Source organism: Klebsiella sp. RCJ4, from assembly GCF_009025755.1.
Lineage (GTDB): Bacteria > Pseudomonadota > Gammaproteobacteria > Enterobacterales > Enterobacteriaceae > Klebsiella > Klebsiella michiganensis.
Map to the genome: position 1 here is coordinate 1 of NZ_WCIN01000047.1, position 50,473 is coordinate 50,473.

Sequence of the window (50,473 nt, forward strand, 5' to 3'; positions counted from 1 at the left end):
CCACCTTCTGAGAAGGTGGCTTTTGAGAATGCCCCCTGTAAGGGGGGCTATTGTCACCTTCCGCTGATTACTCTAGCAATTCCATCTGCTGTTCATACGTTTGTTCCGTTTTCTCCTGATGCCTCACATATCGTCTGATAATTTCTTCATTCACTCCCACCGTATCGACAAAGTAGCCTCGCGACCAAAAATGATTCCCCCATAGCTTCTTCCTGATATGTGGAAAACGGTTATAAAGCCTGATGGCACTGCGTCCTTTTAGATGGCCCATCAGAGTTGATATCGAGATCTTTGGTGGAATGATGACGACCAGATGTACATGATCGGGCTGAACATTTAGCTCCAGAACCTCACAATCCTTTATTCCACAGAGGATATAGATCGTCCTGTACAGCTCCTTACCCAGCTTATCTTTCAGGATCCTGAATCGGTACTTGGGTGTCCAGACTATGTGGTATTTGCAACGCCAATATACATGTGATGAACTCCTGTAAAGTCCCATGTCGGTTTGTCTCCTTTTACTTGTGGTGAGTAAGCAGAGATATTCCGACATGGGCATTCTTCAGGCTAAAGCCTTACAGGAGCAATCACCACCTCCCTAGGAGGTGGTTTAGGGATGACAACAAAAGGCCGCATGTGCGGCCTTTTTTATATGCTGGTTTAGGTCACCAGACCGGCATTTCATCCTGCAGGAATGGGTTGTGCAGACGCTCATAGCCAAGGGTCGACATCGGTCCATGACCCGGAATAAACGACACGTCATCGCCCAGCGGCAACAGCTTGCGCTTAATCGCATCGATCAGTTGGCTATGGTCGCCGCGAGGGAAGTCGCTACGCCCTACTCCGCCTTTAAAAATCACATCGCCAGAAATCAACAGTCGGGAAGCAGGATCGAAGAAGACCACGTGCCCCGGCGTATGGCCTGGGCAGTGCAGCACCTGCAGGGAAATATTCCCCACGCTGACCGTATCGCCTTCGTTCAGCCAGCGATCTGGCTGCAGCGGCTGGCAATCTTCCAGACCGAACATCCGGCTCTGCGCCGGTAATCCTTCCAGCCAGAACTCATCTTCTTTTTCCGGCCCAATAATCGGCACGCCATAATGTTGTGCCAGCTCCGCCGCCGCACCAACGTGATCGAGATGACCGTGCGTGAGCAGAATCTGCATCAGGCTAACGCCTGCCGCCGCGACTTCCTGTTTGATTCGCTCAGCATCACCGCCGGGATCGACCAGCGCCGCCAGTTTGGTTTGTTCACACCAGATTAAAGAACAGTTCTGCGCGAACGCGGTAACCGGAATAATACGATAGTTCATGAGGCTCCTTTCGTTACCAGTGCCGTACTGGCCCGGTATCAATATGCACAAAGTTGCTACGTGGGTAGTATCCTACACCACCTGTGCGCATAGATAACGCGGCTTTGCGAACATTGCTTAACGAAATGCCTTCAATATGAAAATCCATGGCCTGGCCTTTAGTGTGGTAGCTGTGTTTTGCCACACCCCGGCTACGCGCGCGAAGCTCATTATTGGTATCAACAGAACGATAACCGGAAATAAGCTGGACAGGCTTGTTGGTACCAAGTAATCCCTGCAAACGATAGAGTTGATCGAACAAACCGGGATCGATGGACTTAATCTTATTCGCGCGATAATCACGGAAAAAATGATTAAGTCTTGCTAATTCATCCTGAATATAGCCTCTGCCATCGAAAAACTCCGCCTTGAGTGATTCACCGGTATGCAGGTTGTTCAGCGTCAAAATACGCGGTCGGGGGGTCGAGAGGGTGGCAAATGCCGGCGCAGGCAGAATGGCAGCAGCACCGAGCGCCGCTCCACCTAACGCCAGCAGTTTGCGGCGATTAGCGTCAAATTTGTCCATGATAATCAGGTCTACAGGTAAATGAATCGTAATATACTTTTCCCGCAACGCGCCCGTTAGCCGCCAGCACGCGCTCGCTCCCCTACGGCTAATAAATATCAGCTATGGAGAACGGGCTGCTTACTGCCACAGCGCCTTTGCAGGATTATATGTATATGCACTTCTGGCGCACGAAAGGCACCTTACCGGGCATTATTGCCAACGTCAAGGTAGCCTAACCCCAGTAAACTCGGGCCTTGCAGCGTGCAAGGCCCGTTTTCACACAGAGGTAGGACAACCAAATCCGTTGAACTACTTCATTTATCTGATTAATTGTTCAGCTTTAGGTAGAATTTGTGCGCTGGATCGCGCGGTGAGATCGTAATTGTAAATATCTGTTCGATATTGTGTACGTCCATCAGCGCCGACGAACGCGGTCAAATAATAGAGATTAACCGGGATATTCTGGCGAATATTAACGTAGCGGGTATTCCCCTGTTTAAGCGCATCTGAAATACGCGCATCATTCCAGCCAGCATCCTGAAGCAGCATATTGGCCAGTTCTGAGGCTTTATTCACGCGCACGCACCCGGAACTCAGCGCGCGTCCATCACGCTGGAACAGATTGTGATTGGGCGTATCGTGCAAATATATCGCATCTGAACTTGGCATATTGAATTTATAGCGCCCCAGCGAATTGCGCGCGCCGGGAGCCTGCTGGAAGCGGAACGGCAGATTCGATGCGGTTATCGTTTCCCAGTCCACCTGATACGGGTCAATAGTCTCTTTGCTATTCCAGCCGCGCATCATCGTATAGCCGTGCTGCTCAAGATAGCCTGGGTTATTGCGCACCTTCGGCAGAATATCGTTGCGCGCCAGCGTCGGCGGAACGTTCCACGGCGGGTTGACCACAACGTTGTTCAGCGCACTGCTCATCATAGGGGTTTTGCGGTCCGGACGGCCAACGATAACCCGCGATGCCAGCACCTGGCTACCGTCCTGGTAATAGACCAGCGAAAAGGCGGGAATATTCACCATAATTCCGGTCGCCAGATTACCCGGCAGCAGGCGCAAACGCTGGATATTCAATGCCAGCACGCCGGCGCGCTGCGCAGGAGAAACGTTGAGCCAGTCGCGGGTCGCCTGACCAATCACGCCGTCTGCGCCCAGTCCCTGCCACGCCTGGAAGCGCTTAACGCCCTCCACTAACTGGCGATCGTAAACGCCACGGCCGCTGCTTTTGGTCTTTTTCCCGGCGGACGGACTCACCACCTCATCGCCGGGCAACGAAATTTTTGCCGCGTCATCCAGCATACCGGTGCGCTGTAAAATTTCGCGCAGCGCGCCGGCATCGTTGCTCCATTCCCCCGGGCGCAGCGACGTCTTACCGGTGAGCTGCGGCCAGGGACGGGAATCGGCAACCTGAGCTAATAGCGCCTGATGCATTGCGGCATACTGCGGATGCTGCGGAGCCAGACCCGCAATAAACTGCGGCAGCGAACCGTTATCCAGCGCCACCTGCCACTGGTTAATCACCGACAGAGGCGGCGTCGACATGGCATACGGTTTCGTGCCATACAGCCAGCGGTTGCCCTGAGTCGGAATACCGCTAATAAAATGCAGATAGCCCATCATGGCGTCAGACAGAACGACATCCCGCGCCAGACCGTTCACTGCCGGGTCGGTCAACAGCTCAACCCAGGTGGTGAACTGCGGCTGAAAACCGGCGATAGCAACCTCAGCCAGCTGCTGTTGAAACGCCTGCACCGCCTCGCGGTTATCCCACATCGGTTTCATATCCCTGGCCGCATACAGCGATACCAGCGGATTCATAAATACGGGTTGATAACCGGACGGCAGTACCGCCTGAATCCCGGCGCGGCTCTTCGCTGCCGCATCGGCAGAAAGCGCCTGCTCGCCGGCCATTTGGGCGACCGCCGCGGATTGGTTTGCGCTTTGGCTTAGCGCGGAAGAGAGCTCGCTGATGGTGGCAGAGCTATCCGATGGTACCACTTCAGGCTCTTCAGCCTGGACATTGAACAGTGGAGCAAATGCAAACGCCAGGCTCAGGCTGAGCGCAGACAATTGACGACCATACCGTTTCTTTAGCAACATCCCTTGCCCCCTGTTAACACATTGCTGCCCGCTAAAATGGGGCTTACTTTCAGTATATGAAGACGAAAACGCTTTTGCCTTCCCAAATGTAAAGAAGTTAAAAGATTATACAATCCTAAAGTACAGGAACGGATAACAAAAAGGGCGACATCGCGTCGCCCTTTGGCTGGTTATTGTACCATCCTATGAAGCATTTGCCGTTCCCGGCAGCGTTTCGGGCAGCTGCGGTGCGAAGCCACGCAGCCCGACGACGTGCACGTGCTCGTGATTATTCACGACCTTACGCACCAGCTTATAGGTGGTACCTTTTTCCGGGCTGATATTTTCCGGCGCCGCGATAATCAGCTGCATCTCCAGACGATCGCAGAGCTCGAACAGCGTCGCGATAGAGCGAGCATCCAGACGCGCCGCTTCATCAAGGAACAGCAGACGACACGGCGAAATGTCCTTACCGCGCAGGCGCATGGATTCATCTTCCCAGCTCTGTACCACCATCACCAGAATCGACATCCCGGTACCGATAGCCTCACCGGTCGATAGCGCACCGGATTCCGCGCGCAGCCAGCCGTCGGAACCACGGTTAACTTCCACTTCCATCTCCAGATAGTTGCGGTAGTCCAGCAGCTCTTCACCGATGGTCTGCGGCGTACGCTGCCCCATATCAATCTGCGGATTGAGGCGCTGATACAGCTTCGCCAGCGCTTCCGAGAAGGTCAGACGATTGCTGTTAAACAGGTCCTGATGCTGTTCATGCTGTTCTGACAGCACGTCCAGCAGCATCGAGTGGGTTTCCCGCACGTTGACGTTCAGACGCACGCTGTTGACCTGGCCGAAGGAGACGCTCTGCAGCCCCTGGTTGAGCATACGAATACGGTTTTGCTCGCGCTGGATAGTCTTGCGGATAATATTGGCCACGCTGCGGGAGCTGATGGCCAGCTTCTGCTCGCGGTTGGTCAGCTCTTCCGTCAGACGGCTGAGTTCGATCTCCATCTGCTCAATCGCTTCCACCGGATCGTCGGTGCGGATGATATCCTGGCGAATACGCTCGCGCAGATGCTGATAAACGGCGACAAAGAACTGGATTTTACGCTCCGGGCGTTTCGGATCTTCAGAAATACGCAGTACATCGCGCAGGTGTTCGTTATCCGAGACCGCCAGACGCAGCGCGCCGAGCGCCTTATCCGACATCGAGCGCAGTTCATCTGCCGAAAGGTAGGCCAGCTCGCGACGATGCAGGCGACGCTCCACGCCGTTGTCTTTCACCAGGCGCATGACCGCACACCAGCCGGCTTTAGCGCTGACCACCTGTTCGCGCATTTCGCAGTAATCGCGCTCCAGCTTGCGCAGCCTGCGGGTCAGGTTATCCATTTCCGCTTCGCAGAAGGTCAATGCTTTTTCGAGCTGGTTCCGCCGCGCGCGGTTGTTGCTGAGCTGAGCATGAAGCTCATCGCGGCGCAGACGAGCGCGCTCTTCGGCGCCGGCGTCGGCGCGCACGCCAATGTCCTGAAGCTCTTTATGCAGGTCGTTGAGCAGCTCTTTCTTGGTGTCGTAGGAACTTTTCAGCGATGCCAGCACCTGGTTGTACTGGTTGAGCTGCGCGGCGTGGGTACGCAGCGCTTCACGGGTACGGGCGCGCTCCGCCTCAGCCTGCTCCAGACGCTGGCGCAGCTTCTCGTTCAGATCGCTATTACCGCTCAGCATCTCTGCGGAATCGGAGTAGCTAAAGTGGGCGCGACGCTGCACCACTTCGGTCAGCGCAAATGCCTGCTGACGCGCGTCGCGCTGAGTCTGCTGCGAATATGCGTAATCTTCTTTCAGCTGTTCAAACTGCTCCGGGTCGCTTTGAAGCACGGAAACGATCGGCTCCAGTTTTGCCAGCTGATTCCCATGCTGCTGGACGAAGCGCGCGGCTTCCTGCGCTTCGTCCAGGCGTTCCTGGATCTCATCCACGCGATCGGCCAGCGAGTCATCGGCCAGCAAATTCAGACGCGGCAGCAGGCGGTTGAGTGCGGATACGCCCTCTTTTGCCTGCTCATACTGCACCCGGTTCTGCTGGTTATCGCTCTCATGGGCGGTCAGCGCCCGCTCCAGTTCGCCGCGACGCGTATTCAGTTTACGGATTTCTTCTTCCGGGTCGTCCTCAAAGGCTACCGCAAGATGGTTACCGATAAAGCGGCTGAACGCCTGATGGAGGCGCTGGGTTTTCTGCACATCAAACGACAGGGTCGCAAAGCGCTCGGACAGGCTTTCGCGCTCGGCGTGCAGCGTTTCAACGCGGCTTTCACGCGCGGCGCGGCCAAACAGCGGCAGCGTCGGGAAGCGTGAATAGCGCCACTGACGATCGGCAATCTTAACGACCACCGCCTTTTCCAGCTCATCGACGCTGAATACGCTGTCATCGAACGACTGCGGATCGCCCTCGATCAGGTAGAGATCTTCGGGACAATCTTCGAGACCTTCCAGCTGATCGGCAATCAGCGACAGATCCGGTACCACAATGGCGTGGCGGGAAGGACCGTAGAGCGCGGAGTAATACGGCGCATCATCGAGACTCACGTCATCGTAGATTTCCGACAGCAGTACGCCGCCAAAACGTTCCGCCAGCGCGTTCAGGCGCTGATCTTCCGAACCGCCCGGCTGGCTAAGACGCTCAATTTCATCGTCGATAGCGCGCTTGCGGGCCCCGACTTCATCGCGCTCCACGATAGCTTCGCGTTCACGCTCCAGCAGCTGCTGGAGATATTCGGTGACGTCCTGGCTTGACTCAAACTGCTCGCCGCTCTGCTCGCACAGCTGATTGAGGCTGTTCTGCGCCGCCAGCCAGATGGGCGCGCGGCGCATCAGCGTTTGCGTCCGCGACTGCAGCTGTTCCAGCTCCTGACGCAGGGTCATCCGCCGTTCGCTGGCGGTGGAAACGCTGTCGGCAAGGGATGCGATGCGGGCTTCCAGCTCCTGGTGCAGGGCTTCCAGCTCGTCGATATCGTAGCGTTTGCCCTGGCGCTTACAGAACTCATTGAGCTGGCGTTCGGCATCCTGCTGTTCACGCAGACGCTGTTCAAGCTCCGTCAGACGACTGCGCAGCCCGTGCGCCTGTTCGGCCTGATGACGTTGATTAACGCCTTCGCGCAGCAGCTCGCGCGCCACGTTCCAGGCTTCATTACGTGCCAGCGGGCCGTTGATCTCCGCCACCAGCTGGTAAGCCTGTTCAAACTGGCTGTGCGCGGTTTGCGCCACGCTCATCTTCTGTTCCAGCGACAGCATTTTCTCCGTCGCTTCCTGCTCTTTCGCCTGGAAAGTTTCCAGCCACTCGTCGGCGCTCTCCGGCGTTAAATCCGGCAGATGGCAGAGGGCTTTTGCCCGCTCCAGCGCCTGCAGCGCCTGGGTGTACTGAATCGCGCGAGTCTGCTGCACGTCCAGCGCCTGCTGGTAGTCGGCAAGCTGGTTTTTCAGCTCATCCACTTCCAGCTCGGCGGCTTCGGCGCGGGCTTCGTTCTCTTCCTGCTGGTCAACCGCTTCCGCGACGACTTCATTTTGTTCTTCGAGGCGAATCTGCAGTTCATCAAGATCCGCTTCATAGCGCTCGATTTTTTCCTGCTGGCGCAGAGCGGTCTGCACCAGGTTCAGATGGTCGCTGGCGGCCTGATAATCGGCTTCCAGATCGCCTTCCGCGCCGTTATGTTCCTGCAGCTCGCGGGCCATATCGACGTGCTTATACTGTTCCGCCGCGAGCTGAGCGCGGGAGGTGAACAGATCGCGACGATACTCCAGCGCCTTGTCGAGATGAATGCGTCGCTCGTTAGCGTGACGCATATAGTCGGCGGCAACGTAGTTGGTGGCTTCGCTAATCAGATGCTTGAACAGGTCGCGGTCCGACTGCGTCACGCGGATAGCTTCCAGCGTCATGCGGTTTTCACGCAGCGCCGCTTCCATATCCTGGAACGCCTTACGCACGCCGCCGTTTTCCGGCAACAGGTAGTCGCGCAGCGAGCGGGTAATGGTGCTCGAAATACCGCCGTACAGCGAGGCTTCGATCAGGCGATAGTATTTGCTACGGTCCGAAGCCGAACGCAGGCGGCGAGCCACCACGCCCAGGTCGAACATCAGCGAGTGATACTCGGTAATAGAGTTAAACTGCTTGAACTGCACCCCTTCCATCGCTTCGAGCTTATCTTTCAGCTCGTTGAGCGTCACCACGCGCGCCTGGCGCTCGTTAAGGGTTTCGGTCAGCAGCTGAGTTGGCTGGATGGAGGTTGGCAGGCCCTGGATCGCAAAAGGCTTGATATCGACTTTACGATCGCGACCGGCGACCTGCTGTAGACGAACGCCGACCACCACGCGCTGGTGGCGGGAGTTGATCACGTCCAGCACGGAGTAGCAGACGCCAGCGCGCAGCTTACCGTGCAGGCCTTTATCGCGCGAGCCACTGGTCGCCCCCGCTTCCGTGGTGTTACGAAAGTGCAGCAGCGTCAGGTCCGGGATCAGTGCGGTGACGAAGGCGGCCATGGTCGTGGATTTACCGGCACCGTTACCACCGGAAAGCGTGGTCACTAATTCATCGAGATCAAAAGTACGGGCAAAAAAACCGTTCCAGTTAACCAGCGTCAGCGAGCGAAACTTACCGCGTTCAATCATTACTCTTCCTCCCCGCTATCCGGCTGATTCTCTTCATTCTCATCATTAAGCTGCAGGCGATTTTCCAGCGCCATCGCTTCACCGTCGCGGATCATACGCAGCTGGGCTTCGCGCGGATCGTCACCGGCGCGCACGTCGGCGCCGAAGCGAAACACCGATTCGGTAATGCGGAATTTGCTGCTGTCATGGCCCATAAACCACACCATGCCGAGGCGGCGCAGGCGGTTGAGCGAAGCGCGCATTTTTTCCTGCAGCTTCTGGCGGTCAAGGTCGGACCCGGTAGAACGGTTATTGACCAGCTTGAGCAGCTTGGCTTCGTCTGCGAGGGTCAGCAGCTCGTCGTAAAGCTCCTGCTGAGTGAAGATGCCCTCGTTGGCCAGACGCTCCGGGCTGAGGTAGAGATAGCAGAGAATTTTACCCACCATCATATCCAGCTCGGAGAGCACCGAGCGCGGGATCAGCGTGGTCGACCGCGGGCGCAGATAGAAAAAACCCTCCGGCGCGCGAATCAGCTCGACGTTGTAGCGAGCATAAAACTCTTCCAGGTAATCCTGAAAATCCATTAAAAATGCGTGATTATCCAGCTCGTCAAGGCCGATATGACGGCCCGCGCGCAGGGCGCTATCCAGCGCCGGAAATAACGGATTAGCCAACGCTTGCGCCAGTTTAACCGGCATCACTTGTTCAATATTTGTCGATGACATGCGCCTGTACCTTGGCTCCGTAATCATTAATCGGCTGCCATTTTGCCGGCAGTCCGGTGAAATCTGCTTGCGCTACGCCCAAACGTACCGCCTGGTCGACCACAATACGCGCGACGTCAAAGTGGCGCGCGCGCGGATACTGCGACAGATATTCGCGTACCACCAGGCCAAGATCCAGCGGCAGTCCCTTCTCTTTATAGACCACCAGCTGTCCTTCAATCAGCGCCGCCAGCTGTTCGCGAATTTCGTTAAACTCTTCGTACTCCAGATCCGTTGGAAGTTCCCCGGTAACCTCTTCATCATGCAGCGCCATCTCTTCATCGCGCATATCAAGCAGACGATCGGCATTCGCATGGGTGAGCGCCCAGGGGGCGTCGAAGTAGGTTTGCACCGACTGACGCAAACGCTGTGCGAAGACGCGGTTTTTATCCATATCAATGGCGGTACGGATAAATTTATGCACGTGGCGATCGTAGCCGATCCACAGGTCAATCGCCTGCTGCCCCCAGCTGACGATACGGTCCAGCTTGCTTTGCAGATCGAACACCAGACGATCGATAAAATTCAGATCGTCGCGCGCCATGGTCGAATCCTGGATACGCAGCAGGTTTGCCTGCAGCTTATCGCCCGCCGCGTCCAGGGTATCCTGCAGTTCCCGCAGGGTGCCGGACGTTTCCGACAGCAGCAGCTCGCAGCTGGAGATCGCCGCCCGCCAGTCTTTGTTCAGCAGCTGGGCAATATCATCTTTCACCAGCTGCTGCTGCTCATCCATGATTCGCTGAGTCAGGTCGATGCTGTCAAAGATTTCCGCTACCGAGTACTTCAGCGGAGCGAAAACGTTACGATGCCAGTGGAACTCATCGCCGCCCTCTTCTGCCGAGTCGGCGGCGCGCTTGAGTTCGCCGGCAACGATGGAGAGCTGCATAGACAGTCTCAGGGTGGAGAACTCGCGCTGGCGAATATAGTAGTCGGTGATCCCAATGCCCAGCGGCGTCAGGCGATAAATAGCGTTACCCTCGGTGATTTCGCTGGTAAAGCGGTTCAGCAGACGCTGGCGCACCATATCGTTAATGGCATTATTGGCGCGCTGGCTGATGGTTTCGCTGGTCTGCTCAAACGCATCACTCACGTGGCGGAACGCATCCACCAGTTCTCCCTCGGTCATTTCCCCTTCCATCCGCTCGCCGTTCAGCGTGGCAATCGCCAGCAGAAAAGAGAGTCTGTCGACCGGCAGCGAAATAGAAAAATCATTTTTCCTGGCCCAGGCAACCAGTTCGGGGACTGTCTGGGAAAATTCACTCATAGTTTATCCTTGCATCTGCGGCTTAAGCGCGGTGACGTGAATATAACGGCCTAAGCTAATATACGGCTCCTGGCGACAGTAGCGCGTTTCCAGCTCCAGCAGCGCCGCAAATTTATCGTGCTGTTGGTGTTTTTCACGCAGATAATCATGAAACACCCGCACGCCGGTCTTGCCGGTAATCTGCCAGCCAATCTCTTCCAGCCAGCCGTAAACCTGCTGCGGATCGCGCGGATAGTCCGGCGACAGCGTGCGTTTTTTCTTTTTCGGCATGCCGATTTGCACATAGTCGAGATTTCCGGCGACCATATTGTGCATCAACAGACCGTTAGCATTGTAGAACATCAGCGACAACGCGCCGCCGGGGCGCAGCATCGACCACAGGGTACGCAACATCGCCTGTGGTTCGGCTATCCACTCCAGCACCGCATGAAACAGTATCAGATCGACCGGACTTTCCAAATGCTGCTCAATATCCTGAGCCGCGCATTGTACAAAATGCATGTTGTCGATCACACCTTTATCGGCAGCCGCCTGCCGGGCACGAGCCACCATTTCACCAGAGAGATCGCATAACGTGACGTGATGCCCCATTTCCGCCACTTTGATCGCCGTCTGCCCTTCGCCGCCGCCCGCGTCAAGAACTCGCAATGGCCCAGGCCCCAGCCGGTCCAGCAGCGGTTGCAGATCCTGCCAGAGGATCGCCTGCCGCAGCTGGCCTTTGGTGGTGCCGTATATATTGCGCGAAAACTTTTCAGCAATATCATCGAAATTACGATCCTGCACGGGTGACTCCACACGCCAACACAAAGCCGCTATTTTGTCATACCCGCGCGGAGAATGAAGCGATCTGTTGTAAGATCCGGGCATATCTTTGGTTATATGGTTAAAAAAGGAACCGTACGGCATGCTTTTTACGCTGAAAAAGGTTTTAGGCGGTATGATGCTGCCGCTTCCCCTGCTGCTGCTGCTCATTGCGCTCGGCATAGCCCTGCTGTGGTTTAGCCGTTTCCAGCGCACCGGCAAGCTCTGCGTCAGCCTCGGCTGGCTGCTGTTGCTGCTGTTGAGCCTGCAACCGGTCGCCGATAGCCTGCTCAAGCCAATTGAAGATAAGTACCCGACGTGGCGAGGTGAAAAGCGCGTGCAGTACGTGGTCGTGCTTGGCGGAGGCTACACCTGGAACCCGGACTGGGCGCCCAGTTCCAATCTCATCAATAATAGCCTGCCGCGGCTGACGGAGGGGATCCGCCTGTGGTATGAAAATCCGGGCTCGAAACTCATCTTTACCGGCGCAGCGGCAAAAACAAATCCGGTCAGTACGGCAGAAGCCGGGGCCAGAGTGGCAGAGAGCCTGGGCATACCGCGCAGCGAAATCCTTGTCCTGGATAAACCCAAAGATACCGAAGAGGAAGCCGCTGCGGTGAAGATGGCGATAGGCGATGCGCCCTTCCTGCTGGTCACCTCCGCGTCTCATCTGCCGCGGGCGATGATTTTCTTTCGCCGCGCCGGGCTAACTCCCCTGCCCGCGCCGGCCAACCAGCTGGCGATTGAGTCACCGCTTAACCCGTGGGAGCGAGCTATTCCTTCGCCCGTCTGGCTCATGCATAGCGATCGGGTGGGTTACGAAACGTTAGGCCGCATCTGGCAGTGGCTAAAAGGTTCTTCAGGCGAGCCAGGGCAGGATTGATTTTGCCGCCAGGTCAAACCGGACGCGGTCAAAGCGTCCGGTATTCACCAGATTATCCACTTCGTCCCACAGCAGATACAGCCAGCGCCGCCAGAGAAACGCTTCCGCCACCGGCGCCCGGCGCAGATAGTGCCACAGCAGCTCCTCTTCCTGACCGCTCTCGGCCAGACGGAAAAGCTCGTATTCCCGCGGCGCCCAGAGCATCATGCCCGGCCCCACCATCGCCAGCAGCTGATCGCTGCGCGGATCTTTAAGCATGCTGCGCAGCGTGAAGCTACCGTGTACCAGCACGCAGTTATCATTGAAACCTTTAAACAAATCCATAAGGCATTCGCGCGTGCGGAACAAGATGCGTTTGTCCTGCATCGTCAGGCCGGTATCCTGATAAAGATTCAGCGTACTCCATAGCACCTCCACGCGCTGGCGGTACCAGTATGGCCAGAGGTTTTCCTGAGTGCTATCGACCATCCCTACGCAGCCGCCGCTATCCTGACGATGCCAGGCCAGCAGCGCTTCCACGATCTGCTCCTGCAGCTGCTCCCAGCGCTCCGGCGTGCGGGCGGGGGCTTCAACCGAGACGCCGCGCAGTCGTTCAATCAGCAGTACATCGGGACCCGGATGCTCGTCGTGCGTCATCACGCCGTAGACAACCGGCATACGGACGGTGCCGCTTCGCGCCAGGGTTGATATCTTCCACGCCAGCTGACGCGCCACGCCTGGCGTCGTAAAGCTGCGCGCCAGCAGCGGCATTGGGTTTCCCTGCGCATCATATAGCGACCACAGCGCCGACGACGGTTTCTCGCTGACGCACTCCACGCGGCTTAGTTTTTCACCCAGCAGGTGGCTCAGCTCGGTACGCAACTGTTCCATTTCTGATTACCCCTATGAATACTACCGGTTTCATAATGAGCGCCTGGGCCGGGGTTGTCATCGGGTGAGATCAAAATTGACGTAAAAAAGTATGGAATAACGGCTTGGGGATATCCCCTCCTGGCGGAGGGGATGGGGGGATTAACGCAGCTCCGCGCGAACGCGCTCCAGATCTTCCGGCGTATCGACACCTGTACCGGGAACCACTTCCGCCACCGCGACATGGATTTTCTCGCCATACCACAGCACGCGCAGCTGCTCGAGCATCTCTATTTGCTCCAGCGGGCTCGGCGCCCAGCTCACATAGCGACGAATAAAACCGGCGCGATAGCCATAAATACCGATATGACGCAGCAGCGAATCACCGATAGACCCGCGGGATTTAGCGAAACGATCGCGATCCCACGGAATGGTGGCGCGGGAAAAATAGAGCGCGTAGCCCTCAGCATCCATGACGACCTTCACAGCATTCGGATTAAACGCCTCTTCCGCATCGTGGATTGGCACCGCTAAGGTTGCCATACCACTGGTGCTGGCAGCCAGATTCTCGGCTACCTGGCGCACGATCGCGGGCGGGATCATCGGCTCATCGCCCTGAATATTCACAATGATGGTGTCATCGCTGAAGGCGCATTTTTCAACCACCTCGGCCAGGCGTTCGGTGCCTGACTGATGATCTTCACGGGTCATGCAGACTTCACCGCCGGCGGCTTCCACCGCGCGGGCCACGTCCGGATGGTCGGTAGCAACGATAATCCGCTCGGCCCCGGATTCGCGAGCGCGTTCCAGAACATGGACAATCATCGGCTTGCCGTTGATATCCTGGAGCGGTTTCCCTGGCAGGCGGGTAGAAGCGAAGCGCGCGGGGATAATAACCACGAAACTCATGACTGGCTCTCTTCTACAGGAAGCGGGCGGGCTTCGGTTTCCAGTAGTACGGGAATGCCTTCACGCAGCGGAAAAGCCAGGCGATCAAGTTTGCAGATCAGTTCTTGCTTATCCTGGCTGTAATACAGCTTACCGTTACAAACCGGACAGGCGATAATTTCAAGTAAACGGTGATCCATGATTCCTCCAGATGGACCGAATAGATTCTTCAGCAGCATATCACACGTGGGCTCAGGCAGCGTCAATTTCCCAACCCTGTTGCCGCCCGGCAAAAAGTTCCGCCGGCAGCTTCCCGCAGCTCACCCGCGTGGCGTCCTGCCAGAGGGCAAAATCATCAATGGCGCGTTTTAGCCCGCTCTCCAGACCCGACGTCACCTTGACGCCCTCCTCCAGCCACAGGGCGATAATTTCCAGAACGCCGGTTTTGCGGTGCATTTTGCTATCCATTCTGCCAACCAGTCTCCCCTGGTGCAGCAGCGGTAATACGAAATAGCCATACTGCCGTTTCGGCGCGGGCGTGTAGCACTCCAGGCGATAGGTAAAGTTAAACAGCTGTTCCGCTCGTTTGCGATCCCAGACTACCGGATCGAAAGGCGAAAGCACCGCGCTGCGGCTGGCGGCGAGCCTACCGCCGGGAGAAGATTCCAGCAGCGCCAGAGCATCACGGTGGAGCCACATTTCGCCCAGCGCTTCAACGTTAACCGGCACCACCAGCCCCTCCTCCTGCCAGCTCGCCAGCAGTAGCGGCAGCGGGGGCTGACGCAGACGATAATAATCCGCCAGCCACTGCGCGCGAAAAACCCCCAGGCTGCGAGCACTATTACGTAACATCATGGCTTCAGCCTGCTCCTGAGAGAGCCCGTCGCGCTCATCGTCCCAGTCCGGCATGACCCGCTGCGTCAGATCGTAAACGCGCTGAAAATTACGCCGCTCGATAACCATCACTTCACCGGCGGTGAATAAGCCTTCAAGATGGCGCTTATGCGGTTTCCACTCCCACCATCCGCTGGCGCCTTTGCGCGGATGCTCGAAGTCGGCCGAGCGAACCGGGCCATTTTCGGCTATATGCGCCAACAGCGCCTGAATGCCCTCGGCGTGTTCGGTCATCCACGCTTTGTGATATTTCCAGCCCATTTTATCCGGCGTCAGCATGCGGTGACGCACCAGTGAAAAGTCGCTGCGCGGTAAAAAGCAGGCTTCGTGCGCCCAGTACTCCATCAGCTCGCCGGCGCGGAGCGCCTCGTCCAGCCAGCGCTGCGGATAGTGGCCGAGGCGGCTGAACAGCACCAGATAAGGACTGCGCGCAACAACGTTGATGGTATCGATTTGCAGCAGGGACATCTGCTTAATGGTCTGCAGAATATCCCCGGGCTTTGCGCGGCGACGGGGCTTTTTTAGCAGCCCCTGAGCGGCAAGGTGAAGATGGCGGGCTTCTTTAAGCGAGAGGGACAATACCGGCATGCAGCTTCTCCGTTAAGGGTTCCGGCGCAAGCGGTGATACGACGATTAGCGTTGCGCCAGGGTAACTAAGTCCGTGAGCAACCGCTGCGCGCGTTGGTCAGTCATTATCGCGTCGACCGGAAGATACCACCAGTTTGCCTGAGCAAATTCGCGGCACTTCACCGCATCTTTTTCGGTCATCAGCAGGGTTTGCTGCGGCGTCGCCAGCGCGGCGACTGCGCTCTGCGCCAATGCCTGATGATCGGCTAAGGCGATGGTTTTTATCGGACTGACGCCGCAGCTTTCAAGGGTGGCGAAGAAGCGCGGCGGGTGGCCGATTCCGGCCATCGCCACCACGTTGTCCAACGCCGCCGCATCCCGGCGTTCGCCGGTCAGCAGATTTACCGCCTGCCCGGGGCGAAGCTGCATCGGGATCTCTCCCGGACGGGCGAGACCGCCGTTAACGATAACCGCATCCACGCTGCGTAAACGCGAAGCGCGCTCGCGCATGGGGCCGGCAGGCAGCCACCAGCCGTTGCCAAAACGGCGCACGCCGTCAATCACCACAATTTCTTTGTCGCGCGCCAGCTTATAGTGCTGCAGGCCATCGTCTGTGACGATAAGCTGAAGATCGTGGGCGGCGAGCAGGGCCTGTACCGCATCGCTGCGTACCGGCGAGACGGCAACCGGCGCGCCGGTACGCTGGTAAATCAGCACCGGCTCATCGCCAGCTTCCGCTGTGGGGGTAGCCGTATTCAGCAGCAGCGGATAGCTCACCGCTTTACCGCCGTAGCCGCGTGAAACGACGCCAACGCGAATACCGCGCTGCTGGAGCTGTTCCACCAGCCAGACGACAACCGGCGTTTTACCATTACCGCCCGCGGTCAGATTACCCACCACCACCACCGGCACCGGCGCTCGCCAGGCTTTTTGCCAACCGAGTTTATAGCTCAGCCGTATCAACCCGCTCACCAGGCCATAGAGCCAGGAGAGCGGAAGCAGCAGCCGCCATAAGGGCGACTCACCGGACCAGATGCGTGCAATCATGCGCCGAACTGCATCTTATGCAGCTGGGCGTAAACGCCCTTGTGCTCAAGCAGGTCGGTATGGCTGCCGCGTTCAACGATCTGGCCATCTTCCACCACCACGATCTCGTCGGCCTGCTCAATCGTCGACAGACGGTGGGCAATCACCAGCGAGGTGCGGTTTTTCTGCAGTTCGTCCAGCGCCGCCTGAATAGCGCGTTCCGATTCGGTATCCAGCGCCGACGTGGCTTCGTCGAGGATCAGTATCGGGCTGTTACGCAGCAGGGCGCGAGCGATAGCGATACGCTGGCGCTGACCGCCGGAAAGCATAACGCCGTTTTCCCCGATAATCGTATCCAGGCCATTGTCCATTTTGTTGATAAAGTCCATGGCATAAGCCATACGAGCGGCTTCTTCTATCTGCTCGCGGCTGTACTCTTCAGTACGCGCGTAGGCGATGTTATTCGCTACGGTATCGTTAAAGAGATGAACGTTTTGCGACACCAGCGCAACCTGATCGCGCAGGGAGCTCAGGGTGTATTCACGCAGGTCGTGGCCGTCCAGTAAGATCTGCCCATCATCGACATCGTAGAAACGCGTAATCAGGCTGGCGATGGTCGATTTACCCGAACCCGAGCGCCCTACCAGCGCCACGGTTTTTCCTTCCGGAATATTCAGGTCTATATTGCGCAGCGCGGCGACTTCGCGTCCCGGGTATCTGAAGGTGACGTTTTTAAATTCGAGGTTGCCCTTCGCGCGTTCGATAACCCGCGTGCCTTCATCTTTCTCCTGCTCGGAGTCAAGGATAGCGAAAAGCGTCTGGCAAGCGGCCATCCCGCGCTGGAACTGCGCGTTGACGTTAGTCAGTGATTTCAGCGGACGCATCAGCGCGATCATTGAAGAGAAGACAACGGTGATGGTACCCGCCGTCAGCGTCTCCATTACGCTCGGGAAGCTGGCAGCATATAGCACGAAAGCCAGGGCCAGAGAGGCGATCAGCTGAATAATCGGGTCAGAAATTGACGACGCGGAGACCATTTTCATCCCCTGCAGGCGCATTTTATTGCTGACTTTATCAAAACGTTTGGTTTCGACGGCCTGACCGCCAAACATCAGCACTTCTTTATGCCCTTTCAGCATCTGCTCTGCGCTGGTCGTCACCTGTCCCATGGTGTTCTGCATATTCTTGCTGATATTACGAAAACGCTTCGAGACCACGCGAATCGCAATAGACACGATCGGCGCCAGCACGATCAGAATCAATGACAGCTGCCAGCTGTAATAAAACATCATCGCGAAGAGGCCAATAATCGACGCGCCTTCGCGCACGACGGTAATCAGCGCGCTGGAGGAAGAAGACGCGACCTGCTCGGAATCATAGGTAATACGCGATAGCAGCGTCCCGGTGGACTGTTTGTCAAAGAAGGCAACCGGCATCCCCATCATGTGGCTGAATAAACGACGGCGCATCGTCATCACGACCTTGCCGGAAACCCAGGAGATACAGTAGCTCGAAACGTAGCTGGTAATGCCGCGCAGAACCATCAACCCGATCACCACCAGCGGCATCCATATCAGCACCGAGCGATCCGTTTTACCAAAACCATCATCCAATAACGGTTTAAGAAGCGATAGCATGAAGGTATCACTAGCCGCGTTAAGCACTAACGCTACCGCTGCCACGATTAGCCCGGGTTTAAACGGCGCTATAATCGGCCAGAGTCGGCGGAAGGTCTGCCACGTGGAGAGATCTTTATCGTTCTGCATTCAATAAACCAGCTTGTGTTGAAATAGCCGCATATTCTACCCGTTCTACGCCTTCCCGCCAAACCACTGATGATACCATCGCGGTAAAACTTGATCCCGTAAGCCATGGATTTGCCAGCTATCCGGAGAAAAAACCACCGTAATTTGCCCCTGATGCGGCGTGTCGAACCACTGATAACTCTGTTTTCGGTAGCGCTGAATCACTTTGGTTGATGGCATGCGCCACGCGTTATAGCGCGAAGCGGAAGCCAGCGCAGCTTCTCCGCCAACGCTACGCAGCAGGGCGATTCCCGACGAGGTATTACTGCCGTGGTGGGGGACCTGGATAAGTGTAGACGTAAGATGCTGCCAGTAGCGGCTAATCATCGCCCGTTCCGCAGGCGTTTCGATATCCCCGGTCAGCAGAATACTGTGTTTACCGTCATCAATACGCACCACGCACGAGCGATTATTCCCCTGCGCTGTCGCTCCAGGCAGCGGCCAGAGCGCGCGAAAGGTTAAACCCCGCCACTGCCAGGTTTCTCCGCGCTGGCAGGCTAAATGACCCGCCCAGCCTAAAGGGCTTCGCACCCATATCCGGGGCCACACCTTTAACACCGAATTTAGCCCGCCGCGGTGATCGAGATGCTCGTGGCTGAGAACGACGCCTTCAAGCTGCAAATGATGCCAGCGTAGCCAGGGAATAATGATCTGCTGACCGCTGTCTCCCTCGGGCCAGGCCAGGCCGGTATCATAGAGAAGCGCCGCGCCCTCGCGTTCAATCACCATTGCCAGCCCCTGCCCGACATCCAGCATGGTGACTCGCCATTCGTTAGCAGCCGTGCTCCGCCAGAAGGGCCAGCTCAATAGCCCGAGAAATGCTAAACAAAACGCGGGCAACGTGCGCCACGCATGAAAACGCCAGACGATTAACGCCAGCCACGGCAGCAAGCTTATCCCAAGCCAGCGCGCATCCAGCGCCAGCCAGCCGGGCGGTAGCTGTCGTAAGAACCAGAATAGCGCGGCCAGAACACGGTCCGCCGATTGCCAGACCGCCATCTCAATGATAAACGGCGCGCAGAGGTGTAAAAACATCGCGGTCAGAATTAGCGGGACAACGACAAAGGTCACCAGCGGCACGGCAATCAAGTTGACCAGCACGGACGTCAGGCTGATGCCGTGAAAAAGTGCGATCTGTAGAGGAGCAAGTAAAAACATTAAACCGATCTGCAGATGACATAACGCGAGGCTTTGACGCAGTAGCCCGCTCCTTTTGCCGCCCGGCATCGGCGCCAGCTGATACCAGAAGATAAGCGCCGCAACGGCAAACGCGGAAAGCCAGAGGCTTTCGGACAACACCGCCAGCGGATCGGCAAACAGTATTGCGCCAATGCAGCAGACCCATAGCTGCCATGGCGACCAGCGTTTTCCGGATAGCCGCAGCGTGCAGCCGGCGGCCAGCGCGACGCAGGTGCGCAACGCGGGTGGCTGCATACCGGTCAGCCCGGCGTAAAAAATCGCGCTCGCCAGGCCAACGAGCAGCGGCGCCCGCCAGCCAAGCCAGCGGCACGGGAGAAAAAACTGCACACCTCTGAGCAGCAACCAGCCCAATGAAGCCCCTAGCGCGATATGTAAGCCAGAAATCGCCATCAGGTGCGATGTCCCGGTTTCCTGCATCAGGGTCTTTATCTCGCGCGGTATCGCCAGACGCTCCCCCATGCCTAACCCTAGCATCACCGATTGCCACGGCAACGCGTTCAGCGTTTGATTCAGCGAAGCAAGATAACGCGCTCGCAAACTACAGGTCCGCACCCGAACGTCAGCGGTGATAAAGCGTCCGGTTAACGGACGATGCTGCGACAATGCATGACGCTGGCTATCAAACCCGCCATCGTTGAGCTGTCCGTGTACCGGACGCGCGCGCAGCGTCATTGCCCAAACCTGACCTGCGCAGGGCGTTTCTGGCAGGTAGCTGCCGTAGAGGCTAATCCCTGGCGCAGGAAACAGCCGTCGCCCATCCAGACGGATAATCTTCCCCTGATGCGTTGTCTGCCCGTCCGTTGCGGTTAGCTCAACGTCAACCTGGCGATTCCTGTCCGTTAACCTCTCCGTCGGCCACAGTACCTCGCCTGCGCTGAGGGCTCCCCAGACAAAAAACAGCGTTATCAATGCCGCATATTGCGCAGGTCTGCGTCGACATTGCGCAATGAGTAGCGCCAGGGCCATGAGCCCCCAGATAACCCACCGCCCGGGCAGCACTGGCAGCCAGAGCAGCGGCAGAATACCGATAATCACACAGCCGGCAAGTTGTGGTAAACGCATTAGCACCTCCCTGTCAGAGGGAGTGTTACGCTAAACGGGGAGTGTGTCGCCAGGCAAGGAAAGGAACTGCGCCGCGCCATCCGCAAAATCTACCGCGTTAACGCAACAGAACCCGCGTTTTGTGAGGTCACTTCAAAGAGAGATTTAAAGGCATAAAAAAAGCACCCGAAGGTGCTTTTTTAACGTTTAAGTATGTTGTCACCGATCGGCGAAACTTACTCTTCGTAAATATTGGCGCGGTCGCGTAATTCTTTGCCCGGCTTAAAGTGGGGAACGTATTTACCTTCCAGTTCAACTTTATCGCCAGTCTTTGGGTTACGCCCGGTGCGGGGTGCTCGATAATGCAGAGAGAAGCTGCCGAAACCGCGGATTTCAATGCGCTCGCCTTGAGCAAGCGTTGAGGCCATATGCTCCAGCATTTCTTTAACAGCATCTTCCACTGCTTTCGCAGGAATGTGAGATTGCTGGCTGGCAAGTCTTTCTATCAATTCTGACTTGGTCATTATTCCTCCGGTTTCCTTCAAGGCAAAATTAGCTAACAGCTTAAACAAGGGCGGCCGTAGCCGCCCTTTGTGCTTGATTACAGGACGAATCCTGCAATCTGTCAAGTAAACTCGTCGTAATTCAGGTTGTTGTAACCCGAAAGACTAAGATTACTCGCCTTTAGCTGCTTTGAAAGCTTCAGCCATTGCGTTGTTGGAGAAGTTTGCATCTTCCTGTTTGTTAACAGTTGCGATTGCATCTTTCTCGTCAGCTTCGTCTTTCGCACGAACAGACAGGCTGATTGCGCGGTTTTTACGATCAACGCCGGTGAATTTAGCTTCAACGTCGTCGCCAACGCTCAGAACCAGAGTTGCATCTTCAACGCGGTCACGGGAAGCTTCAGAAGCGCGCAGGTAACCTTCAACGCCGTCAGCCAGCTCTACGGTTGCGCCTTTAGCGTCAACTGCAGTGACTTTACCGTTTACGATTGCGCCTTTCTTGTTCAGTGCAACCCAGTTGTTGAACGGATCTTCTGCGAGCTGTTTAACGCCCAGAGAGATACGCTCGCGCTCTGCGTCAACCTGCAGAACAACTGCTGCGATTTCGTCGCCTTTTTTGTATTCACGAACTGCTTCTTCGCCTGCAACGTTCCAGGAGATGTCAGACAGGTGAACCAGGCCATCGATGCCGCCGTCCAGGCCGATGAAGATACCGAAGTCAGTGATAGACTTGATTTTACCTTCAACACGGTCGCCCTTGTTGTGGGTTTCCGCGAACTGCTGCCATGGGTTGTTTTTGCACTGCTTCAGGCCCAGGGAGATACGGCGACGTTCTTCGTCGATATCCAGAACCATAACTTCCACTACATCGCCAACGTTAACAACTTTGGACGGGTGGATGTTTTTGTTGGTCCAGTCCATTTCGGAAACGTGAACCAGGCCTTCAACGCCTTCTTCGATTTCAACGAAGCAGCCGTAGTCGGTCAGGTTGGTCACGCGACCGGTCAGTTTGGTACCTTCCGGATAACGCTTAGCGATAGCTACCCACGGATCTTCGCCCAGCTGTTTCAGGCCAAGAGATACACGAGTACGTTCGCGGTCAAACTTCAGCACTTTAACAGTGATTTCGTCGCCAACGTTTACGATTTCGCTCGGATGCTTAACGCGTTTCCATGCCATATCGGTAATGTGCAGCAGGCCGTCAACGCCGCCCAGATCAACGAATGCACCGTAGTCAGTGAGGTTCTTAACGATACCTTTAACTTCCATGCCTTCCTGCAGGTTTTCCAGCAGCTGATCGCGCTCTGCGCTGTTTTCGGATTCGATAACGGCACGACGAGAAACAACAACGTTGTTACGTTTCTGGTCCAGCTTGATGACTTTGAATTCAAGCTCTTTGCCTTCCAGGTGCAGCGTATCGCGCACCGGACGAACGTCTACCAGGGAGCCCGGCAGGAACGCACGAATACCATTCAGCTCAACAGTGAAGCCACCTTTAACTTTGCCGTTGATAATACCGACTACAGTTTCAGCGTCTTCGTAAGCTTTTTCCAGCGTGATCCAAGCTTCGTGACGTTTAGCTTTCTCACGGGACAGCAGGGTTTCACCGAAGCCGTCTTCTACTGCATCCAGAGCAACGTCAACTTCGTCACCAACCTGGATTTCCAGCTCGCCCTGGGCATTTTTGAACTGCTCTGCCGGAATGGCAGACTCAGATTTCAGACCGGCGTCAACCAGTACTACGTCTTTGTCGATAGCAACAACAACACCACGAACGATGGAACCCGGACGGGTTTCGATTGTTTTTAAGGATTCTTCAAATAGTTGAGCAAAAGATTCAGTCATGTTTAATCTTCAGGTTTCATATTTAACGTCCACCTGGCTCCATGCCGGATGGGGTTGTTTAACATACCCGCTAACACTCCATTGCTGCGGGGGTACTGCTATAATTCGGAGGCTGTTGTGCTTTATCGATAAGACGATTAAGCGGAAGCCAGTTTTTCGCGCGCATAGTGTAGCGCTTTTTCAATCACTTGCTCAATGTTTAGTTCTGTTGAATCAAGAACTAAAGCATCGGCAGCCGGGATCAGCGGCGCGACTGTACGATTGCGATCGCGATCGTCGCGCTCTTTTATCTCGGATAAAAGGCGATCAAAGTTAACACTAAAGCCCTTCTCCTGCAACTGAAGCATGCGGCGATGAGCACGTTCCTCCGCGGAGGCGTCAAGGAAAATTTTCACCTGCGCATCAGGGAATACGACGGTGCCCATATCGCGTCCGTCGGCGATCAGGCCTGGCAATTCGCGAAAGGCCCGCTGGCGGCGCAGCAACGCTTCACGCACGCGGGGAAAAGCCGCCACTTTAGAGGCCGTGTTGGCAACATCCTGAGTGCGAATCTCAGCGCTAACGTCCTCCCCCTCCAGCACCACTTCCAGGCTACCGTTAGTGGAGACAAAACGAACATCCAGGTGCGCAGCCAGCGGCACCAGCGCCTCTTCGGATTCAACATCCACATGATGATGTAGCGCAGCAAGAGCAAGCACGCGATAAATCGCCCCAGAGTCGAGCAGATGCCAGCCCAGCGTTTCTGCCATTGCCTTGCATAAGGTGCCTTTGCCCGCACCGCCAGGCCCATCAATGGTGATTACCGGAACTGTTGCCGTCATCTTTTTCTCCTTCAGCAAGGCGCATCAATATATAAACGCCGCGCATTATACGCATCTCTTCAACGGAAAGTGAGCATTGCTTGTAAATTACGGATAACAGGAAATCTCCTGCGGAAGAATTGTGCAATTATAGCGGGCTGACAGAGCAACAGCCCGGAAGATGATGCCGTTTTACCGTTAATCTGCGGCGATGCCAGCGCGAATGTACTGCGCCAGGGCTTGCCGATTTAACTCGCGGGCATAAAAAAACGCCGACACGATGGCCGGCGTTTTTACCTTAAACGCGCGTTATTCAGGCCAGCGTACTGATTCGCGCCAGCTGCTCAAAGTAGTCCGGGAACGTTTTCGCCGTACACTTCGGGTCAAGGATGGCGACCGGCGTATCGGAAAGCGCCACCAGCGAGAAGCACATTGCCATACGGTGGTCATTATAGGTGCCGATCTCAGCAAACTGGAGCTTCGCGGGCGGAGTAATGCGGATGTAATCCTCCCCCTCTTCCACCTCTGCCCCCACTTTACGCAGCTCCGTGGCCATCGCAAACAGACGATCGGTCTCTTTGACACGCCAGTTATAGATGTTGCGCAGCGTCGTGGTGCCCTTCGCGAACAGGGCCGCCGTGGCGATGGTCATCGCCGCATCCGGAATATGATTCATATCCATATCGATGGCGTTCAGTTCACCATGGGTGCAGGCAATGAAGTCATCGCCCCAGGTGATGGTTGCGCCCATTTTTTCCAGCACATCGGCAAAACGGATATCGCCCTGGACGCTGTTGCGGCCGATACCGGTGACTTTCACCGTTCCGCCCTTAATCGCGCCGGCGGCGAGGAAGTAGGATGCCGAGGAGGCATCGCCTTCAACCAGGTAGTCGCCCGGCGAGCGGTAGTGTTGATTGCCGCGTACGATAAAACGCTGGTAAGACTGATTTTCAACCTCAACGCCAAAGGTTTTCATCAGGTGTAGCGTAATATCAATATAAGGTTTGGAAACCAGATCGCCTTTAATCGCGATGACGGTATCCTGAGGCGCCAGCGGGGCGGTCATCAGGAGCGCGGTCAGAAACTGGCTGGAAACGCTGCCGTCCACTTCAACCTGGCCGCCGCTGAAACCGCCGCGCAGGCGCAGCGGCGGGTAGTTTTCCTGCTCCAGGTAATCAATCTGCGCCCCGCCCTGACGCAGCGCGTCAACCAGGTGGCCAATCGGCCGCTCTTTCATTCGCGGCTCGCCGGTCAGCACAATATCGTTACGGCCTAAACATAACGCCGCCGCCAGCGGACGCATCGCCGTTCCGGCATTACCGAGGAACAGTTCTAATGCTTCAGCCGCCTCCAGAGGGCCGCCGTTGCCGGTGACTTCACAGCGGGTACGATCGGAAGACAGGGTGTAATGAACTCCCAGCGCGCTCAGGGCATTCAGCATGTGGCGTACATCGTCGCTATCCAGCAGGTTGGTCAGCACCGTCGTGCCGCGGGCCAAAGCCGCCAGCAGCAAGGCACGGTTAGAGACACTCTTGGACCCGGGCAGGTTAATAGTGCCATCTACGCGTGCGATGGGTTGTAACGTCAGGGATTCCATTAAACTCAACTCTCAAACAAACAGAATAAAAACCCCGCAGACCGGCTGCGGGGATGAAAAAACGCGGCGCGATTAACCGTGACGGCGTTCGAAGTCCTGCATAAAGTCGGTCAGCGCCTTCACGCCCGCCAGCGGCATGGCGTTATAAATGGAAGCACGCATGCCGCCCACGACGCGGTGGCCCTTCAGCGCATGCAAACCTGCGGCAAAGGACTCTTCGAGGAACAGTTTATCAAGCGCGCTGTCCGCCAGCTGGAACGGCACGTTCATGCGCGAGCGGTTCGCCGCAGCGACATCGTTGCGATAGAAACCGCTGTTATCGATGGTGCTATAAAGCAGGTCGGCTTTCTGCTGGTTGATTTTATCCATAGCGGCAACGCCGCCCTGCTCTTTCAGCCATTTAAACACCAGACCTGACAGGTACCAGGCAAACGTCGGCGGCGTGTTAAACATGGAGTCATTGGCGGACAGGATGGAGTAATCAAGAATCGACGGGCAGGCTACGCTGGCTTTACCCAGCAGATCTTCGCGCACAATAATCAGCGTCAGACCTGCGGGACCGATGTTTTTCTGCGCGCCCGCGTAGATCACGCCATAGCGGCTGACGTCAATTTCACGGGATAAAATCGTCGATGACAAATCCGCCGTGACGACCACATCGTCGCCAAAGTTTGGCGCTTCTTCAATGGCAATACCGTCAATGGTTTCGTTCGGGCAGTAGTGCAGGTAGGCCGCGCCAGGGGTCAGCTGCCATTCGCTCATCGGCTTAACCGCACGCAGGCCGTCAACGGTGATTTTGGCGTCGATCACGTTCGGCGTGCAGTATTTATGCGCTTCTTTTACCGCGCTGGCCGCCCAGTAGCCGGCATCGACGTAGTCGGCAACGGTTTTATCGCCAAGCAGGTTCAGCGGGATACCGGCAAACTGTCCGCGACCGCCGCCGTGGCAGAATAAAACTTTATAGTTGGAAGGAATATTGAGCAGGGAGCGAAAATCCTGTTCCGCTTCTTCAGCCACCTTAATGAACTCTTTACCACGGTGGCTGATTTCCATCACCGACGTCCCCAAACCGTTCCAGTCGCACAGTTCCTTTTGTGCCAGTTTGAGTACTTCCGCCGGCAGCATTGCCGGGCCTGAACTGAAGTTATAGACCTGAGCCATTTCCCCTCACCACTTGCTATGTTAATTACCCGCGAACCGTCGCGGGCATAAGTTATTCCTGTGGCTATCGGTTTTATCATTCAGTGACACGCACCGCAATGGCTAAAACTGAGCGTCGGGGAAATGCGGCCTCGCTCACACAAAAGAATCTGCCAGCTTGACGTCATAAAACCGACATAATTGCTGTCAGGTGACTCTTTTTGCCCGGCTGACCTTCGACCATTCTGCATTTGCGCAGCGAGGGCATAATTGTTTATCCCCGGCTCGTAGCGTAAGGATTGCGCTACAGCGAACGCAGGCATACTCGTCGTCCCGGGGTATCGTGGTAAAACGATCGGTAAAGCGGGAAGGAAGAATGGAGAGTCCGGCTTTAACATCGTCATCCTCATAGAAATAGAGGCTGATCTGCCCGTTGGTTTCCAGAATAGCCAGCCGCACCTGCCCCAGTTGCTCAACCCCGCTGATTCGCAGCTCCATAAAAAACTCAAATTCGGTCATGTTTTCCGCCTGCAGTTTCTCCCAGGCCAGCTCGCCGTTTTCCACAACAATAATCGGCTTACCCTCCAGCAGATCCTCCAGTTTTTCGCTATGCCCCATCAGCCACATAATCAATCGGTACAGCAGGGCCAGAGTGATAAAAACCGCCAGTACCGGCAGCATCGGAACGTCATCATAGAATGCGACGTCGCCCGCGGCCGAACCGAGGGTCAAAATGATGAGCACTTCGAACAGTGACATCTGACGAACGCCCCGCCGCCCGGTTATCTTGAGAAAAATAAATACCAGTACGAAGGTGTAGAGGCTCCGTAATGCCACCTCGGCCAGAAATTCCACGGGCACTTTATCCAGTGCCATACGATGCCAGTCAAATGTCTTCATGATTAACGCCTGAACAGTTATTGAGTGACATAAGCATAGCCAGACGATGGAGATAGCACCCGTCATCTAAAACCCGTATCATTGCGCGCTTTACGTACGATAAAAGTGACTGCCATGACTCAAACATTTATTCCCGGCAAAGATGCCGCCCTGGAAGATTCCATCGCTCGCTTCCAGCAGAAGTTGCACGACCTCGGATTCGATATTGAAGAGGCCTCATGGCTCAACCCGGTTCCGCACGTCTGGTCAGTGCATATCCGCGATAAAGAGTGCGCCCTGTGCTTCACCAACGGCAAAGGCGCCACCAAAAAAGCCGCGCTGGCCTCCGCGCTCGGAGAGTACTTTGAGCGTCTCTCGACCAACTATTTCTTTGCCGACTTCTGGCTGGGCGAGACTATCGCCAACGGTCCCTTCGTTCACTATCCGAATGAAAAATGGTTCCCGTTAACCGACGATGACGAAGTACCGGAAGGCCTGCTGGATACCCGCCTGCGCGCGTTCTACGATCCTGACGATCAGTTAACCGCCAGCATGCTGGTCGATCTGCAGTCAGGGAATGACGATCGCGGCGTCTGCGGTCTGCCGTTCACCCGCCAGTCTGATGGTGAAACGGTCTATATTCCGATGAATATTGTCGGCAACCTGTACGTTTCTAACGGGATGTCCGCGGGCAACACCCGCAACGAAGCCCGCGTTCAGGGCCTCTCAGAAGTGTTCGAACGGCATATTAAAAACCGCATTATCGCCGAAAGCATCAGCCTGCCGGAGATCCCGGCGGAGGTAATGGCACGCTATCCGGGCGTAGTAGAATCGATCAATAAGCTGGAGGCCGAAGGTTTCCCGATTTTCGCTTATGACGGTTCGCTCGGCGGCAAATATCCGGTTATCTGCGTCGTGCTGTTTAACCCGGCTAACGGCACCTGTTTCGCCTCTTTCGGCGCGCATCCCGATTTCGGCGTGGCGCTGGAACGTACCGTTACCGAACTGCTCCAGGGTCGCAGCCTGAAAGATCTCGACGTCTTCACGCCGCCAACCTTCGATGATGAAGAAGTCGCTGAACATGCGAACCTTGAAACGCACTTTATCGATTCCAGCGGCCTGATCTCCTGGGATATGTTTAAGCAGGATGCCGACTACCCGTTCGTGGACTGGAGCTTCTCCGGAACCACGGAGGAAGAGTTCGCCACCCTGATGGCTATCTTTAAACAAGAAGATAAAGAAGTTTACATCGCCGATTACGAACACCTGAGCGTCTACGCCTGCCGAATCATTGTCCCGGGCATGTCTGATATTTATCCGGCGGAAGACCTCTGGCTGGCGAATAACAGCATGGGCGCGCCTCTGCGGGAAACGATTCTTTCCCTGCCGGAAAGCGAGTGGGAAAAAGAAGATTATCTGGCGCTTATCGAACAAATGGATGATGAAGGCCTTGATGACTTCACCCGCGTGCGCGAACTGCTGGGTCTGGCGACCGGCAAAGACAACGGCTGGTATACGCTGCGCATTGGCGAGCTGAAAGCTATGCTCGCGCTGGCGGGCGGCGATCTCGAGCAGGCGCTAATCTGGACCGAGTGGACCATGGAGTTCAACGCCTCCATCTTTAGCGCCGAGCGCGCTAATTACTACCGCTGCCTGCAAACCCTGCTGCTGCTGAGCCAGGAAGAGGAGCGCCAGCCGCTGCAGTATCTGAACGCTTTTGTACGCATGTACGGCGCCGATGCCGTAGAAGCCGCCAGCGCCGCGCTGAGCGGAGAAGCGCCTTTCTACGGCCTGCAGGCAGTAGACAGCGACCTGCTCGCGTTCCCGGCTCATCAGTCGCTGCTGAAAGCCTACGAAAAGCTGCAGCGCGCAAAAGCAGCATTCTGGGGTAAATAAGCGCGCTTTACTGCCTGAATAACCCTATTATGGGGGCCGGCGAAGGCCCCCATTTTTATGTTTTCCGCAACCCCAAAGCCCGATTGTAGCCATAAAGTTAATTAGTGGTGAGAAATAATAAAATCCCACCGCAAATATTGTTAATTTTAATAAAAATACCCCATTTTAATTAACCGAAAAACGGGGGTAAAATGAAAATAATCAACATTATTTGTAAATTTTAAAATTTATTTTTTCATTAAAAAACAACAAATTAAGTCAACATTAAGGCAAATCCACACACTCAAAAGGCCTATAGTTCCGGTAGGATATGATCTACATCAAATTCCCTTCTATAATGCTTTGTTAGTATCTCACCGCCAACTTACATAAAGAGAGAGTTAGTGTGAAAGCTGACAACCCTTTTGATCTTTTACTCCCTGCTGCCATGGCGAAAGTCGCCGAAGAAGCGGGTGTCTATAAAGCGACAAAACATCCGATAAAGACGTTTTATCTGGCGATCACCGCAGGTGTCTTCATCTCTATCGCTTTTGTTTTCTATATTACCGCGACAACCGGCACGGCCGGGATGCCATTCGGGGTTGCCAAACTGATTGGAGGCATCTGCTTCTCACTAGGTTTGATTCTCTGCGTTATTTGCGGTGCCGACCTGTTTACCTCAACCGTTCTTATCGTTGTCGCGAAAGCCAGCGGAAGAATCACATGGGGTCAACTGGCGAAAAACTGGCTCAACGTCTATGTTGGTAACCTGATTGGTTGCTTACTCTTTGTATTGCTGATGTGGCTTTCAGGCGAATATATGACTGCCAACGGTCAATGGGGACTTAACGTTCTGCAAACCGCCGACCACAAAATGCACCATACTTTTGTTGAAGCCGTGTGCCTGGGTATCCTGGCAAACCTGATGGTCTGCCTTGCGGTATGGATGAGCTACTCCGGCCGCAGCCTGATGGATAAAGCCATGATTATGGTTTTACCGGTGGCAATGTTTGTTGCCAGCGGGTTTGAGCATAGTATCGCGAACATGTTTATGATCCCGCTGGGTATCGTTATCCGCGACTTTGCAAGCCCGGAATTCTGGACCGCTGTCGGTTCAACTCCGGAAAGTTTCTCTCACCTGACCGTCATGAACTTCATCACTGATAACCTGATTCCGGTAACTATCGGGAACATCATCGGCGGTGGTCTGCTGGTTGGGTTGACATACTGGGTCATTTACCTGCGTGGCGACGACCATCACTAAGGGTTGTTTCAGGCAGTAAATAAAAAATCCACTTAAGAAGGTAGGTGTTACATGTCCGAGCTTAATGAAAAGTTAGCCACAGCCTGGGAAGGTTTTGCGAAAGGTGACTGGCAGAACGAAGTCAACGTCCGCGACTTCATCCAGAAAAACTATACCCCGTACGAAGGTGACGAGTCCTTCCTGGCTGGCGCAACTGACGCGACCACCAAGCTGTGGGACACCGTAATGGAAGGCGTTAAACAGGAAAACCGCACTCACGCGCCTGTTGATTTTGATACTTCCCTTGCATCCACCATCACTTCTCATGACGCTGGCTACATCGAGAAAGGTCTCGAGAAAATCGTTGGTCTGCAGACTGAAGCTCCGCTGAAACGCGCGATTATCCCGTTCGGCGGCATCAAAATGGTAGAAGGTTCCTGCAAAGCGTACAATCGCGAACTGGATCCGATGCTGAAGAAAATCTTCACTGAATACCGCAAAACTCACAACCAGGGCGTGTTTGACGTTTACACCAAAGACATCCTGAACTGCCGTAAATCTGGCGTTCTGACCGGTCTGCCGGATGCCTATGGCCGTGGTCGTATCATCGGTGACTACCGTCGCGTTGCGCTGTACGGTATCGACTTCCTGATGAAAGACAAATACGCTCAGTTCGTCTCTCTGCAAGAGAAACTGGAAAACGGCGAAGATCTGGAAGGAACTATTCGTCTGCGCGAAGAAATCTCTGAACAGCACCGTGCGCTGGGTCAGATCAAAGAAATGGCGGCAAAATACGGCTGCGATATCTCTGGTCCGGCAACCACCGCTCAGGAAGCTATCCAGTGGACCTACTTCGGCTACCTGGCTGCCGTTAAATCTCAGAACGGCGCGGCAATGTCCTTCGGTCGTACCTCCAGCTTCCTGGATATCTTCATCGAACGTGACCTGAAAGCCGGTAAAATCACCGAGCAAGACGCACAGGAAATGATTGACCACCTGGTCATGAAACTGCGTATGGTTCGTTTCCTGCGTACCCCTGAATATGATGAACTGTTCTCTGGCGACCCGATTTGGGCAACCGAATCTATCGGCGGTATGGGCGTTGACGGCCGTACTCTGGTCACCAAAAACAGCTTCCGTTTCCTGAACACCTTGTACACCATGGGGCCGTCTCCGGAGCCGAACATCACCATTCTGTGGTCTGAAAAACTGCCGCTGAGCTTCAAAAAATACGCCGCGAAAGTGTCCATCGATACCTCTTCTCTGCAGTACGAGAACGATGACCTGATGCGTCCTGACTTCAACAACGATGACTACGCTATCGCTTGCTGCGTAAGCCCGATGGTTGTTGGTAAGCAAATGCAGTTCTTCGGCGCGCGTGCTAACCTGGCGAAAACCATGCTGTACGCAATCAACGGCGGCGTTGATGAAAAACTGAAAATGCAGGTTGGTCCTAAATCTGAACCGATCAAAGGCGACGTTCTGAACTTCGACGAAGTGATGGACCGCATGGATCACTTCATGGACTGGCTGGCTAAACAGTACGTCACTGCGCTGAACATCATCCACTACATGCACGACAAGTACAGCTACGAAGCTTCCCTGATGGCGCTGCACGACCGTGATGTTATCCGCACCATGGCATGTGGTATCGCAGGTCTGTCCGTTGCGGCTGACTCCCTGTCTGCAATCAAATATGCGAAAGTTAAACCGATTCGTGACGAAAACGGTCTGGCTGTCGACTTCGAAATCGAAGGCGAATACCCGCAGTTTGGTAACAACGACTCTCGCGTCGATGATATGGCCGTTGACCTGGTTGAACGTTTCATGAAGAAAATTCAGAAACTGCACACCTACCGCAACGCTATCCCGACTCAGTCCGTTCTGACCATCACCTCTAACGTTGTGTATGGTAAGAAAACCGGTAACACCCCTGACGGTCGTCGCGCTGGCGCTCCGTTCGGACCAGGTGCTAACCCGATGCACGGCCGTGACCAGAAAGGTGCTGTTGCCTCTCTGACCTCCGTTGCGAAACTGCCGTTTGCTTACGCGAAAGATGGTATTTCTTACACCTTCTCTATCGTGCCGAACGCGCTGGGTAAAGACGACGAAGTTCGTAAAACTAACCTCGCCGGCCTGATGGATGGTTACTTCCACCACGAAGCGTCCATCGAAGGCGGTCAGCATCTGAACGTCAACGTTATGAACCGCGAAATGCTGCTCGACGCGATGGAAAACCCGGAAAAATATCCGCAGCTGACCATCCGCGTATCCGGCTACGCAGTACGTTTTAACTCCCTGACGAAAGAACAGCAGCAGGACGTTATTACTCGTACCTTCACTCAGACCATGTAATGGTATTGACTGAAATCGTACTGTAAAAAGCGTACAATAAAGGCTCCACGCAAGTGGGGCCTTTTTAGCAATATCATCCTGCCCCAGTCTCTTTTGTCTGCTGTCTATACTTTATGGATAACAGCCAAAACAGACTCGACATAGCCTTTGAGCTGTGCATCTACATAGGCCCCGGATGGGCCAAATTCGGAGATATCACCGCAATGTCAACAATTGGTCGCATTCACTCCTTTGAATCCTGTGGCACCGTCGATGGCCCGGGGATCCGCTTTATCACCTTCTTCCAGGGCTGCCTGATGCGCTGCCTCTATTGCCACAACCGCGATACCTGGGATACCCACGGCGGCAAAGAGATTACCGTTGAAGAGCTGATGAAAGAGGTGGTGACCTATCGCCACTTTATGAACGCTTCCGGCGGCGGCGTGACGGCATCCGGCGGCGAGGCTATCCTGCAGGCCGAATTTGTTCGCGACTGGTTCCGCGCCTGTAAGAAAGAAGGTATTCATACCTGTCTCGATACCAACGGCTTTGTGCGCCGCTACGATCCGGTTATTGATGAACTGCTGGAAGTCACCGATCTGGTGATGCTCGATCTCAAGCAAATGAATGATGAAATTCACCAGAATCTGGTAGGCGTCTCTAACCATCGGACGCTGGAGTTTGCCCGTTACCTGTCAAACAAAAACATCAACGTCTGGATCCGCTACGTTGTGGTTCCGGGCTGGTCCGACGATGATGATTCCGCGCATCGCCTGGGTGAGTTTACTCGTGACATGGGCAACGTTGAGAAAATCGAACTGCTGCCGTACCACGAGCTGGGCAAGCACAAATGGGTAGCCATGGGCGAAGAGTACAAGCTGGACGGCGTCCATCCGCCAAAGAAAGAGACCATGGAACGCGTGAAGGGCATTCTGGAACAGTACGGTCATAAAGTGATGTACTAAAATCCCCACCCGGTAGAGATTGCGCTACCGGGTGTTTCCCCAACAAAATCAGAGTCAGGACATAAAATATTCCGACAGCTTATTCGCCACGCTCTCAATCGAAAAAATGCGCTTCTGATGCGCTTTTCGGTATTCCGCATAGCGTTCATCCTGCTCTTCCAGCGCGCTGAGGATCCGGTCGGCCACCATCATTGCGCCGGCGATTTCCGCAAACCCCGACTCCCCTTCCCCCTGTAAAGCTACCGCCGCCTGAAGATTCCAGTCAGATAAACGGGCCAGCGGCGCAAACGTCCCGCGGGTCAGCGATAAAATTTTAACGCCCTGCTGCTTTGCCAGCGACAGGGCCTGCATCATATCCGCCGATGCCTGTTCGCTGTGAACGACGATGATGCCGGTTTTTTGACTGTCAGCCAGCAGCGGCATCGCCGCCGGATAGGAGCGATCGATAAAGCTGGCCGCCTTACCCATATTGATTAAATTCATCTGCAGGAACAACGCCACCGGCACCGCCGTGCCCACGGCATAAATAGCAATGCTGTTCAGGGTGTTAAGCCAGTCGGCCGCGGCTTTCAGCTCCTGGTTATCGACAATGGCATTACTGTCGCGAATGCTCGCCAGCACCGGCGCAATCTCTTCGCTCTCGTTGATACCGTGGTCTTCCGAGCGCGCGGCGCCCTGCTCCATCGCCAGCGCGGTTCTGAAATCCGAGAAACCTTTAAAACCAAAGGCCCGACAAAAACGGGTGATACTCCCCTCACTGGTATCAATGGAGTCGGCCAGTTCTGAAATCGTGTGACGCATCACAAAGTCAGGATTTTCCGTAATAAAACGGCCAACTTTCTCCAGTATCGGGCTTAGCCCTGAAGCTCCGTTTCTTATGTTTATCAACAAGTTATTGTCTATCTGGCTCATGTTTTGCCTTATTTGCTCAAAATGCAAACACAGTCACATCTTTCGTCCTGCTGCAAAGATAATAATTATTATCTCATACAAATAAATAAAAATAATTATTTTTACAAACAGGAAAACATCGAATGAAAGGTCTCATAGTCTGTCGTACCGGTATGGGCAGCTCCTTAATACTCAAAATCAAAGCACAAAAAATCATCGACAAGCACGGCTGGAATATCGAGCTGGAGCATGACGTCCTCTCAGGGTTACGCACCTGGCGAGATATTGATTTTGTCATCACTATGCGCGATCTCACCGACGAAGTCGAAGCCGCCGGATTCAGAGCGGTCGGCATCACCGACCTGATGAACAGTGAAGAGATGGAGTCTGCGCTCACCGACATCGTTCAAAGCAACTAACCTCTCCCGGAGGCAATATGGATTTCCTCAGATTTATTGTATTCGACATTCTGGGCGTAACCCCACTTTTAGTTGGCTTTATTGCATTAATCGGCCTGTTAATCCAACGCAAGCCGATTGAAAAAGTCCTTTCCGGCACCTTCAAAACCATCGTCGGCTTTCTGGTTTTTGCCGGCGGCGCCGGTCTGGCAGTCACTTCCCTGGGTAACTTTCAGACCTTATTCAGCGATGGCTTTGGCCTGAAGGGCGTCATGCCGCTGGCAGAAGCGCTAACCGGACTGGCGCAAACCAAATTCGCCATGTGCGTGTCGCTGATCATGGTGATTGGTTTTGGCTGGAACCTGTTTTTTGCCCGCGTGACGCCGTTTAAATATATCTTTCTTACCGGGCAACATAATCTTTATCTCTCCGCGCTGCTTACCGTAACGCTGAAGGCGCTGGGCTACAGCGACATGACGACCATCATTGTCGGCTCCGTGCTGCTGGGTCTCGCCGCCTGCCTCTATCCGGCCATTGCGCAGCCGTGGATGCGAAAGATAACCGGTAATGATGAGATCGCGATGGGGCACTACGTCACGCTGGCCTACGCCGCCTCCGGCTGGATTGGCGCAAAGGTCGGCGATCCGAAACAATCCACCGAAAAGCTGAATCTTCCCGGCTGGCTGGGGATCTTTAAAGATTACATCGTCTCGGTGTCGATCTCGGTGAGCATCTTCTACTACATCGCCGCGCTCGCTGCCGGAAAAGCCGCGGTCACCGCAGCGGCAGGCGGGATGCACTGGCTGGTTTACCCGCTCTTTCAGTCTCTGACCTTTACCGCTTCGCTGTACATCATCATTACCGGCGTACGCCTGCTGCTGTCAGAAATTGTTCCGGCCTTCCTCGGCATCTCGGAGAAGTTTATTCCTAACGCCAAACCCGCGCTCGACTGCCCGGTGGTCTTCCCCTACGCCCCGACCGCCACCGTGCTGGGGTTTATCTCTTCGTTTGTCGGCGGGCTGGTGGTGATGGGCTTTCTGGCGATCCTTGGCCAAACCGTGATTATCCCGGTAGCCATTCCCTACTTCTTCATTGGCGCGACCGCAGCGGTATTTGGTAATGCCTCCGGCGGCTGGAAAGGCGCGATTGCCGGAAGCTTTATCACCGGGATCCTGATCGGCATCGGCCCGGCGCTGATTTACCCGATTATGGAATCCGTCGGTCTTTCAGGCACCAGCTTCCCGGAAACCGACTTCGTCGCTCTGGGTCTGGTCGTGTACTACATCGGTAAAATGCTGCCCTAAGAAGGAATGAACATGAACATTGATGAACTGAAATCCCACGCGCTTGCCGCCCGCCGCGAGATCGTCACCATGATTTACGAGTCCGGAATTGGCCATCCGGGCGGGGCGCTGTCGATAATCGACGTGCTTACCTGGCTCTATTACCAGGAAGTCGATCTGGCCGCCTTCCCCCGCTCGCGCGTGGTGATGAGTAAAGGCCACGCCGTCGCCGCGCAGTACGCCATGCTGTATCAACAAGGCAAGATCGAGCGCAGCGAGTTCAATACGTTCCGACAGATCAACTCGCGCCTGCAGGGGCACCCGAGCATTAAGTCGCTGCCGGAAGTCGATGCGACAACCGGACTGCTGGGTCAGGGGCTGTCGATTGCTTTTGGTATGGCGGCCGCCAAAAAGCGGCGCAACGATCCGCACCGGGTATTTGCCATCGTTGGCGATGGCGAAATGCATGAAGGCCAAATCTGGGAAACCTTACAGCAGGCCGGGCATATGAAAATGGATAATCTGGTCGCCATCATCGATTACAACGGCTTCTCTTCCCACGATCCGGTCAATGACGTCGTTAATCTCGAGCCGCTGGCGGACAAAATCCGCAGCTTTGGCTGGCATGTACTGGAACTGCACAACGGCAATGATATGCATCAGGTTGCCGATACCCTGATGCTATCCCGTCACCTGAAAGGTAAACCTGTCGCCATCGTGGCGCGCACCACCAAAGGTTCCGGCGTCAGCTATATGGAAAACAACGGCGACTGGCACTCAAAAACCCCGAGCAAAGAACAATTTCAGCAGGCGATGGAGGAGTTACAGTGATGAAAGCACCCCGTGATGAGATCGGGCATGCCCTGATTGCGCTAAAAGAAAAGGGCTATCCCGTTGTTGTTATCGACAGCGATTTAGCCAGCTCTACCCGTACCGACCAGTTTCAGGCCGTCTATCCTGAGGCCTTTTTCGAAATGGGCATTGCGGAAGGTTCCGCCATGAGCTTCGCGGCCGGCCAGGCGCTGGAAGGCTTTATGCCCTTCTATGTTAACTTTGCGATGTTCGTCACCGGCACCGCCTGGACCCAGCTGCGGCAGGCGTGCTATGCCAAAGCCAACATCAAACTCGTCGGTAGCCACCCCGGTATGGATGATGGCCCGGACGGCGCTTCACACCATGCGCTGGAGGATTTAGCGCTGACCCGCGTCCTTCCGGGGTTAACCGTCCTGACCCCGGCAGATGCGGAAGAAATCGCCGAGGCCTTCGAGCAGGCGGCAAAAATAAAGGGACCCGTTTATATTCGCGTGGCGCGCGAGCCGATGCCGGTTCGCGACAAAAGCGTCGTTCCGCGGGTCAGCGATATCGCCGCCATCGCCGACAGCGGCACGGATTTTGCGATTCTGTTTGAAGGAACGGTACTGGAACAGGCTACCGACGGCTATGAAAAGCTGCTCGCCAGCGGCAAAAAGGGCAAGCTTATTCACGTTGCAACCGTCAAACCCTTCAACCAGCAGGCATTTTATCGGCTGGTCGAAGGCTGCCCGCTTATCGCTACGCTTGAAAATCACACCGTCAACGGCGGCCTCGGCGGCCTGATCGCGGAAACCCTGGCGCAAAAGGCACATCCGGCGCGCCTTACGCGTCTGGGAACGCAGGACACATTTACCGAATCGGGTAATAGCAGGCAGCTAAAAGCGAAATATGGCATCTCGGGAGACGCGCTGTTTAACGCGCTACGCTAACCACCAGGCGAGCCGGTCAGTTGGCGGTCGGCTCGCGCTTAAGGGAACGTTTATGGAAGAGAGGCTATTTTCCGCCTGTCAGTTCACCAGCGACTGCCTGAGCTGGCGCAGCGCCGTTCATCTCGCCTGCCGCCCGCTTGAGGAGCAGGGAAAAATCACCGGGGGCTATGCCAGGGCTATTATCAGCGCCACGGAGCAGGATGGCCCCTGGTATATATTGAGCCCGGCGTTTGCGCTACCGCACGCGCGTCCGGAAGCCGGCGTGCTGAGCAGAAACAGCGCGCTTTCGCTGCTTTGCTGTAGCGAGGCCGTTGATTTTCCGGAGCATCCCGGCATTCGGCTGATAGTCGTACTGGCGGCGGCCGATAGTGAACAGCATATCCAGACCATCCAGCGGTTAGTCTGCTGGCTGGATGAGGGGGAGAGACTTCAGCGATACAGCATGGTGCAAAACCGGGCACAGTTTATTGCGCTTCTTGCGTCGCATTAATCCATAGCCAGGGACATGCCCTGGCTATGTTCTGAAAAATCAGGCGTGCGCCACCGGCGTAGGATGGTGCCCCGCTTTGCGCAGCAGCGTCAGCAGGTAGATGAATGACACGCTGGCAATCATGATAAACAACAGATTGTCAGAGAAGTTCTGCATCAGCATGGCGGTCAGCGTCGGCCCAAGCAGGCTGCCCACGGTATAGCTCATTAACAGCGCCTGGTTCATCGCCACCAGCTGATGACGCTCAACTTTTTCGCAGGCCCAGGCCATAGCCACCGGATAGAGCGTGAAGCCGGAAGCGCCCAGCACGAACAGCGCGGGCGCCATTGCGGCCTGGCTTAACATCGCCAGACAGCCGAGAATCACCACAAACACCTGAACGCGCAGGACCAGCAGACGGCCGTAGCGATCGGCGAGCCGGCCAATCGGCCACTGCCCCACGATACCTGCGCTCACCATCACCGCCATCCAGAAGCCGATGCCGGAATCGCTAACGCCCTGGTGGTTGAGCCACAGCGGCATCAGGCCATACAGCGAACCGAGCACAATGCCGGAAATAATGCAGCCGTTGACGCCATGGCGGGCCTGACGCAGCCTTAACATTGGCCAGATACGCGCCGGTTCGTGCGGCTCATCGGCCTGAGTCGCCACGCGAGCAAACAGCAGCGGCAGAATGGCCGCCAGCGCCAGCGCCGTCACCCACGGCAGAACGCTCATCAGATCCGTCGGCAGCTTGCTGACCATTAACTGGCCCAGCACCGTGCCGACGTAATAAATCATCATATACGCCGCCAGCAGGCGACCCCGGCTCCGCGAAGTGCCGCTACAGACCAGCGCGCTCTCCACCACCACCCAAATCATCGCGCAGCCGACGCCGGCGATAAAGCGCCAGCTGAACCAGCTCCAGAAGCCCAGCGTAATACCAAGACCCACGCAGCCCACGGCAAAAATAACCGATGCCAGGTAATAGCTGCGGTTAAAGCCCAGACGCTTAATTACCCATCCGGCAAGCAATGTTCCCACCAGATTACCGGTAAAATAGGACGAGCCCATCATCCCGACCTGCCAGGTCGGCATATTTTCATGGGCGAGCCAAAGCGGGACGAGCGTATTTAAAACCGCTATCGCCAGGGTCAACAAAAGCAGGCCACAGAGCAGCATTTGCACTGGCCGGGTGTAGATGGTCATGGATATAAACCGTGATGGAGTTCAGATTTCGTGCGCATCATGCCACTGCTGCAAACATTGTCAATCCGCCTGAAATCAGGCGTGACGCGGTTTGCGGGGGAACGATAGAAGTTTTTTATCCAGCGGATCGACAACAGAATAGCTATTTATATTATTCCATTGTTTTTATTAATTTATTGGAAAATAGCGGTGGGAATATCGGTAGAAATATTTCATGAATCGACCGCACTTTTTATCGCGCCAGAATAAGGGTTTCTGGCGCGATAAAGGGCGATTAGCTGGCGATTGCCATTCCAACGGTCATATGCAGGCCGTAGAAGACGCCGCGGCCGATCGTCTCACCGATCAGCACCAGCACAAAAGCCAGCCCCAGCATCGGCAGCGCAGGCTGGTAGCCTTTGAGCTGGGGGGCAATCCAGCAGACCAGCGCCAACGCCAGCGCAACCAGGCGCCACGCCATCAGCGAGCCGTAGGCCGGCACCAGCGCCGAGGCCTGCTGAATAGAGCTATGGATTGTCGCCAGCTCGCTGCCTTGCATCAGCACCACGATGGCGCTAATCACCAGCGCCAGCAGGGTCACCGCCGGCAGCAGGCGCATCGCCCAGCCGTTGACATCGGCAACGCGCAGCAGCAGATATCCCAGCAGCGGACCGCCGATAAACATCGTCAGGAAGAAGCTAAGCGGCGTCCAGACCGTATACCAGGTGGGTACCGTATCAATAGTGTTATAGACGCGGACCATCATCCAGACGAAGATAATCCCCAGCACCATGGTAATGACCAGCCAGAAATGACGCAGCCCCGCCGGTAGCTTATTGACCACCGCCAGCAGCCAGCCAATGCCGCCGACGGCGAAGAAAAGCGCCCCGCTGGCGATTTAGTTACTGAGCGACGAGGCGCCTACGCGATTGAGCGAGTTAAACGCGCGCATGGGCGACCCAAGATGCAGGGTTGAGGCAATAAAGCCCACGCCCATCAGCACCCACAGGCCAAACATGCTCCACACGACGCGCTGCTGCTGTTCACGCGATAAGTCGCCTTTCATTAGCGCCAGAGCTAGCACAATAAAGCCGCCCACCACGCACTGACCAAAGACCGTGAAAACAATCAGCGGCCATTCATGCCATCCACTCCCCATCTCACACCTCCTTTGGGTTGGCCAGGTAGCCGGTGGTATCTCCACACGGTCGGCTGTTGGCGTTAGGTTTAATCACGATACTCGGTTTAGTGAAGTGGGCCGAAGGCAGCGGCGCAACGGCGGCCAGCTGGCCGTGTTTTTGGCGCAGCTCTTCAATCGGGCCGAAATCTAACGCGCGCAGCGGGCAAGATTCCACGCAAATCGGCTTTTTGCCGTCGGCGACGCGCTCGTGGCAGCCGTCGCATTTGGTCATATGACCTTTTGTCGCATTGTACTGCGGCGCGCCGTACGGGCAGGCCATATGGCAATAGCGACAGCCGATACAGACATCTTCATCGACAACGACAAAGCCATCTTCACGTTTATGCATCGCGCCGCTCGGGCAAACTTTGGTGCAGGCCGGATCCTCACAATGGTTGCAGGCAATAGAGAGGTAATAGGCAAAGACGTTTTGCTGCCAGACGCCGTTATCCTCCTGCCAGTCGCCGCCGGCGTATTCGTAGATACGACGGAAGCTCACTTCCGGCGTGAGATTTTTATAGTCTTTACAAGCCAGTTCGCAGGTTTTGCAACCGGTGCAACGGGCGGAATCAATAAAAAATCCATATTGAGTTGTCATCGGTTACTCCTTACAGCTTTTCAACCTGGACGAGGTTGCTATGCGATGGATTGCCTTTCGCCAGCGGCGACGGGCGTTGGGTGGTCAGCACGTTAATGCAGCCAGCCTGATCCACGCGGCCTGCGTCCGGGTTATACCAGGCCCCCTCACCCAGCGCGACCACGCCCGGTATCATGCGCGGGGTCACTTTGGCCTCGATATGCACTTCACCGCGATCGTTAAAAATGCGGATCCGATCGCCATTGGCGATACCGCGCTTCTGTGCATCAAGCGGGTTGATCCACATCTCCTGACGGCAGGCGGCTTTCAGTATGTCAACGTTGCCGTAGGTGGAGTGCGTGCGGGCTTTATAGTGAAAACCGGTCAGCTGCAGCGGATACTTTTTCGCCAGCGGATCGTCATAGTTTTCAAACCCAGGGCTGTATATCGGCAGCGGATCGATAACATCCTCTTCTTTCAGCTCCCAGGTCGCGGCAATTTCCGCCAGCTGCGCAGAGTAGATTTCAATTTTCCCTGACGGCGTCGTGAGCGGATTGGCGACGGGATCTTCGCGGAAAGCTTTATAGGCAACGTGGTGGCCTTCCGGATCGCGCTGTTTGAAGATTCCCTGCTTGCGGAATTCATCAAACGGCAGCAGCGCCGGGATCGCTTTACGGGATTGCTCATAGAGGTGACGCAGCCACTCTTCCTGAGAGCGGCCTTCGGTGAAACGTTGCTCAACGCCCATGCGCTTCGCCAGCTCCGTGGTCATCTCATAGATGGTTTTGCATTCAAAACGCGGCTTGATGGCCCGATCGGCAAAAATCACGTATGACATGTTGCCGCAGGAGGCATCGAGGGCAAAATCCATCTGCTCCGAAGCCGTACAGTCCGGCAGCAGAATATCGGCATATTTCGCCGAGGAGGTCATATGGCAATCAATGACCACAATCATCTCGCACTTCTTGTCATCCTGAAGGATGTCATGGGTACGGTTAATCTCTGAATGCTGGTTGACCAGGCAGTTACCGGCATAGTTCCAGACCATTTTAATAGGCACGTCGAGCTTATCTTTGCCGCGCACGCCGTCGCGCAGCGCGGTCATTTCCGTCCCGCGCTCAATCGCATCGGTCCACATAAACATGGAAATACTGGTTTCCACCGGATTATCCAGCGTCGGCATACGTTCAAAAGGCAGGGAGTAAGAACCTTCACGCGCGCCGGTATTGCCGCCGTTAATCCCGACGTTGCCGGTTAAGATTGCCAGCATGGAAATCGCGCGGGAGACCAGCTCACCGTTGGCATGGCGCTGTGGGCCCCAGCCCTGAGAAATATAGGCAGGTTTAGCGCTGGCGATTTCGCGCGCTAGCTGCACGATACGCGCCTGGGGAATGCCGGTAATCGTCGATGCCCACTCAGGGGTCTTCGCGATACCGTCTTTGCCCTGACCGAGAATATAGGCCTTATAGTGGCCATTGGCCGGCGCCCCTTCCGGCAGCGTTTTCTCGTCATAGCCTACGCAGTACTTGTCGAGGAAAGGCTGGTCAACGAGGTTCTCGTTAATCATCACCCACGCCAGCGCGGAGACCAGCGCAGCATCGGTTCCCGGGCGGATAGGGATCCACTCGTCTTCGCGTCCGGCGCCGGTATCGGTATAGCGTGGATCGATAATAATCAGCCTGGCGTTAGATTTCTCCCGCGCCTGTTCCAGGTAGTAGGTCACCCCGCCGCCGCTCATGCGGGTTTCCCCGGGGTTATTGCCAAACAGCACCACCAGTTTGCTGTTTTCGATATCCGACGGGCTATTGCCATCGGCCCAGCCGCCGTAGGTGTAGTTCAGTCCCGCGGCAATTTGCGCGGTGGAGTAGTCGCCATAGTGGTTGAGATAGCCGCCGCAGCAGTTCATCAGGCGGGCAATCAGGGTTTTCCCCGGTGGCCATGAGCGAGTCAAGGTTCCGCCGAGGGTTCCCGTTCCGTAGTTCAGATAGATGGACTCATTACCGTACTCTTTTATCAGGCGCTGCATATTGCTGGCGATAGTATCAAACGCTTCTTCCCAGCTGATTTGCTCGAATTTGCCCTCGCCGCGTTTGCCCACGCGCTTCATCGGATATTTCAGGCGGTCCGGGTTGTAGACGCGTCGACGCATCGAGCGGCCGCGCAGACAGGCGCGAACCTGATGCAGACCGTCGTAGCTATCGTCGCCGGTATTGTCCGTTTCAACATATTTTATCTCACCACCCACCACATGCATCCGCAGCGGGCAGCGGCTGCCGCAGTTCACCGTACAGGCGCTCCAGGTGACCGTTTCGCTGGCGGGATTGAGGTTATCTGCGGCTTGGGCAATGCGCGTGAAGGGTAAGGTAAAAGCGCTGCTGGCCATCGCCAGCCCGCCAATCGCCGTGGTTTTCATTAAACCACGCCGGCTCACCTCAGCAGCCAGTAAAGCATCGGAGGTTTTGGTTTTCATAGATACTCGCTTTGGTTGCTCACAATTAACTTAATGCCGTTATATAGTTATATATACAAAGAAATTAACCTTTATTAGTTTTTTATCCTGTTTAATCCAAAGGGAGTATCTTCGTAATCGCGAAGGCGATTATTGCCCGGTATCAAGAAGGGGGTAAAAAAAAAGCGCCCGCAGGCGCTTTTGAGAAGAGCGTTGAAAAATCAGCCGATAAATTCAAGGCCGCGCATATACGGACGCAGAACTTCCGGGATCTCGATGCGACCATCCGCCTGCTGATAGTTTTCCATCACCGCGACCAGCGTACGTCCAACCGCCAGGCCAGAACCGTTCAGCGTGTGTACGAGGCGAGTTTTCTTGTCAGATTTGCTGCGGCAGCGTGCCTGCATGCGACGCGCCTGGAAATCCCAGACGTTGGAGCAGGAAGAGATCTCACGATAGGTATTCTGCGCCGGCACCCACACTTCCAGATCGTAGGTTTTGCATGCGCTGAAGCCCATATCGCCCGTGCACAGAGCCACTTTACGATACGGCAGACCCAGCAGCTGCAGCACTTTCTCGGCGTGGCCAGTCATCTCCTCCAGCGCCGCCATGGAATCTTCCGGACGTACAATCTGCACCATCTCGACTTTGTCGAACTGGTGCATACGGATCAGACCGCGGGTATCGCGACCGTAAGATCCGGCTTCAGAGCGGAAGCACGGCGTATGCGCGGTCATTTTGATCGGCAGATCGTCTTCATCAATGATTTCATCGCGAACCAGGTTGGTCAGCGGAACTTCCGCCGTCGGGATCAGCGCGTAGTTGCTGCTGTCGGCTTCTTCTTCCAGCGGACGAGTATGGAACAGGTCGCCGGCGAATTTCGGCAGCTGACCGGTACCGTACAGCGTGTCCTGGTTAACCAGATACGGGACGTAGTTTTCGCTGTAGCCGTGCTGTTCGGTATGCAGATCCAGCATAAACTGCGCCAGCGCGCGATGCAGGCGTGCCAGCTGGCCCTTCATGACCACAAAGCGAGAACCGGTCAGCTTCACGGCGGCGGCAAAATCCAGCCCTCCATGCATTTCGCCCAGCGTGACGTGATCGCGAACGTCAAAATCGAACTCACGCGGGGTTCCCCAGCGGCTGACTTCAACGTTGTCGTTTTCGTCGCGACCGGCCGGAACGTCGTCGTGCGGGATATTAGGGATAGCCAGCGCGATATCGCGGATCTCCGCCAGCAGCGCGTCCAGCTCGGTCTTAGCGGCATCAAGCTGCTCGCCGAGTTTGTTCACTTCCAGGCGTAATGGCTCAATATCTTCCCCGCGCGCTTTCGCCTGGCCAATGGATTTCGATCGGGAGTTGCGCTCCGCCTGCAGGTTTTCAGTTTGAACCTGCAGAACTTTACGACGCTCTTCCAGAGCGCGAAGTTTATCTACATCCAGCTTAAAGCCCCGGCGTGCCAGTTTTTCTGCGACTGCGTCTGGCTCGGTACGCAGCAGATTGGGATCGAGCATGCTTATCCTGTGCTTATCGAATTAATAAAAGAAAAATGGCCGCAGAGCGCGACCACGGAAATAGTGTGACAACCTTACCGCAACGCCTCAATTATCGGTAGCGTTTTATCGGGCTATTTTGATCCTGTTCGGTTAACCAGGCGAGCTTTTCGCCTATTTTGCCCTCCAGCCCCCGGTTTGTCGGCTTATAATAGCGCGTTTGCGCCATTTCCTGCGGGAAGTACTGCTCCCCGGCGGCATAAGCATTCGGTTCATCGTGAGCATAGCGATACTCTTGCCCGTAGCCCATCTCTTTCATCAGCTTCGTTGGGGCATTGCGCAAATGAACCGGGACGTCGTAATCGGGACGTTCGCGGGCGTCGGCCATTGCCGCTTTAAACGCGGTGTAAACCGCGTTGCTTTTGGGCGCACAGGCAAGATAAACAATGGCCTGTGCAATCGCCCGTTCGCCTTCCGCCGGTCCGACACGGGTAAAGCAGTCCCAGGCGGAGATCGCAACCTGCATCGCGCGCGGATCGGCGTTGCCGACATCTTCCGAGGCAATCGCCAGGCAGCGGCGGGCAACGTAGAGCGGATCGCCGCCGGCGGTAATAATCCGCGCGTACCAGTAGAGGGCGGCGTCCGGGGCGCTGCCGCGAACCGATTTGTGCAGCGCGGAGATTAAATCGTAAAAGCGATCGCCTTTGTTGTCGAAACGCGCGCTGCGCTCACCGGCAATTTCAGTCAGCAGCTCAACTTTCAGCACGCGATTGCCGGAGGCGTCGGCTTCGGCCATATCGGCCATCATTTCCAGCGTATTCAGCGCCCGGCGCGCATCGCCGTTGACAAGGTCAGCGATGGCCTTGCGCGTCTCGTCCGGCAGGACGATATTTTGCCCGCCGTAGCCGCGCGTTTTGTCGCTCATCGCCTGGTTGAGCACCTGCTCGATGTCGTCGCTGGTCAGCGACTTGAGCAGATAAACGCGCGCGCGGGATAACAGCGCGGAATTGAGTTCAAAGGAGGGATTTTCCGTCGTCGCGCCGATAAAGGTGATGGTCCCGTCTTCAATATGCGGCAGAAAGGCGTCCTGCTGGCTTTTATTGAAACGGTGCACTTCGTCGACAAACAGGATCGTGCGGCGACCCGCGTTGCGGTTTTGGCGCGCGCGTTCAATGGCCTCGCGGATCTCTTTCACCCCGGAGGTCACCGCTGAGATACGTTCAACGTCGGCGCTGGCATAGCGCGCAATCACTTCGGCCAGGGTGGTTTTTCCTGTCCCGGGCGGCCCCCAGAGGATCATCGAGTGTAGATGCCCGGCCTCAATCGCCCTCGGTAAGGGTTTACCCGGCGCCAGCAGGTGCTGCTGACCAATGTACTGCGCTAAATTTTCTGGCCGCATACGGGCGGCCAGAGGTTGAAACGCGTTATCGGAAAAATCGAGCGACAGGTTGCTCACGTTCGCCTCTATTTACGTTGATCGTCCACCGTAACCCCTTGCGGCGGCGTGAAGGTGAACTTAGATGCATCCACAGCACCATTTTGTTGCGATTTCAGCTGATAGCTGCTGCGTTGATCGTCCTGTTCCACGGCGCTGAACTGATGAATCGTACCGTCGCGACCCACGTTGATGGTGAACTGCTTCAGATTACCGCTGCCGTTTTTCGGCGTCAGAACAAAATCGTCACCGTTCTGCTTAATGTTGTAGTTCTGCCAGTCGCTGGCCTGATTGCGGGCAATCAGCATAAACGGCGTGTTGCTGGTCGCATCTTTCAGCCAGGTAGCGGTAGCCTGCTCAACAAACGGGTTGTAAAACCACAGCGTTTTGCCGTCGGACACCAGCACGCTTTCATCCGGCTGGGTCATATGCCAGTTGAACAGATTAGGCCGCTTGACCCACAGGTCCCCCTGCCCGTCCTGCACGGCATTACCGCTGCCGTCCGTCACTTTCTGCGTAAAGCTGGAGTGGAAGCTGCTCACTTTATCAAGGCGGCTTTTTAAATCGCTGGCGGCATCCGCCCATACCTGACTGACGACAAAACTGGACAGTAATGCACAGGTGATTGCGAGTTTTTTCATTGTTATTCCTTAATGTGCGTCACTCCCGACGCGGGAGCCTGGTCTGCTGCTAATGTAGAACGGCCAACGGCCGTAAAACAGCAGAACAGGCTGATTTTCACTTATTTACCCAACTTTGCGGTTACTCGAAAGGCGGCGGCGCCAGCACTTCACGGTTACCGTTATGCCCCTGCTCGCTCACGATCCCCTGAGCTTCCATTTGCTCAATGATACGCGCGGCGCGGTTATAGCCAATGCGGAACTGACGCTGAACCCCAGATATGGAGGCTTTGCGTTTTTCCGTCACAAAGTTGACGGCCTGATCGAACAGCGGATCGAGCTCTTCACCGCCCTCGTAGCCACCGCCGCCGCCTTCGCTTTCGCTATCGGAGGTAATGCCATCGACATACTGCGGACGCCCGCGCGCCTTCCAGTCCTGAACGACCGCGTGAACTTCCTCGTCGCGTACAAAAGCGCCGTGGACGCGCACAGGGATCGTCGAGTTAGGCGCGGAGTAGAGCATATCGCCCATTCCCAGCAGTGATTCCGCACCGCCCTGGTCAAGGATAGTACGCGAGTCAATTTTACTCGATACGGTAAAGGCGATACGCGTCGGGATGTTGGCTTTAATCAGGCCGGTGATAACGTCAACCGACGGTCGCTGGGTCGCCAGCACCAGGTGGATCCCCGCGGCGCGCGCTTTCTGCGCCAGGCGCGCAATCAGCTCTTCCACTTTCTTGCCGACGGTCATCATCAGGTCGGCAAACTCGTCCACCAGCACCACGATGTAAGGCTCTTTTTTCAGTACCGGATGCGTCGCATCCATACTGTCGCCAGGCTTCCAGTAAGGATCCGGAATGGGCCGTCCCATACGTGCGGCTTCAGCAATCTTCTCGTTATAACCCGCGAGATTACGTACGCCCAGCGCAGACATCTGTTTATACCGACGCTCCATCTCGTTAACGCTCCAGCGCAAAGCATTGGCCGCGTCTTTCATATCCGTCACGACTTCCGTTAACAGATGCGGTATTCCCTCATAGACCGACAGCTCGAGCATTTTCGGGTCAATCATGATGAATTTCACGTCTTCCGGCTGCGCTTTATAGAGCATGCTGAGGATCATGGCGTTGACCCCAACGGATTTACCGGAACCGGTGGTACCCGCCACCAGCAGGTGCGGCATCTTCGCCAGATCGGCAGTGACAGGTTCACCCGCGATGTCTTTCCCGAGGACCACCGTGAGCGGTGAAGGATTATCGCGGAATTTCGCATTATCCAGCACTTCGCGCAGGTAAACGGTCTGGCGCTTTTTGTTAGGCAGCTCCAGGCCAACGTAGGGTTTACCCGGGATCACTTCCACCACGCGAACCGCCGCAGTGGACAGAGAACGGGCCAGATCGCGCGACAGGTTAGAAATGCGCGCCGCTTTCACGCCCGGCGCCAGGTTAAGCTCAAAGCGGGTAATAACCGGGCCAGGTGAGTAGTTCACCACATCGGCTTTAATGCGGAAATCGGCCAGACGAGCTTCAACCAGACGCGCCATTTGCTCTAGAGCAAAGGTATCGATCGGCTCAACTTCAGCCGGTGGCGGCGTGAGCAGGTCAAGCGAGGGCAGCAGCGTCGTCGGCTTCTGTAACGGGCGACTGTCGCCATTGCGCATCAACAGCGGGTGAATGAGACTTTCCTGCGGCTGCGGGATCGGCTGCTGCGGAGCCTGCTGCTGCGGATAGCTGCCAGGAGCCTGCTGCGGCATCGGCTGATGGTGAACCGGCTGCTGCTGCTGCGCGGGTTGATAAGCCTGCTGCTGCGCATGTTGCGGCGGCTGAGGCATCTGCTGGTGCGGCATCGGCTGCTGTACGGGCTGCGAATGCTGGGCCGGCTGCTGATACTGCGGGGCAGGCTGCTGTACTTCCGGCAACGGCGTGAAGACAGGCTCGCTCGGCGTATCATCAACTAACGTTTTCATTGGCGAGAATTCATAATCCGCCGCAGAGAACGGATGCGATCCCGGCGGCTGCTCGCTGGCGTAGCGCTGCTGCTGGGAAGCGGCAAACTGACGGGCAAGTTCGGCTTCAGCGGCAGAATCCTCGTCTACATCATCCTCTTCCGCAGCGTAGCTATCGCCATAGCGCTGATTTTGCGCAGCCGCGAACTGACGCGCCAGCTCACCCTGCTCAAGCTCTGCTACTTCCTCGTCCGTCAGCGCATCGTCATCATAGTGCTGATGCTCTGCCTGACGCGCACGTTCTTCAGCCAACCGCTGCGAAGGCAGCTTAATGCCATAGGAAGCCAGCTCACGGCGCGTGGGCACGCGAACGCGGTTTGGACGCGGCAATTTCGGCCCTATGCCCTCTTTTACCTGCGCTCGCGGGCCGCCCGACGCCGGGCTAAACAGCGGCGCGGCGCTGGATGCGGCAGATGCGACGGAGGTCGCCGCGGCGCTAGCAGAGGCCGCCCCGGTGGCCTGATGGACGCCAGCCGCCAGCGCGCTCACCGCGGCAACATCAGCCGCCGGAGCAGGCGGAGGCGCGATCGGTTTTGTCGCAACCGGACTGACCGGCTCCGGAATCGGCTGATACCATGCGGCAAGCTGCTCGCGTTCACGCGCGCGTTTCTCTTCCACTTCTTCAAAGTAGTACATCGGCGGACGCTGAGGCTTCACCTCCTCTTGCGGAGGCTCAGGCTCAACGGAGGCGGCGTAAGGCTCAGGCTGCTGTACCGGGGCCTGTTCCGGCTGGTACGCGTGCTGCGGCTGGTAAGCCGGTTCCGGCTGATACGCTGGCTGCTGTACCGGGGCCTGTTCCGGCTGGTACGCATGCTGCGGCTGGTAAGCCGGTTCCGGCTGATATGCTGGCTGCTGTACCGGAGCCTGTTCCGGCTGGTACGCATGCTGCGGCTGGTAAGCCGGTTCGGGCTGATACGCTGGCTGCTGTACCGGGGCCTGTTCCGGCTGGTACGCATGCTGCGGCTGATAAGTCGGTGCTGGCTGATACGCTGGCTGC

At 55.9% G+C, this 50,473-nt stretch carries 39 protein-coding genes and 1 pseudogene; 10 read left to right on the forward strand and 30 right to left on the reverse strand.

The genetic code is table 11. The annotated features are described in order from the left end of the window. Nucleotides 1-67: 67 nt before the first annotated feature. The 8 genes from tnpA to cmoM form a co-directional block, all read right to left on the reverse strand. Complete coding sequence (tnpA, locus tag F8562_RS27120; protein WP_014228411.1) at nt 68-502, reverse strand: IS200/IS605 family transposase; 435 nt, start codon at nt 500-502, stop codon at nt 68-70. Between the two features lie 163 nt (nt 503-665). Then, a complete protein-coding gene (locus F8562_RS27125; protein WP_014837967.1) occupies nt 666-1,313 on the reverse strand; it encodes an MBL fold metallo-hydrolase in 648 nt (215 codons plus the stop codon). Between the two features lie 13 nt (nt 1,314-1,326). Continuing rightward, nucleotides 1,327-1,878, reverse strand: a complete 552-nt coding sequence (locus F8562_RS27130) for a YcbK family protein (RefSeq protein ID WP_004130967.1) — start codon at nt 1,876-1,878, stop codon at nt 1,327-1,329. A 300-nt stretch (nt 1,879-2,178) separates the two neighbouring features. After that, on the reverse strand, nt 2,179-3,972 hold the full coding sequence (ldtD, locus tag F8562_RS27135) for a L,D-transpeptidase (protein ID WP_014837965.1): 1,794 nt from the start codon (nt 3,970-3,972) through the stop codon (nt 2,179-2,181). 183 nt (nt 3,973-4,155) lie between these two features. Next, a complete protein-coding gene (gene mukB / locus F8562_RS27140; RefSeq protein ID WP_014228649.1) occupies nt 4,156-8,604 on the reverse strand; it encodes a chromosome partition protein MukB in 4,449 nt (1,482 codons plus the stop codon). Beyond that, complete coding sequence (gene mukE, locus F8562_RS27145; protein WP_004100725.1) at nt 8,604-9,308, reverse strand: chromosome partition protein MukE; 705 nt, start codon at nt 9,306-9,308, stop codon at nt 8,604-8,606. Before mukE ends, mukB begins: the two co-directional genes overlap by 1 nt. Then, nucleotides 9,289-10,611: a chromosome partition protein MukF gene (mukF, locus tag F8562_RS27150; protein WP_004849491.1), complete on the reverse strand. Its 1,323-nt coding sequence runs from the start codon at nt 10,609-10,611 to the stop codon at nt 9,289-9,291. The genes mukE and mukF overlap by 20 nt, the downstream gene beginning before the upstream one ends. A gap of 3 nt (nt 10,612-10,614) precedes the next feature. Beyond that, on the reverse strand, nt 10,615-11,394 hold the full coding sequence (cmoM, locus tag F8562_RS27155; RefSeq protein WP_004849490.1) for a tRNA uridine 5-oxyacetic acid(34) methyltransferase CmoM: 780 nt from the start codon (nt 11,392-11,394) through the stop codon (nt 10,615-10,617). 121 nt (nt 11,395-11,515) lie between these two features. Between cmoM and elyC the strand changes: the two genes are divergently transcribed. Then, nucleotides 11,516-12,295, forward strand: coding sequence for an envelope biogenesis factor ElyC (gene elyC / locus F8562_RS27160; RefSeq protein ID WP_014228647.1), 780 nt, complete (start codon nt 11,516-11,518; stop codon nt 12,293-12,295). On the opposite strand, the gene F8562_RS27165 is transcribed toward elyC, so the two are convergent. From F8562_RS27165 to F8562_RS27225, 13 genes are all read right to left on the reverse strand, one after another. Next, nucleotides 12,272-13,165 (reverse strand): YcbJ family phosphotransferase, encoded by an 894-nt coding sequence (locus tag F8562_RS27165; RefSeq protein WP_014228646.1) that lies wholly within the window; start codon nt 13,163-13,165, stop codon nt 12,272-12,274. The two genes, elyC and F8562_RS27165, sit on opposite strands and share 24 nt — an antisense overlap. A gap of 141 nt (nt 13,166-13,306) precedes the next feature. After that, entirely contained in the window at nt 13,307-14,053 is a 747-nt protein-coding gene (gene kdsB / locus F8562_RS27170) for a 3-deoxy-manno-octulosonate cytidylyltransferase (protein ID WP_032720972.1), read from the reverse strand. Further along, nucleotides 14,050-14,232, reverse strand: a complete 183-nt coding sequence (ycaR, locus tag F8562_RS27175) for a protein YcaR (RefSeq protein ID WP_004130952.1) — start codon at nt 14,230-14,232, stop codon at nt 14,050-14,052. Before ycaR ends, kdsB begins: the two co-directional genes overlap by 4 nt. A 52-nt stretch (nt 14,233-14,284) precedes the next feature. Further along, nucleotides 14,285-15,514, reverse strand: coding sequence for a winged helix-turn-helix domain-containing protein (locus F8562_RS27180; protein WP_014837962.1), 1,230 nt, complete (start codon nt 15,512-15,514; stop codon nt 14,285-14,287). Between the two features lie 45 nt (nt 15,515-15,559). Continuing rightward, nucleotides 15,560-16,540, reverse strand: a complete 981-nt coding sequence (gene lpxK / locus F8562_RS27185) for a tetraacyldisaccharide 4'-kinase (protein ID WP_014837961.1) — start codon at nt 16,538-16,540, stop codon at nt 15,560-15,562. After that, complete coding sequence (gene msbA, locus F8562_RS27190) at nt 16,537-18,285, reverse strand: lipid A ABC transporter ATP-binding protein/permease MsbA (protein ID WP_004849478.1); 1,749 nt, start codon at nt 18,283-18,285, stop codon at nt 16,537-16,539. The genes lpxK and msbA overlap by 4 nt, the downstream gene beginning before the upstream one ends. Before the next feature lie 45 nt (nt 18,286-18,330). Beyond that, nucleotides 18,331-20,586, reverse strand: coding sequence for a ComEC family protein (locus F8562_RS27195; RefSeq protein WP_094909275.1), 2,256 nt, complete (start codon nt 20,584-20,586; stop codon nt 18,331-18,333). A 215-nt stretch (nt 20,587-20,801) separates the two neighbouring features. Then, entirely contained in the window at nt 20,802-21,089 is a 288-nt protein-coding gene (ihfB, locus tag F8562_RS27200) for an integration host factor subunit beta (RefSeq protein WP_004100704.1), read from the reverse strand. A gap of 150 nt (nt 21,090-21,239) precedes the next feature. Continuing rightward, nucleotides 21,240-22,913 carry a 30S ribosomal protein S1 gene (gene rpsA, locus F8562_RS27205; protein WP_004100702.1) on the reverse strand — a complete coding sequence of 558 codons (1,674 nt, stop codon included), beginning with the start codon at nt 22,911-22,913 and terminating at the stop codon, nt 21,240-21,242. Nucleotides 22,914-23,050: 137 nt separating this feature from the next. Further along, a complete protein-coding gene (cmk, locus tag F8562_RS27210) occupies nt 23,051-23,734 on the reverse strand; it encodes a (d)CMP kinase (protein ID WP_004849475.1) in 684 nt (227 codons plus the stop codon). Nucleotides 23,735-24,026: 292 nt separating this feature from the next. After that, nucleotides 24,027-25,310, reverse strand: coding sequence for a 3-phosphoshikimate 1-carboxyvinyltransferase (gene aroA, locus F8562_RS27215; RefSeq protein WP_042934050.1), 1,284 nt, complete (start codon nt 25,308-25,310; stop codon nt 24,027-24,029). Between the two features lie 72 nt (nt 25,311-25,382). Further along, nucleotides 25,383-26,471, reverse strand: a complete 1,089-nt coding sequence (serC, locus tag F8562_RS27220; RefSeq protein ID WP_004849472.1) for a 3-phosphoserine/phosphohydroxythreonine transaminase — start codon at nt 26,469-26,471, stop codon at nt 25,383-25,385. A gap of 186 nt (nt 26,472-26,657) precedes the next feature. Then, a complete protein-coding gene (locus F8562_RS27225) occupies nt 26,658-27,350 on the reverse strand; it encodes a DUF421 domain-containing protein (protein WP_014228639.1) in 693 nt (230 codons plus the stop codon). A 114-nt stretch (nt 27,351-27,464) separates the two neighbouring features. Between F8562_RS27225 and ycaO the strand changes: the two genes are divergently transcribed. The 4 genes from ycaO (at nt 27,465) to pflA (ending at nt 33,746) form a co-directional block, all read left to right on the forward strand. Next, nucleotides 27,465-29,225 (forward strand): 30S ribosomal protein S12 methylthiotransferase accessory factor YcaO, encoded by a 1,761-nt coding sequence (ycaO, locus tag F8562_RS27230; protein WP_014228638.1) that lies wholly within the window; start codon nt 27,465-27,467, stop codon nt 29,223-29,225. A gap of 385 nt (nt 29,226-29,610) precedes the next feature. Next, complete coding sequence (gene focA / locus F8562_RS27235) at nt 29,611-30,468, forward strand: formate transporter FocA (protein WP_004849465.1); 858 nt, start codon at nt 29,611-29,613, stop codon at nt 30,466-30,468. Nucleotides 30,469-30,519: 51 nt separating this feature from the next. Continuing rightward, the gene (pflB, locus tag F8562_RS27240; protein ID WP_014228637.1) at nt 30,520-32,802 is read left to right on the forward strand and encodes a formate C-acetyltransferase; all 2,283 of its coding nucleotides are present in this window, start codon (nt 30,520-30,522) and stop codon (nt 32,800-32,802) included. Nucleotides 32,803-33,005: 203 nt separating this feature from the next. Further along, nucleotides 33,006-33,746, forward strand: a complete 741-nt coding sequence (pflA, locus tag F8562_RS27245) for a pyruvate formate lyase 1-activating protein (protein ID WP_004871674.1) — start codon at nt 33,006-33,008, stop codon at nt 33,744-33,746. A 54-nt stretch (nt 33,747-33,800) separates the two neighbouring features. On the opposite strand, the gene F8562_RS27250 is transcribed toward pflA, so the two are convergent. Further along, nucleotides 33,801-34,658, reverse strand: a complete 858-nt coding sequence (locus tag F8562_RS27250; protein WP_094909276.1) for a MurR/RpiR family transcriptional regulator — start codon at nt 34,656-34,658, stop codon at nt 33,801-33,803. A gap of 122 nt (nt 34,659-34,780) precedes the next feature. On the opposite strand from F8562_RS27250, the gene F8562_RS27255 reads away from it, so the two are divergent. From F8562_RS27255 to F8562_RS27275, 5 genes are read left to right on the forward strand one after another with little or no spacing between them, the layout of a single operon-like run. Continuing rightward, the gene (locus tag F8562_RS27255) at nt 34,781-35,056 is read left to right on the forward strand and encodes a PTS sugar transporter subunit IIB (RefSeq protein WP_014837956.1); all 276 of its coding nucleotides are present in this window, start codon (nt 34,781-34,783) and stop codon (nt 35,054-35,056) included. Nucleotides 35,057-35,073: 17 nt separating this feature from the next. Continuing rightward, complete coding sequence (locus F8562_RS27260) at nt 35,074-36,339, forward strand: PTS ascorbate transporter subunit IIC (RefSeq protein ID WP_014228634.1); 1,266 nt, start codon at nt 35,074-35,076, stop codon at nt 36,337-36,339. Nucleotides 36,340-36,351: 12 nt separating this feature from the next. Next, nucleotides 36,352-37,149, forward strand: a complete 798-nt coding sequence (locus F8562_RS27265; RefSeq protein WP_014837955.1) for a transketolase — start codon at nt 36,352-36,354, stop codon at nt 37,147-37,149. Continuing rightward, nucleotides 37,149-38,060, forward strand: coding sequence for a transketolase family protein (locus F8562_RS27270; RefSeq protein ID WP_014837954.1), 912 nt, complete (start codon nt 37,149-37,151; stop codon nt 38,058-38,060). Before F8562_RS27265 ends, F8562_RS27270 begins: the two co-directional genes overlap by 1 nt. A gap of 52 nt (nt 38,061-38,112) precedes the next feature. Further along, a complete protein-coding gene (locus F8562_RS27275) occupies nt 38,113-38,550 on the forward strand; it encodes a PTS sugar transporter subunit IIA (protein WP_014228631.1) in 438 nt (145 codons plus the stop codon). A 39-nt stretch (nt 38,551-38,589) separates the two neighbouring features. Here F8562_RS27275 and F8562_RS27280 read toward each other — a convergent pair whose 3' ends face one another. The 8 genes and pseudogenes from F8562_RS27280 to ftsK form a co-directional block, all read right to left on the reverse strand. Continuing rightward, nucleotides 38,590-39,738 carry an MFS transporter gene (locus F8562_RS27280; protein WP_014837953.1) on the reverse strand — a complete coding sequence of 383 codons (1,149 nt, stop codon included), beginning with the start codon at nt 39,736-39,738 and terminating at the stop codon, nt 38,590-38,592. Between the two features lie 274 nt (nt 39,739-40,012). Continuing rightward, a pseudogene (locus F8562_RS27285) lies at nt 40,013-40,876 on the reverse strand (dimethyl sulfoxide reductase anchor subunit family protein). Between the two features lies 1 nt (nt 40,877). Next, nucleotides 40,878-41,495, reverse strand: coding sequence for a DMSO/selenate family reductase complex B subunit (locus F8562_RS27290; RefSeq protein ID WP_009653301.1), 618 nt, complete (start codon nt 41,493-41,495; stop codon nt 40,878-40,880). Between the two features lie 10 nt (nt 41,496-41,505). Then, nucleotides 41,506-43,944 (reverse strand): dimethylsulfoxide reductase subunit A, encoded by a 2,439-nt coding sequence (gene dmsA, locus F8562_RS27295; RefSeq protein WP_094909277.1) that lies wholly within the window; start codon nt 43,942-43,944, stop codon nt 41,506-41,508. Between the two features lie 200 nt (nt 43,945-44,144). After that, nucleotides 44,145-45,437, reverse strand: coding sequence for a serine--tRNA ligase (gene serS / locus F8562_RS27300; protein WP_009653254.1), 1,293 nt, complete (start codon nt 45,435-45,437; stop codon nt 44,145-44,147). 91 nt (nt 45,438-45,528) lie between these two features. Next, the gene (rarA, locus tag F8562_RS27305; RefSeq protein WP_004849446.1) at nt 45,529-46,872 is read right to left on the reverse strand and encodes a replication-associated recombination protein RarA; all 1,344 of its coding nucleotides are present in this window, start codon (nt 46,870-46,872) and stop codon (nt 45,529-45,531) included. Nucleotides 46,873-46,880: 8 nt separating this feature from the next. Next, entirely contained in the window at nt 46,881-47,492 is a 612-nt protein-coding gene (gene lolA / locus F8562_RS27310; protein ID WP_004130911.1) for an outer membrane lipoprotein chaperone LolA, read from the reverse strand. 121 nt (nt 47,493-47,613) lie between these two features. Further along, nucleotides 47,614-50,473, reverse strand: a 2,860-nt coding sequence (gene ftsK / locus F8562_RS27315) for a DNA translocase FtsK (RefSeq protein WP_226789539.1), incomplete at its 5' end; no start/stop codon positions are given.

Bases quoted from the DNA above. Each gene is read 5' to 3' on its own strand.
- tnpA (WP_014228411.1), bottom strand. From the start codon at position 502: ATGGGACTTTACAGGAGTTCATCACATGTATATTGGCGTTGCAAATAC.
- F8562_RS27125 (WP_014837967.1), bottom strand. From the start codon at position 1,313: ATGAACTATCGTATTATTCCGGTTACCGCGTTCGCGCAGAACTGTTCT.
- F8562_RS27130 (WP_004130967.1), bottom strand. From the start codon at position 1,878: ATGGACAAATTTGACGCTAATCGCCGCAAACTGCTGGCGTTAGGTGGA.
- ldtD (WP_014837965.1), bottom strand. From the start codon at position 3,972: ATGTTGCTAAAGAAACGGTATGGTCGTCAATTGTCTGCGCTCAGCCTG.
- mukB (WP_014228649.1), bottom strand. From the start codon at position 8,604: ATGATTGAACGCGGTAAGTTTCGCTCGCTGACGCTGGTTAACTGGAAC.
- mukE (WP_004100725.1), bottom strand. From the start codon at position 9,308: ATGTCATCGACAAATATTGAACAAGTGATGCCGGTTAAACTGGCGCAA.
- mukF (WP_004849491.1), bottom strand. From the start codon at position 10,611: ATGAGTGAATTTTCCCAGACAGTCCCCGAACTGGTTGCCTGGGCCAGG.
- elyC (WP_014228647.1), top strand. From the start codon at position 11,516: ATGCTTTTTACGCTGAAAAAGGTTTTAGGCGGTATGATGCTGCCGCTT.
- F8562_RS27165 (WP_014228646.1), bottom strand. From the start codon at position 13,165: ATGGAACAGTTGCGTACCGAGCTGAGCCACCTGCTGGGTGAAAAACTA.
- kdsB (WP_032720972.1), bottom strand. From the start codon at position 14,053: ATGAGTTTCGTGGTTATTATCCCCGCGCGCTTCGCTTCTACCCGCCTG.
- ycaR (WP_004130952.1), bottom strand. From the start codon at position 14,232: ATGGATCACCGTTTACTTGAAATTATCGCCTGTCCGGTTTGTAACGGT.
- F8562_RS27180 (WP_014837962.1), bottom strand. From the start codon at position 15,514: ATGCCGGTATTGTCCCTCTCGCTTAAAGAAGCCCGCCATCTTCACCTT.
- lpxK (WP_014837961.1), bottom strand. From the start codon at position 16,540: ATGATTGCACGCATCTGGTCCGGTGAGTCGCCCTTATGGCGGCTGCTG.
- msbA (WP_004849478.1), bottom strand. From the start codon at position 18,285: ATGCAGAACGATAAAGATCTCTCCACGTGGCAGACCTTCCGCCGACTC.
- F8562_RS27195 (WP_094909275.1), bottom strand. From the start codon at position 20,586: ATGCGTTTACCACAACTTGCCGGCTGTGTGATTATCGGTATTCTGCCG.
- ihfB (WP_004100704.1), bottom strand. From the start codon at position 21,089: ATGACCAAGTCAGAATTGATAGAAAGACTTGCCAGCCAGCAATCTCAC.
- rpsA (WP_004100702.1), bottom strand. From the start codon at position 22,913: ATGACTGAATCTTTTGCTCAACTATTTGAAGAATCCTTAAAAACAATC.
- cmk (WP_004849475.1), bottom strand. From the start codon at position 23,734: ATGACGGCAACAGTTCCGGTAATCACCATTGATGGGCCTGGCGGTGCG.
- aroA (WP_042934050.1), bottom strand. From the start codon at position 25,310: ATGGAATCCCTGACGTTACAACCCATCGCACGCGTAGATGGCACTATT.
- serC (WP_004849472.1), bottom strand. From the start codon at position 26,471: ATGGCTCAGGTCTATAACTTCAGTTCAGGCCCGGCAATGCTGCCGGCG.
- F8562_RS27225 (WP_014228639.1), bottom strand. From the start codon at position 27,350: ATGAAGACATTTGACTGGCATCGTATGGCACTGGATAAAGTGCCCGTG.
- ycaO (WP_014228638.1), top strand. From the start codon at position 27,465: ATGACTCAAACATTTATTCCCGGCAAAGATGCCGCCCTGGAAGATTCC.
- pflB (WP_014228637.1), top strand. From the start codon at position 30,520: ATGTCCGAGCTTAATGAAAAGTTAGCCACAGCCTGGGAAGGTTTTGCG.
- pflA (WP_004871674.1), top strand. From the start codon at position 33,006: ATGTCAACAATTGGTCGCATTCACTCCTTTGAATCCTGTGGCACCGTC.
- F8562_RS27250 (WP_094909276.1), bottom strand. From the start codon at position 34,658: ATGAGCCAGATAGACAATAACTTGTTGATAAACATAAGAAACGGAGCT.
- F8562_RS27255 (WP_014837956.1), top strand. From the start codon at position 34,781: ATGAAAGGTCTCATAGTCTGTCGTACCGGTATGGGCAGCTCCTTAATA.
- F8562_RS27260 (WP_014228634.1), top strand. From the start codon at position 35,074: ATGGATTTCCTCAGATTTATTGTATTCGACATTCTGGGCGTAACCCCA.
- F8562_RS27265 (WP_014837955.1), top strand. From the start codon at position 36,352: ATGAACATTGATGAACTGAAATCCCACGCGCTTGCCGCCCGCCGCGAG.
- F8562_RS27270 (WP_014837954.1), top strand. From the start codon at position 37,149: ATGAAAGCACCCCGTGATGAGATCGGGCATGCCCTGATTGCGCTAAAA.
- F8562_RS27275 (WP_014228631.1), top strand. From the start codon at position 38,113: ATGGAAGAGAGGCTATTTTCCGCCTGTCAGTTCACCAGCGACTGCCTG.
- F8562_RS27280 (WP_014837953.1), bottom strand. From the start codon at position 39,738: ATGACCATCTACACCCGGCCAGTGCAAATGCTGCTCTGTGGCCTGCTT.
- F8562_RS27290 (WP_009653301.1), bottom strand. From the start codon at position 41,495: ATGACAACTCAATATGGATTTTTTATTGATTCCGCCCGTTGCACCGGT.
- dmsA (WP_094909277.1), bottom strand. From the start codon at position 43,944: ATGAAAACCAAAACCTCCGATGCTTTACTGGCTGCTGAGGTGAGCCGG.
- serS (WP_009653254.1), bottom strand. From the start codon at position 45,437: ATGCTCGATCCCAATCTGCTGCGTACCGAGCCAGACGCAGTCGCAGAA.
- lolA (WP_004130911.1), bottom strand. From the start codon at position 47,492: ATGAAAAAACTCGCAATCACCTGTGCATTACTGTCCAGTTTTGTCGTC.